The sequence below is a fragment of the Photobacterium sp. Ph5 genome (genome assembly GCF_022129445.1).
Taxonomy (GTDB): Bacteria; Pseudomonadota; Gammaproteobacteria; order Enterobacterales; family Vibrionaceae; genus Photobacterium.
Window position 1 is genome coordinate 1 of sequence record NZ_JADQAQ010000021.1, and the last position, 57671, is coordinate 57671.

Consider the following 57671-nt stretch of genomic DNA (forward strand, 5'->3'; position numbering starts at 1 on the left):
TGCCGCCAGCGTTCAATCTGAGCCATGATCAAACTCTTCAATTAAAGTTTTGTTGGTCTTTCGACCGGCTCAATGAATACTGTTAAAATACCACTAACTAGAAGCTAGTTAGGATATTTGAATTGACTGTGCCAAATAATCCTTCTCTATAAAGAGATGAGTTATTTGTATTGGTCACTAGTATCATTGATAAATCTTTCGACTTAACTTTTCAACGAGTGCCCACACAGATTGCATGGTCAAATTGTTAAAGAACAATCTTCAGCGAAACTAAAACTTTTGAACGTTTCAAGCTTTCGTTGAAGTGGATGGTCATTCTAGCGAAATAAGCTGTCGTGTCAAACACTTTTTTCAACTTATTTTATTAAATCTTTCATCCTATCGTCACATCCGGAAATCCTTACTGGAAGCCGTTATCGTGTCGATGTGGCGGCATTATAGAGACAAAATGAGGCTTAGCAAGTAATAATTAACTTTTCTTTTAAAAAAGAGCACTTTAGATCAAAAAGCAACCAACTCTCTATTTTTCATTCCTTTGCTGCTTAAATTGCGCTGCAAAATCGCTCACTTTATTCCAATCCGTGTATTCCACTTCTTTCGTCGTATCTGTTTCTCCTCCTGTGATTTTCATAATCAACTTAATCATTGTGCGATCAAAGAAGTTATAACGGGGATATCTTAGTGCGCCAGCAAAAACGCCGATTAACACAGGGTGCCATGGTGACTTAATTAAGAACTTCTTAATATAAGCACTGCCCTCTGGCGTATCTTTGCCTTCTTTACGCGCAGTAAGATTCACACAAAAGAAAGCAACATTATATTGTGACAGTTCTTGTTGGTATTTATTGATAAAGCGATACAGTTTCTTATTGAAGTGACCATAACGAATAGAGGCGCCAACAAGCACAAGATCATACAAACTAAAATCAACATTGGGCTCACTGTGAATGTCTATATAGTCACAGTGGTACTGATCACCTAATTGTTGCTCAATATGATTTAAGATTTTCTTGGTTTGCCCTTCACAACTCGAATGCAGCAACAATACCTTTTCCATAAGTACTCCTTTAGTTACGCCAGAATGTCGGCGTAAATAAAACTAATAATGTAAAGACTTCTAATCGGCCAAATAACATCGCAATAATTAATATCCATTTTGCGGAATCATTAACTTCACCAAAGTGGACTGCGACTTCCCCTAAACCGGGGCCTAAATTATTAAGTGTGGCTGCAACAGCAGAGAATGCAGTCAGCTCATCAAGCCCGGTCGCGATTAATGCCAACATGCAAACCACAAACACTAAGGCATAAGCCGAGAAAAACCCCCACACAGCATCAACGACTCGCTGAGGTAATGCTTTATTACCCAACTTAATCGTGTAAACCGCACGCGGGTGAACAAGACGTTTTAATTCACGTACACCTTGCAAAGAAAGCAGTAAGATTCGGATCACTTTCATACCACCACCTGTTGAGCCTGCACACCCTCCTATAAATGAAGAGAACAAAAGCAGTACAGGTAAAAACAGCGGCCAATCAGAGAATCCAGTGGTCGTAAATCCTGCGGTGGTTGAGATAGATACAGTTTGAAATAACGCCTGATCAAATGCCGTAAAATAGGAATCATAAGGGCTATGTTTGAGTAATAAACCAAAACATATACCAAATAAAATCACCTGCGCACCGAGAAATGCGCGAAACTCAGGATCACGCCAATAGGTTCTTAAGTGCACACCACCGTTACCGAAGGCAGCAAAGTGCAAAGAAAAATTGCATGCTGAAATTAAAAGAAACACCACAGTGATCATATTAATCGCGGGGCTATTAAAATACCCGATACTGGCATCGTGGGTAGAAAAACCACCAATAGCGATAGTTGAGAAACTATGTGAGATAGCATCAAAAGCTGACATCCCTGCTAACCAAAATGCGAGTGCGCAAGCAATGGTTAAGGCAAGATAGATATACCACAAGGTTTTTGCTGTCTCAGCAATACGCGGCGTCATCTTACTGTCTTTTACCGGTCCCGGAATTTCTGCTCTATATAGCTGCATACCACCGATACCCAGTACGGGTAAAATAGCGACGGCAAGTACGATGATCCCCATACCACCAAACCACTGTAACAACTGGCGATAAAACAAAATCGCTTTAGGCAGATAGTCAAGACCGACAATAACGGTCGCTCCTGTGGTTGTCAGCGCGGAAAATGATTCAAAAAAGGAGTCTGCGACTGACAAATCAGGCGTTTTAGATAATAAAAATGGGATTGCACCCGCACTACCAATAACCACCCAAAATAAGACAACAATAAGAAAACCGTCTCGAGCTTTGAGTTCATGGCGATGTTGTCGGTTTGGTAGCCACAATAAACCACCACCCGCAATAAGAATGAAGAACGTCACGACAAACGGAAAACCCGCACCATCACGATAAATCAATGCCACCAATGCTGGAATAAGCATAGTGACACTAAATAACGCGAGCAATAGCCCGACGATTCGAATAATTGAACGAAATTGCATGGCCTAAGCGGCTCTCACCTTTATATGGAAATGATTATGTATCTGAAGCCGAGGCTGCAATGATGCGCCCACCACTACGATTGGTTAATTTGGCACGGAACTCTTCCACTATACGATTATCTAGCTCTATCTGCATAGTGACTTGATTACCATAATCGGCATGTAACTGAGTGCCATTGTATTCACTTAATAATGATTCAACCAAAGACACTTGATTATATTCACAACTCAAATGCAATGTTGATGTGATCACTTTTTCTTTTGTTTCGAGTAATGTTAGGGCTTGTTGTACCCCGCCACCATAAGCTTTTACTAACCCACCGGTACCTAAACGAATACCACCATAGTAACGTGTTACAACAGCGGTAATTTCACCGACACCAGAGCCTGTTAGCTGTGCCAATATTGGTTTACCTGCAGTGCCTGATGGCTCACCATCATCACTAAACCCCCATTTCATAGAATCACTAGGGCGACCAGCGACAAATGCCCAGCAATTATGGCGTGCATCATGATGACGCTCTTTAATTTGCTGAACAAATTGCTTTGCAGCTTCAATGGTAGGGGTATGCGCTAAATAAGTAATAAAGCGACTTTTCTTGATCTCTTCTTCAAATATCACATCAGCAGTAGGAACAAGATAAGGTTCAGAATTCGACATTATTTACGCCTTAATGATAAAGGGGAGGCAGGATACCACATTCCTCTCTATCTCATAGTGCTGTCGTTAACACCCTGTAATTACGCTATGCGTCAACTCACACCCTGTCTTGAAGTTGAGTCACTCATCATAAATGTTAAACAAATGTTTAAATTAGTGTTTGAATTTGTTTCTTTTAGGGTTCACACTTAGTTTATACCTACAACAGGTCAAACCAGTTAGATCAAACCAAATCCAGCGTAGACTGGAACATATGGAGATAGAACATGATTTACCAAGGTGAAACCCTATCCGTTAGCTATCTGGAAGATGGTATTGCGGAGATCAACCTTAATGCTCAAGGCCCAGTGAATAAATTCAATATTTCGACACTGGAAAGCTTCAATCAAGCACTTAATGCGTTGTATCAACAACCCGATTTAAAAGGGGTAATTATTACCTCTGCAAAAGACGCCTTTATTGTCGGTGCAGATATTACTGAGTTTCTCGGACTATTTGCCAAGCCAGAGCAAGAGCTCTCACAATGGCTTTCTCATGCCAATGACATCTTTAATAAGCTTGAAGATCTCCCCGTACCGACGCTTTCAGCCATCAATGGTTATGCGTTAGGTGGCGGTTGTGAGTGTGTACTTGCTACAGATTTTCGTGTTGCTGACACCAAGGCGCGTATTGGCCTGCCTGAAACCAAGCTGGGGATCATGCCGGGCTTTGGCGGTACAGTAAGACTGCCGCGTTTAATTGGTGCTGATTCAGCAATGGAAATCATTACCGCAGGTAAAGATAAGAAAGCACAAGACGCTTTAAAATTAGGACTGGTTGATGCTGTTGTTGAAACTGACAACTTGAAGTGTGCCGCACTGGCAATGATAAAAAGTGCGATTGAAGGAAAACTAGATTGGCAACAACGTCGACAACAAAAACAAGCACCGCTCTCGCTTAATAAAATAGAAGCCACTATGAGCTTCTCGACAGCCAAAGGTATGGTCGCCAAAGTCGCGGGTAAACATTACCCTGCACCTATGGCTGCTGTGGCGACTATCGAACAAGCTGCACGATGCGCTCGAGATGAAGCATTAGTGATAGAAAACCAGCATTTTGTTCAATTAGCCAAAACCGATGTTGCTCAAGCATTGGTCAGCATTTTCTTAAACGATCAATATATTAAAAGCCAAGCCAAAAAAGCGTCAAAATCAGCAAAACCGACAGAGCACGCCATGGTATTAGGCGCTGGTATTATGGGTGGTGGTATCGCCTATCAATCAGCGCTAAAAGGCACGCCTGTTTTAATGAAAGATATTGCTGAAGCCTCATTAAGCTTAGGCATGAATGAAGCAGCCAAGCTGTTAAATAAACAACTTGAACGTAAGCGTATTGATGGTTTAAAAATGGCTTCCGTTCTGTCATCCATTACTCCGAGTTTGCATTACGCTGGCGCAGACAGTGTAGATATCGTAGTAGAAGCAGTCGTTGAAAATCCAAAAGTAAAAGCGGCGGTTTTAGCTGATGTTGAAAACCAAGTAACCGACGACACCGTGATTGCTTCAAATACCTCAACCATTCCAATTAACCTACTAGCTAAATCACTTAAACGCCCTGAAAATTTCTGTGGTATGCACTTTTTCAACCCCGTTCATCGCATGCCATTAGTTGAGATCATTCGCGGTGAAAAAACATCGAAAGAGACCATCGATCGCGTTGTCGCTTATGCTGCGAAAATGGGTAAATCGCCAATTGTTGTTAATGACTGCCCAGGGTTCTTTGTGAACCGCGTGCTCTTCCCTTACTTTGCTGGCTTTAGCTTATTGCTTAAAGATGGTGCTGATTACATTCAAATCGATAAAGTCATGGAAAAAGAGTTTGGTTGGCCAATGGGTCCAGCTTATCTACTCGATGTTGTCGGCATTGATACGGCTCATCACGCGCAAGCGGTCATGGCCGAAGGTTTCCCTGATCGTATGGGGAAAAACGGTAAAGATGCCATTGATGTGATGTTTGAAGCACAGCGTTTCGGTCAGAAAAATGGCCATGGTTTCTTTAGCTACTCTATCGATCGTAAAGGTAAACCGAAAAAAGCAGTATCAGATAAGACAGAGGCACTTCTTGCCCCTGTTTGCCAACCAAGTACAACGTTTACCAGCGATGCTATTATCGCTCGTATGATGATCCCTATGATTAATGAAGTGGTGCGTTGTTTAGAAGAAAACATTATCGCCACGCCAGCCGAAGCCGATATGGCGTTAGTGTACGGTTTAGGTTTCCCACCATTTAGAGGTGGTGTGTTCCGTTACCTTGATAGCTTAGGACTTGCAAATTATGTGGCACTGGCCGATCAGTATGCCGAATTAGGTGCATTGTATGAAGTACCAAAAGGACTACGAGAAAAAGCCACTAAAGGCGAAACGTACTATAACCATACCACTAACCTGAACGCTTAAGGATGAGGACATCATTATGAATAACGTTGTAATTGTTGATTGTATCCGCACCCCAATGGGACGTTCAAAAGCTGGGGCTTATAGAAACGTTCGCGCCGAAGATCTTTCTGCTCACTTAATGAAAGGTTTGCTTGAGCGCAACCCACAACTCGACCCAAACAATATTGAAGATATTTACTGGGGCTGTGTGCAGCAAACCTTAGAGCAAGGTTTTAATGTCGCACGTAATGCCGCACTTTTAGCAGGTATTCCCCATTCAGTTGGTGCTACGACGGTCAATCGCTTATGTGGTTCATCAATGCAAGCGATACATGATGCAACCCGCGCAATCATGGTTGGTGACGCGAAAACGTGCATTATCGGTGGCGTTGAACACATGGGACATGTGCCAATGAACCATGGTGTTGATTTCCACCCTGGATTGTCAAAATCCGTTGCAAAAGCAGCGGGTATGATGGGGCTAACCGCTGAAATGCTAGGTCGAATGCATGGTATCAGTCGAGAAATGCAAGATGCCTTTGCTGCACGCTCTCATCAACGTGCTTACGCAGCCACAGTTGAAGGACGATTTAATAACGAAATATTCGCCACTGAAGGTCACGATAGCGATGGGATTTTAAAGCGCTTTGAAACCGATGAAGTTATTCGTCCTGAAACAACCGTCGAAACATTGAGTCAGCTTCGCCCTGTATTCGATCCTGTCAATGGCACGGTTACCGCAGGCACCTCTTCAACCTTATCTGATGGCGCATCCGCTATGCTATTAATGGATGAGCAACATGCCCGCGATTTAGGGCTCCGTATTCGTGCACGCGTAAAATCGATGGCCGTTGCGGGCTGCGATCCTTCGATTATGGGCTATGGCCCAGTACCTGCCACTCAAAAAGCACTTAAACGAGCAGGCTTAACCATCGATGACATCGGAATGATAGAACTCAATGAAGCCTTTGCAGCGCAATCGCTCCCTTGCGCAAAAGACTTAGGCCTACTCGATAAAATGGATGAAAAAGTCAATCTCAATGGCGGTGCGATTGCACTTGGGCATCCTCTTGGCTGTTCAGGCTCTCGTATTTCAACCACATTAATAAACTTAATGGAAAGCCATGACGTTGAGTTTGGTTTAGCTACCATGTGTATTGGTCTTGGCCAAGGTATTGCTACCATTTTTGAACGCGTAGAATAATAGACACGCCACTGACACAAAAAGCTTACCCTCACGGTAAGCTTTTTTTATTCTCGCTATTTATTTTTTATATTAGCGATATACTCAATCAGACTATCTACCTAAAAAATAAAAGACGATTTCAACGAATATATGCTAGGTGTACATAGATACCATGATTAAGTTTCATTTTATTCATAACTAAAAGTCGATATACACTTATCTTACATTCACTGTCGAACATGAATTTACCGGAGCATTGCTATGTTTAAAGCACTCGTACTAGAACAAGAAGATAAAAAAACAATTGCAGGTATTCGTCAGCTAGAAACATCAGAGCTTCCTGAAGGTGATGTATTAATTAATGTTGATTACTCTTCACTGAATTACAAAGATGGTTTAGCGATCACCGGTAAAGGTCGCATTGTTCGTCAATTCCCAATGGTTCCTGGTGTCGATCTAACGGGTACTGTCGCTGAATCTTCAGATGACCGATACCAAGCGGGCGATAAAGTCGTCTTAACTGGCTGGGGTGTTGGTGAAGGTCACTGGGGCGGTATGGCAGAAAAAGCGCGCCTAAAAGCTGATTGGTTAGTGCCACTACCAAAAAAATTCGATGGCAAACAAGCCATGATGATTGGTACAGCAGGCTTAACAGCAATGCTTTGTGTGCAAGCGCTGATTGATGCTGATGTAAAACCAGAAGACGGTGAAATTTTAGTTACAGGTGCAAGTGGCGGTGTTGGCTCAGTTGCTGTGACTTTACTTTCTCAACTAGGCTATAAAGTAGCGGCAGTGACAGGTCGCGCAGAAGTTAACGGCGACCTACTAAAAACGCTAGGCGCAACAACAATTATTGAGCGTAGTGTATTTGAAGAGCCTGCTCGTCCATTAGATAAACAACTATGGGCTGGTGCTATTGATACAGTAGGTAGCAAAGTATTGGCAAAAGTATTGAGCCAAATTAACTACAATGGCGCGGTTGCAATTTGTGGTCTTGCTGGCGGTTTCGATTTACCAACAACAGTAATGCCATTTATTCTTCGTAACGTTCGCCTACAAGGTGTAGATTCAGTCATGTGTCCGTTCGAGAAACGTCAACAAGCATGGCAACGTCTATCTGAAATTCTACCAGCAAGCTACTTTGAACAAGCTTGTCGCGAAGTAGAACTTGAAGAAGTTGCTGAATGCGCTGAAGCGATCACTAATGGTCAAATCACAGGTCGTGTCGTTATCAAGCTTTAATCGATAACCCCCACACCAACTAAGGTCAGCCATTGTGCTGGCCTTTTTGTTATCTGCTATTTTATTAAGCCCATATCCAGGATCCGCGAATCAATTAACCGACTACACTCTTCTTTTATAATGTTACGTAGCCATATTTGCGATGCTGAATGCTCACACCGTGAGTGCCAAATAAGTGAATAATCAAACGGTTTAAACTCAAATGGCAGCGGTTTAACTACCAAGTCATAACGTTCTGCGACTAAATACGCGAGATCGGCAGGAACGGTAATAATCAATGGCATGATCTTAAGAACCGCTAATGCCGCTTCTAAGTGGTAAGCCCGTAGTACCATTTTAGGTTCAGGATAACCTCGTAACTCATCATCAATTAATGATTTAACTCCATCACTAATAGCTATCATGGCATGAGGGAACGTTAGGTAGTCATCAAAAGTTAACGGTTTATCAGCTAAAGGGTGATCCTTTGCAACCAAACAAAACACACTCACTAAACCAAGTTGCTGATGGCAAAGTGAATCAATATCTCCCACAGGACGACAAATCGCCATATCACAACCATTACTGGTCAATTGTCCCAATAAATGATCATGTTGTAGTGGCGCAAACTCTAATGATATATGCGGGGCTTCTTGATAGATTCGAGGCAATGCAAAAGGCAAAATAGTCTGCATCGCATAATCGGTAGTCGCAATTTTAAAGCGCTGCTCACATTGGCTTGGTTGAAAATCATTCGGGGTTAATAAAAGTCGTAACGACTCCAGCGGATCATTGAGCTGCTCATTAATTTCCAATGCCCGCTGAGTCGGAATTAATGCCTGTCCTTGTCGAGTAAATAAGGGATCATGCAATAAATCACGTAATCGACCTAACACGCGGCTCATGGCTGATTGGCTTAAGTTCAAACGAACAGCAGCACGACTAACACTGCCCTCATCCAAAAGAACTTTCAGTGCTACTAATAAATTTAAGTCACGACGATAAACTTCTTCTAGTTCCATTTGGATCTCAGGGACTCGGAATTAATCAAATATGACAATATTATGGGGGGATAGATAAAAAAAATCCCGCTTTAATCGCGGGAAAGCCCAAGATGATGGGTGTAGGTTATCAATAAATTAGTTTTCTTCTTCCAATTCAGCATCACTCGTAAGTTCAAACCATAAACCAAGAGCAGCAGAAAATAGGCCACCAATAGCAAAAATACCCATATCATTTGAACTAGTTAACATGATGGTGCAAAACGAGATAAAACACAGCACGGCATAAATTGTCAGTCTATCCATTGATGTCAGCATACTACTTCCCCCTAATCCTTCAGAAAGAAACGTTATCAACTTGTTAATTACGTTACACAGTATATCTTGATTTGCCAAGTGTTATTGATTAATTCTTGCCCATAAGTATGATCTAACACTTACTAATAAGATGTGTATGTTATGACTGCTATTTTTGATAATCCGACTCACAGCCTAGAAGCACAAGGACTACGCTGCCCTGAACCTGTGATGATGGTTCGTAAAACGGTAAGGAAAATGGCCGAAGGCGAAACCCTATTGGTATTGGCTGACGATCCGTCAACCACACGTGATATTCCAAGCTTTTGCCGCTTTATGGATCACACGCTGCTTGCCGCAGAAACAGAAAGCGTGCCTTATCGCTTTTTGATCCAAAAAGGCACGAATTAAGCAGTGTTAAAAATACCAAGAACAAAAAAGGCAGCCATTGATTAAATTAGGCTGCCTTTTTAATTGCTATCACGTAATCCCTAACGCGAAAACACACTACACATCATTCATTTTTTGACGCAGTACTGCTAACTCGTGGTGTAAATCACGCATCTCTTTTTTAAGCGGTAAGACATAGCGCAGCCGGATCAATGAATCTAGCGCAAGATATAACGTAACAAGTGCCCCTACCACCATGGGAAGCCACATATCTGTTAAGACCATACCGAATATATTGAGCACCAATGCTAAGTGAAATAACCAACATTGGCTTTTCAACGATATCGCGAGAAACTGAGCCATACTCCCTCCTGCAATTTCAGCAAAAACGAACAAATGACATAACTTCATTTACTCTAGCATGAGAAAATCAGCATATCTTATGGCGCTATCACACTTCATCATAATGAAACAAAACTCTTATTCCTGCAGGGTAATAAGCAATGTTTCACATGAAACGTTCTGTGCTATCTACATACCCAAAGCGGCTCCTACGGCGAGGAAAACAAAGAGTGTGGCTGTAATTTTGCGTATCAGTCCTAATGGCATTTTTTCAGCAGATAACTTACCAATAAGAACAACCGGAACATTGGCCAACAACATTCCAATCGTCGTACCAAGTACAACCCATACTAATGCGTCATGGTATTTCGCCCCAAGCATCGTCGTAGCAATTTGGGTTTTATCTCCAATCTCTGCAATAAAGAATGCGATAAAACTGGCGATAAATGGTCCTCGATTCGATAGCTTTTCATCATCATCGAGTTTATCGGGAATTAAGATCCAGCCAGCCATTAAAATAAAGCTCACCACTAACACCCACTTTAAAATATTCGGCGTAAGGTAATCAGCAATGGCAACACCAAGCCATGCAGCTAACGCATGATTAACAATGGTCGCAAGAAAAATGGCACTGATAATAGGAAGGGGTTTGCGATATCGACTAGCAAGCAGTAGGGATAATAATTGGGTCTTGTCCCCTATTTCGGCTAGAGCGACAGACGTAATAGAAATAGCTAAAACACTCACAACATACTCTCTGGGGTGGGAATTATTGATACCAATAGCAAAACATACACTCCCACCCCGGTTTGTGTTGTTTGCCGTTGGTCTTGCCAAATTTATCGCGTTGGATAAATCATAATTACCACGAAGATTTTGCTTCGATTATGTTGATAATTATCTCGCAAGGTGCGAGAGGCTACTCCCCAAAGGAGTCATAATTCTAACAGAGAAAAGAAGAGATTTTAACCATCTGCATTATTCTATCGATACAAAAACGGTGAGCCAGCGCTCACCGTTTGATTACGCTAACGTAATATTAGCCGAGTGGAGAAAGAATAATTTCTACACGACGGTTTTGCGCACGACCGTTCTCAGTGCTGTTCGAGGCGATTGGGTTGGATTCACCACGACCTTGAGATACAACACGGTTTGCATTCACACCTTGGCGGATTAGGTAGTTAGCAACGGCATCTGCACGTACTTGAGATAGGCGAAGGTTGTAAGACGCAGCACCTTTGCTATCGGTGAAACCTAATACATTTAATTGCGTTTTTTCGTATTCTTTGGCAACAAGGGCTACATTGTGTAGAGCATTCATCGCACGATCATTTAGGTTTGCCTGATCAAAACCAAATGTGATTTCGTTTGGCATGTTTAGAATGATGTTATTTCCGTCACGAGTAACAGTGATACCTGAAGATGCTAGTTGCTGACGTAGTTTCGCTTCTTGCACATCCATGTAGTAACCAATACCGCCACCAAGCGCAGCACCAGCAGCTGCACCAATTAGTGCACCTTTACCACGGTCGTGCTTGCTTGAAGAAGCCACACCAATTGCTGCACCAGCAAGCGCACCAATGATTGAACCACCAGTACCTTTTGCTGTTTGTGATTCACCCGTGTATGGGTTTACTGTTGAACAACCAGCCATAGTTACAGAAGCGACAACAGAAAGTACTGCCGCACGCACCCACTTTTTAGATGCCATTGCTTTATTTTGAGCCATCTTTTTAAGTATCCGTATACTCGATATAGAATCGATAAATTAGAAATTTATTATACTGGCAATAACAGCCAGAAATATTTGTCGCATATTGTAATCAACAACGCTATATGAGGCATCAAGAGAATGTAAAAATTCCCTTAATTCAAAACAAAACTGCATGAACGTGGAAGAATTTTGGTAAATCCCCTCAAAGATGTGTAAAAAACACGCACTGCCCCTACTCGCCTTAGGGTTGGCGAGGTATACTGGATTATTACTCATTTTAATCCACTAATCTCGCGAAGCTGACAATGCAGAAATACGATATTAAAACCTTTCAGGGCATGATCCTCGCGCTGCAGGATTACTGGGGCCAACAAGGTTGTACTATTGTACAACCACTAGACATGGAAGTGGGCGCAGGAACTTCTCACCCAATGACATGTTTACGTGCTCTAGGTCCAGAACCAATTGCAGCAGCGTATGTACAACCATCTCGCCGCCCAACTGACGGTCGTTACGGTGAAAACCCTAACCGTCTACAGCACTACTACCAGTTCCAAGTGATGCTAAAACCATCGCCAGACAACATTCAAGAACTGTACTTAGGCTCATTAGAAGTGCTAGGTATCGATACTAAAGTGCACGACATCCGTTTTGTTGAAGACAACTGGGAAAACCCTACACTGGGTGCTTGGGGTCTAGGCTGGGAAGTTTGGCTAAACGGCATGGAAGTAACACAGTTTACTTACTTCCAGCAGGTTGGTGGCCTTGAGTGTAAACCTGTAACAGGTGAAATCACTTACGGTATCGAGCGCCTTGCTATGTACATCCAGAACGTTGATTCTGTGTACGACCTTGTATGGACAGATGGTCCTCTAGGTAAAGTGACATACGGTGATATCTTCCACCAAAACGAAGTTGAGCAATCAACGTACAACTTTGAGCACGCTGACGTCGACTTCCTATTCACATTCTTCGATCAATGTGAAAAAGAGTCAATCAAACTGCTAGAGCTAGAGCAGCCACTACCGTTGCCAGCTTACGAGCGTATTCTAAAAGCCGCTCATGCATTTAACCTATTAGATGCACGTAAAGCGATCTCTGTAACTGAGCGTCAACGTTACATTTTGCGTATCCGCAACGTAACTAAACAAGTTGCTGAAGCTTACTACGCATCCCGTGAAGCACTTGGCTTCCCAATGTGTAAAAAAGACAAGTAAGGGATCGCCATGACACATAAGAATTTCTTAATCGAACTCGGTACGGAAGAGCTACCACCAAAAGCACTACGTACCCTAGCAGAAGCTTTTGCTGCTAACTTTGAAGCTGAATTAAAAGCCGCAGATCTACCACATGATGGCATCAAGTGGTATGCAGCTCCTCGTCGTTTAGCCCTTAAAGTTACCGGTCTTGCTGAAAACCAGCCAGACAAAGTAGTTGAAAAACGTGGACCTGCGGTATCAGCAGCATTCGACGCTGACGGTAACCCAACCAAAGCCGCGCAAGGCTGGGCACGCGGTAATGGTATTACGGTTGATCAAGCAGAGCGCATGGTAACCGACAAAGGTGAATGGCTACTGTTCAAACAAGAAGTAAAAGGCCAACCGGCACAAACACTACTTCCTGAATTAGCAGCAGCAGCACTGGCTAAGCTGCCTATCCCTCGCCCAATGCGTTGGGGTGATAAAGAAACGCAATTTATTCGTCCAGTGAAAACACTGACCATGCTATTGGGTGACGAGCTAATCGAAGGCACTATCTTAGGTGTTGCTTCAGCACGTACTATCCGTGGTCACCGTTTCATGGGTGAAGCTGAATTTACTATCGACAACGCTGATCAATACCCTGCAATCTTAGAAGAGCGCGGTAAAGTAATGGCTGATTATGAAGCGCGTAAAGCGATCATTTTGGCTGATGCGAAAAAAGCGGCTGAAGCTGTTGGCGGTATTGCAGATCTTGAAGATGATCTTGTTGAGGAAGTAACCTCTCTTGTTGAATGGCCTGTTGTACTTACCGCTTCTTTTGAAGAAGAGTTCTTAAAGGTTCCTTCTGAAGCGTTGGTTTACACCATGAAAGGCGATCAGAAGTACTTCCCAGTTTACGATGCTGAAGGCAAACTTGTACCTAAGTTCATCTTCGTATCCAACATCATCTCTAACGATCCAAGCCAAATTATCTCGGGTAACGAGAAAGTGGTTCGTCCTCGCTTAGCTGATGCTGAATTCTTCTTTAACACTGACCTTAAGAGCAAATTGGTTGATCGCCTACCTCAACTAGAGACTGCGATTTTCCAAAAGCAATTAGGTACGATTAAAGACAAAACAGATCGCATCACAGAGCTTGCTGGCTACATTGCTGACAAGATCGGTGCAGACGTTGATAACGCAAAGCGTGCAGGTCTACTGGCAAAATGTGACCTAATGACATCTATGGTATTTGAATTTACAGATACACAAGGTGTAATGGGTATGCACTACGCACGTCACGACGGCGAAGCTGAAGATGTTGCATTAGCACTTAACGAGCAATACATGCCTCGTTTTGCGGGCGACCAACTACCAAGCACACCAGTATCATCAGCCGTTGCAATGGCTGATAAACTAGATACGATTGTAGGTATCTTCGGTATTGGTCAAGCACCAAAAGGTAGTGACCCATTTGCACTACGTCGTGCATCACTAGGTGTACTACGTATCATCGTTGAAAACGGCTACGATCTAGACCTTGTTGATCTAGTTGCGAAAGCGCACTCACTATTCGGTGACAAGCTAACTAACAACAACGTAGATTCAGACGTTATCGAATTCATGTTAGGTCGTTTCCGTGCATGGTACCAAGATGCTGGCTTTAGCATTGATGTTATCCAAGCCGTGCTTGCGATGCACCCTACACAACCAGCTGATTTTGATAAGCGTGTTAAAGCGGTAAGCCACTTCCGTGAGCTTGATGCAGCTGAATCACTAGCAGCAGCGAACAAACGTGTTGGTAATATCCTAGCGAAATTCGACGGTGAGCTACCAACAACTGTTGATAACAGCCTACTTGTAGAAGCAGCTGAAAAAGAGCTAGCTGAGAAAGTAAGTACTGTTGTTGCTGCGCTTGAACCAGTATTCGCCGCTGGTGACTACCAAACAGCACTAACAGAACTTGCTTCACTACGCGAGCCTGTCGATGCATTCTTCGATAACGTAATGGTTATGGCTGATGACGAAAAACTTAAAGTTAATCGTCTAGCACTGCTTAACCTACTTCGTAACCAATTCTTGAAAGTAGCGGATATTTCTCTACTGCAAAAATAAGGTTACTGACGTTATAAAAACCACGCTTCGGCGTGGTTTTTTTTCACCTTTTTTCTGCTGTATCTGGCGTATTGTTTCATGTGGAACCTCTTTTTACTTGTATTAAATACGCTTACAACCTTTTTGCCATAAAAGGGAATCACAGCACCAACCACCACCAACCGATGAGATTTCAACTTTCTCTGAATCGGACAATACGTTATGTTACGCTCAATAAGCCATCATATTGATAGCACTTACATCAAGAACTAAATATCGACACTGAGGTTGTAAACGTAATGGACTTTTCGCGCTTTGGTAATAAGTTTGCAGGCGATTCTGGGATCACCCTATTAATGCAAGATCTCAACAATGGACTCACCAATCCCAATGCCATCATGCTCGGTGGTGGAAATCCAGCGCAAATCCCAGCCATGAATCACTACTTTACCGAGCTATTAAAAGACATGGCAACTACAGGTGAACTTACCGCGCCGATGACTAACTATGATGGCCCACAAGGTAAAAATCGCTTTCTAGATGCGCTTGCTGCACTTTTACAACAACAATACGGTTGGGAAATTAGTGCGAAAAATATTGTCTTAACCAATGGCAGTCAAAGTGCGTTCTTTAGCTTATTTAACTTATTGGCTGGAGACTTTGATAATGGCAAAAAGAAGAAAATATTACTGCCGTTATCGCCAGAATACATTGGTTACGCAGATGCCGGTTTAAGCTCTGATATGTTTATCTCATACCAACCTACGATCAGTATGTTGGAAGATGGCTTTTTTAAATACCATGTCGATTTTAGCAAGTTAGTCATCGATGACAGCATCGCAGCAATTTGCGCCTCTCGTCCGACTAACCCGACTGGCAATGTACTTACAGATAAAGAAATTGAACATTTAGCAGCGCTGGCTAAAAAACATCAGATCCCGTTAATTATCGACAATGCTTACGGCTTACCCTTCCCTGATATTATTTTTGAAGAGGTAACACCATTTTGGGATGACAACACCATTCTGTGCATGAGCTTATCCAAGCTTGGGCTACCCGGTGTCCGCTGCGGTATCGTAATTGCCAATGAAGCCATGGTTACTGCTTTATCTAACATCAATGGTATCGTCAATTTAGCACCGGGTAGTATTGGCCCTGCAGTAGCAACAAAAATGATCCACCAGCAAGAACTATTACCACTTAGCCAAAACGTGATTAAGCCGTTTTATCATCAGAAGGTACAACGCGCCGTTGAATTACTGCGCCAAGCTATCCCCGATCCTCGATTTAAAATTCACAAACCTGAAGGCGCTATCTTCTTATGGCTATGGTTTGAAGATTTACCGATCACCACGAAAATGCTGTATCAACGCTTAAAACAACGTGGCGTATTGATCGTTCCTGGTGAGTATTTCTTTATCGGATTACAAGATGAGTGGGCACATAGCCATGAATGCTTACGCATGAACTATGTCCAAGATGATAAGGAAATGCAGCGTGGTATTACTATTATGGCAGAAGAAGTCGCTAAAGCTTACGCAGAATAACTGCCCTTTTTAGCGAATATGAATAAATAAAAAACGCCGCTATCACTAGCGGCGTTTTTATTGAACGTGAAAGACAAACTATACGTTTGTGCTACACGTCAAGGTTAGCAACTTTCAGTGCGTTCTCTTCAATGAAGTTACGACGAGGCTCAACTTGATCACCCATTAGACAGGTAAACAGCTCATCCGCAGCAACAGCATCATTGATAGTTACTTGCATCATGCGACGTGATTCAGGATCCATAGTTGTTTCCCAAAGTTGCTCTGGGTTCATCTCACCTAGACCTTTGTAGCGCTGTAAAGAAAGACCACGACGTGATTCTTTGTTCAGCCACTCCAATGCTTCTTTGAAGCTAGATACCACTTGCTTACGCTCACCACGTTGAACAAACGCAGTATCATCAAGTAAACCGTTTAATGCTTCAGAAAGATCAGCAATCTTCGCGTACTCTTTTGAATTCAGTAAATCAAAGCTTAGTAAGTATTCGTGATCAACACCGTGAGTACGAACCACAACTTTAGGTAGGTACACATTGTTTTCTTCATCACGGATAACGTCAAAGCTATACTGACTTTCACCGGATTGTTTAGCATTAAGTGCAGCAATCAATGGTGTTAACCATGCTTCTACTTGTGCTTCTTCAGCCATCATCTCTGTACTTAAACGAGGTTGGTATACAAACTCATTTAACATTAATGATGGGTAGCGACGACTCATACGCTCAATTAACTTCATACCTGCATTGTATTGAGTCACAAGACTTTCTAATGCAGTACCCGTCATTGCTGGTGCGCCATCATTGGCAAACAATGATGCGTTATCCAGTGCCAATGTCGTTTGGTACTGGTTCATGTCTTCATCATCTTTAATGTATTGCTCTTGCTTACCTTTCTTCACTTTGTAAAGTGGTGGCTGAGCAATATAAATGTGACCACGTTCGATCAGCTCTGGCATTTGACGGTAGAAGAAGGTCAATAGTAGCGTACGGATGTGCGAACCATCGACGTCGGCATCGGTCATAATGATGATGTTGTGGTAGCGCAGTTTATCTGGGTTGTACTCGTCACGACCGATACCACAGCCCATTGCCGTGATAAGTGTAGCCACTTCTTGTGAAGACAGCATCTTGTCGAAACGGGCTTTTTCTACGTTAAGGATCTTACCTTTAAGCGGTAGGATTGCCTGATTTTTACGGTTACGTCCCTGCTTGGCAGAACCGCCAGCAGAGTCCCCTTCCACAATGTAAAGTTCAGATACTGCAGGATCTTTTTCCTGACAATCTGCAAGTTTACCTGGAAGACCGGCTAAATCTAATGCGCCTTTACGACGTGTCATTTCACGGGCTTTACGTGCCGCTTCACGCGCGCGTGATGCATCAATGATTTTGCTACATACGGTTTTCGCATCACTTGGGTTTTCTAATAAGAATTCCGCCAGCTTTTCATTCATTGCAGATTCAACAGCCGCTTTGACTTCACTTGAAACAAGCTTATCTTTAGTCTGGCTAGAGAACTTAGGATCAGGCACTTTAACAGAAACAACTGCCGTTAAGCCTTCACGCGCATCATCACCGGATGTCGCTGCTTTCGCTTTCTTCGAGTAGCCTTCTTTATCCATGAATGAATTCAGTGTACGTGTTAACGCACCACGGAAACCAGCTAAGTGCGTACCACCATCACGTTGAGGAATGTTGTTCGTAAAGCAGTAAATATTTTCTTGGAAACCATCATTCCACTGCATCGCAACTTCAACCGAGATACCGTCATCACGCTCACTATCAAAGTGGAAAACCTTCGGATGAATTGGCGTTTTATTACGGTTTAAGTGCTCTACGAATGCGCGAATACCACCTTCATACATGAAGTGATCTTCTTTACCTTCTTCACGCTCATCACTTAAGTTGATTGATACGCCAGAGTTTAGGAATGAAAGCTCACGTAAACGCTTGGCTAAAATTTCATAATGGAATTCGATATTGGTAAAGGTGTCTTCACTTGGCCAAAAACGGATTCGTGTACCGGTTTTTTCAGTATCACCGATAACAGCCAATGGCGCATCAGGTACACCATGACGGTACACTTGTTGGTAAGTGTGACCACCACGTTGAATAGTTAGCTCTACTTTTTCAGATAAGGCGTTTACAACTGACACACCTACACCGTGTAGACCACCAGATACTTTGTAAGAGTTATCATCGAACTTACCACCTGCGTGAAGTACCGTCATGATAACTTCTGCCGCTGATACACCTTCTTCTTCGTGCATCTCGGTTGGAATACCACGACCGTCATCGCTTACCGATACCGAACCATCTTCATGGATAGTAACAATGATATCTTCACAGTGACCAGCAAGAGCTTCATCGATAGAGTTATCGACAACCTCAAAAACCATGTGGTGCAAGCCAGTACCATCATCGGTATCGCCGATGTACATTCCTGGGCGCTTACGTACCGCATCGAGGCCTTTAAGCACCTTAATGCTTGATGAATCGTAATTATTGGACATTGAGTTACTCTCGCTTTAATTATCCTGCGGTTATTTTACCGTGTTCCACATGGAACAACTTGCCATTTTCATCCAGCATATCGGCAACTTGATCGTCACTAATAGCACTGATAAAGACTTGGGCGTTCGTTTCCTTTAATCGTTGCGCTAGCAACGCTCGCCTGTGGCTATCCAATTCGGAAGCAAAATCATCAATTAGGTAAATACATTGTTTGCCAGTCGCTTCTGTAAGGTGTAAACCTTGCGCTAAGCGCAAAGCACACACCATCAATTTCAGTTGTCCACGAGACAACACGTCCTCAACAGGCGTACCGGCAACCTTTATCCGTAAATCAGCTTTATGTGGCCCACTTACGGTATAGCCAAGTTGGCAATCACGTTCAAAATTGCGCTGCAACAACTCAGCATAAGGTGTTTCTTTTTCCCAGCCTCGGTAAAAGCCGAGTTGAATGTCAAATTCAGGGAGAAAAACCTGAAATATCTCTGCGGCTTTTTCTTTTACCGCAGAAATGTAATCTTTACGCCATACACTTATTTCTTCAGCCAATAAAGCAAGCTCTTGATCCCAGTAGCTGAGCTCTCGATAACTGCGGGCAGTTTTTAATAAGGCATTACGTTGTTTAGTTAATCGCTTTAAGCGCGCCCACGCATGATAGAACTTAGGTTCAACATGAAACACGCCCCAATCGATAAACGCTCGGCGGTATTTAGGACCGCCGATTAATAAATCAAATCCTTCAGGGGTTATCAACTGTAATGGCAAAATCTGAGCAAGTTGTGCCAATTTTTGATTGGACTCCCCTGCTATTTTAACGTCAGTTGTCCCATCACGTTTTTTGTTGATCCCAATAGGTAGAATTAACTGAGTTTGGTTATCAACCACTCGACCATGAATAAACAGCTCAGCCTGTTCATGGCGGATCACTCTGCTCGTTAAGTGACTACGGAACGAACGTCCATGACCTAAGTAATGGATAGCTTCCAATACACTGGTTTTGCCACTGCCGTTAGCACCCACTAAAAAGTTAAAGCCAGCAGCTAATGCTAAATCACACGATGCAATATTACGAAAGTCGTGCACCATCAAACGAGTAAGTGCCATACCTATAGTCTGATAGGCATCACCACATACATGGCTTCATCGTTAGTGGCATCTTCAATTAACGACGGCGCATTAGCATCAGATAATGACAAACGGACTTGATCGCATTTAAGGGTGTTTAATACATCCAACACATAGCTCACGTTAAAACCAATTTCTAAGCTATCGCCTTGGTAATCAACATCAAGAAACTCTTCCGCTTCTTCTTGCTCTGGGTTGTTTGCCGTAATACGCATCTCACCATTAGACAAGTTAACACGCACACCACGGAATTTTTCGTTTGATAAAATCGCCGCACGAGCAAATGCATTACGCATCTCTTCACAGCCTGCTTCTACAAACTTAGTACTGTTTTGTGGCATAACGCGACGATAATCAGGGAAACGTCCATCAACTAATTTAGATGTGAAGACAAAGTTGTTCACTGTCGCGCGAATATTTGAATTACCAATTTGAATGTTAACTAACGATTCAGGGTTATCAAATAGACGAACCAACTCTAATACCCCTTTACGCGGTACGATAATTTGCTTGGTTGGTAATTCATGGCCCGTATCAATCGCACACACCGCCATACGGTGGCCGTCAGTTGCTACTGATCGTAAATGCTGACCATCAGTTTCAAACAACATGCCATTTAAGTAGTAACGAACATCTTGGTTAGCCATTGAAAACTGCGTGCTATCAATCAACTGACGCATACGGCCTTGTTCAAGCGTAAATTCAACTTCGCTTTGCCAATCTTCAATATTCGGGAAATCAGCAGCAGGCAGTGTGGTTAATGTATAACGGCTACGGCTTGAACGAATAAGTACGCGATCACCTTCGTAACTCACCGAGATAGTGGCATTACTAGGTAAACCACGACAAATATCGAGGAACTTACGAGAAGGTACAGTAACCGTACCGGATTCATAATCCCCTTCAAGGGCAACCTTGGCGATAAGTTCAACTTCAAGATCGGTACCCGTCATCGACAAGCAACCATCTTCTACTTTCAACAAGATATTACCTAAAATAGGCAATGATGGACGACCACCAAGTGCTGCAGCAACTTGTTGTAAAGGCTTTAATAAATATTCGCGTTCGACGGTAAATTTCATATCAAGACGACAATGTTCTAATTAGGTTTGAATAATCTTCTTTAATATCGTGGCTCTCTTCACGCAGTTGCTCGATCTTACGGCAAGCATGAAGCACGGTAGTATGATCGCGACCACCAAAAGCATCACCGATCTCAGGAAGACTGTGGTTGGTCAATTCTTTTGCCAGTGCCATTGCCATCTGACGAGGACGTGCAACACTGCGAGAACGACGCTTAGACAACATATCTGCCATCTTTATTTTATAGTATTCAGCAACAGTCTTCTGAATATTATCTATCGTGACTAGCTTTTCTTGCAATGCTAATAAGTCACGCAATGCTTCACGAACAAAATCAATCGTGATCGCACGACCAGTGAAGTTTGCATTAGCAATAACACGGTTCAATGCCCCTTCTAACTCACGGACATTTGAACGAAGACGCTTGGCAATAAAGAACGCCACTTCATCAGCCAGACGAATATTATGATCTTCCGCCTTCTTCATTAAAATAGCAACGCGTGTTTCAAGCTCTGGCGGCTCAATTGCCACCGTTAAGCCCCAACCAAAACGTGATTTTAATCGATCCTCAACCCCGTTAATTTCACGCGGGTAACGATCTGAAGTCAGAATAATTTGCTGATTACCTTCTAATAACGCATTAAAGGTATGGAAGAACTCTTCTTGAGAACGCTCTTTATTAGCAAAAAATTGAATATCATCAATCAATAATGCATCAACGCTACGGTAATAACGTTTAAACTCTTCAATCGCATTATTTTGTAAGGCTTTGACCATATCCTGCACAAAACGTTCTGAATGCATGTAAACCACTTTGGCATTCGGTTTACGGTTAGCAATCGCATTACCTACCGCATGCAATAGGTGCGTTTTACCTAACCCAGTACCGCCATATAAAAACAATGGATTATACGCCGCTCCCGGATTATCAGATACCTGACGACACGCCGCTAAACCTAACTGGTTAGATTTACCTTCAACAAAATTATTAAAATTATGTTTTGGGTTGACGTTAGAACGGTAACCACCTGGCGATTCATTTTGCACCGGAGAAGGCGCAGGCTCAGGGTAGACGGCTGGTTGAGGCTCTACCGCTGGTTTTGACTTTGGCAAAGTAAAGACGGGTGGCGCAACTGGCTGCGGCGGTGCTGCAACGGGTTTGCTCCCTACCTCAAAATGCAAGCTCGGTGCATCAGCACCACAAAACTCATTAAGTAGACGATTGATGTTATTAAGATATTTATCGCGAACCCAATCTAATACAAATCGATTAGGAGCAAATAATGTCAAAGTATGATCATTTAATTCAGCCTGAAGCGGACGTAGCCACATACTGAATTCTGTCGCAGGGAGTTCTTCTTGAAGGCGTTGAAGGCACTGCAACCATAGCGAAGATGACAAGGTAGACTCCACACTGAATAAACAAAACATAAAAGGAAGATAATTTTATACTCGCTGAACAAGGATCACCAGTAAAGAGATCGCAGATCCAGTGAATAAGATCGAACTTATGCACATAGATCGCACAATAAAATGCAAGATCAGCACAAATTAACCCATCATTACCCACAGCTATATTAACACAGCTATCACAAAGATAAGTCTTTCATTCCCCGTTTAATGCTATTTTTACTTAATAATGACCATTTTATCATCGTCAATTATCATCCACAGGGAAAAGTTGTCATTGTGGGTAACCTTTTCTAGCCATTTTCCTCTTTCATGCCATACCAAAAGGTAAATTGCTTCAACAGCAAGTTAATACGACATAAGCCGCTATGCGCAAAGACGGCACCCTTATCGCCATCTCAACCAAATGGTTCGATAACGATATCACCCAATAAGAATCACGACTCCACCATTGGCAATTTAGCCCAATGGAGGTTCTTTCTTCACTTTCATTCCATCAATACAACGAATCATTATGGGGTTTGTGTTTCAAAACTACGTCTTATTTAATCATCTCACAGCGCAACAAAATATCAGTGAAGGATTGGTAGTCGTTAAAGGCCAGAGTAAACAATAAGCAAAAGCACGTGCTTTAGGCATTTTGACCGATATTGGTTTATCCGATAAAGCCAACGCTTATCCAGCAGCGCCCTCAGGCGGTCAACAACAACGTATTGGTATTGGTCGAGCAATGGCAGTAGATGCTAAATTATTGCTACTCGATGAGCCAACCTCAGCCTTGGATCCCCTGTGGGTAAATGAAGTACTTAGCTTGATCAAGCAATTAGCACAACAGCAGCAAACCATGTTGATCGTCACTCATGAATTACAGTTTGCCCGAGAAGTCGCCGATAGAGTGATCTTCATGGCTGACGGCGAGTTTGTCGAACAAGGGCCACCACAGCAGATCTTCACTCCCCCAAAGATCCACGGCTACAAGCATTCTTAACGCAAATAGGGATCCAATAAGGATCCTTGAACTTCGTGTAATAAAAAGTATAATGCAGCGCCCGTTGCCAGTTACACGTATATTTATTGACTCTTTGTTAGTCAGTGATTACAATTCCGCCTCTTTGTTAGAGGTGTTTGACTAATTTAAGTCAAAGACTGGTAACACACTTAAAAACTGATCAGTTAATTTAAGGTAACAAAATGTCTAAACGTACTTTCCAACCAACTGTTCTTAAGCGTAAGCGTACTCACGGTTTCCGTGCACGCATGGCTACTAAGAACGGTCGTGCAACAATCAATGCACGTCGCGCTAAAGGCCGTAAGCGTCTTTCTAAGTAATCATCGACGATTATTTTGAAGAACTACGCTTTTTCTCGGGAGTTACGCTTGTTAACTCCCGAACATTATAAAACTGTCTTCCAGCAAGCTCATCGTGCTGGCTCTCCTCACTTAACTATTCTTGCCCGTTCTAATGAACTAAACTGCCCCCGTCTTGGTCTGGCTGTTCCAAAAAAACAGATTAAAACTGCTGTAGATCGAAATCGCTTTAAACGTGTTGTGCGTGAAAGTTTTCGTCTGAAACAACATCAGCTTCCAGCAAAAGACTTCGTAGTGATTGCTAAGAAATCAGCTAACGAGTTGAGCAACGAAGAACTCTTCAAGTTGTTAGATAAGTTATGGCATCGCCTGTCTCGCCCTTCGCGTGGCTAGTCGTAGGACTAGTCCGCTTTTACCAACTGGCAATTAGTCCTCTCCTTGGGCCACGCTGTCGTTTTACTCCTACCTGCTCTCAATATGCGATCGAAGCTGTAAAAACGCATGGAGCGCTAAAAGGTTGTTGGTTAGCGGCGAAACGTCTATTAAAATGTCATCCTTTAAATGACGGTGGTTACGACCCCGTTCCGCCTACTAAGCATAACGACAGAGAACATTAACTATGGGTTCCCAACGTAATATTCTGTTAATTGCCCTACTTTTTGTCTCATTCTTATTATTTCAACAATGGAATGCTGACAAAACTCCTAAGCCTCAAAGCCAAGGTGTAGCGCAACAATCGACACAAAGCAGTGATATCCCGTCACATTCAGCTGAAGGTCAGCCACTAACTGATCAAACTAGCTCACAAAACTTAATTACCATTAAAACGGATGTACTGGAATTAACAGTCGATACGCTTGGTGGTGATGTAGTTGATGCTAAGCTTCTAAAATACAACAACACACTAGATTCAAAAGACCCGTTTGTACTGCTTAACGATACAGATGGTCATGACTACATTGCACAATCAGGTTTAATCGGCCCGAATGGTGCTGATTCTCAACAAAGTGGTCGTGCGCAATACAGCGTGACAGCAAAAGACTTTGTAATGGGTCCTGAGCAAAATGAATTACGTGTACCAATGACATTCACTAAAGATGGCATTAATTACACCAAAACATTTGTTCTTAAACGTAATGATTACGCTGTTAACGTTGATTACACCGTTGCGAACAACACTGATAAAGCAGCAAGCGTACAAATGTACGCACAGCTTCGTCATAAGCTAAGTGATTCAGGCGGTAGCCTAACAATGCCTACTTACCTAGGTGGCGCATACTCAGCAAACGACACTAAGTACAAGAAATACAGCTTCGACGACATGAAGGATAAGAACCTTGATGTTGCTGCGAACGAAGGTTGGGTTGCAATCATGCAGCACTACTTTGTTTCTGCTTGGATCCCACGTGATGGCGCAGATCAAACGTCTCAAGTTTACTCGACCACAAGCAATGGTAACGGCTACATTGGTGTTCGTATGCCAATCGAGTCGGTAGCACCGGGTCAAAGTAAAGAAATCAAAGCAACACTTTGGGTTGGTCCTAAACTTCAGAACGAGATGGCTGCAACGGCGAAGAACCTTAACCTTACGGTTGATTACGGTTGGTTATGGTTTATTGCAAACCCACTACACAAGCTATTGTCATTTATCCATAGTCTTGTGGGTAACTGGGGTATTGCAATCATCATCCTAACGTTCATTGTTCGTGGTGCGATGTACCCACTAACAAAAGCGCAATACACATCAATGGCTAAAATGCGCATGCTACAGCCAAAGATCCAAGAGATGCGTGAGCGTTTAGGCGACGACCGTCAACGTCAAAGCCAAGAAATGATGGAACTGTACAAGAAAGAGAAAGTTAACCCACTGGGTGGCTGTCTTCCTATCTTGCTACAGATGCCAATCTTCATTGCACTTTACTGGGCATTAATGGAATCTGTTGAATTGCGTCACGCGCCATTCTTCGGTTGGATCCATGACTTGTCAGCACAAGACCCGTACTACGTGCTACCTATCTTAATGGGTATCACTATGTTCTTTATCCAGAAGATGAGTCCGTCAACGGTGACAGACCCAATGCAGCAGAAGATCATGACCTTTATGCCGGTGATGTTTACTTTCTTCTTCCTGTTCTTCCCTTCAGGTCTAGTGCTTTACTGGTTAGTGTCAAACATCGTGACGTTGATCCAGCAAACAATTATTTTCCGTGCTCTTGAGAAAAAAGGTTTACACAGCAAAAAAGCGAAGTAATCCTTTTCTAGCACTAAAAAGGCGACCCTCGGGTCGCCTTTTTTATTTGTATTACTCGGACTTTAGAACAACAAGGCTTACATAGTAGAAAAAGGCTAAGTAAGGAAATATTTTCACTAAGGTGGCTTTTTAGTCATCTTTTTTATTTGCCTAATTAGGTGTTACACGCAACACTAGTTTACAATTCCCCTGTTTTTATCAAGCAAAGCCAAGGTTATGAATCAACACATCGATACTATTGTCGCTCAAGCGACACCGCCGGGTCGTGGTGGCGTCGGCATCATCCGCGTTTCAGGTCCAAAAGCTAACGAGGTTGCGCTTGCTGTAGCAGGTCGCGAACTAAAAACGCGTTACGCTGAATACCTTCCTTTTAAAAATGAAGATGGCACCGCACTCGATCAAGGCATCGCACTATTTTTTAAAGGCCCTAACTCATTTACTGGCGAAGATGTGTTGGAACTCCAAGGTCATGGTGGTCCTGTTCTAATGGATATGATGATCCGTCGTATTTTAAAGATTGACGGTATTCGTGCTGCACGTCCAGGTGAGTTCTCAGAACGCGCCTTTATGAACGATAAACTCGACTTAGCGCAAGCAGAAGCGATTGCCGACTTAATTGATGCAAGCTCTGAAGAAGCAGCCAAAAGTGCGTTTAAATCACTGCAAGGTGCATTCTCAACCAAAGTTAATGAACTGGTTGAAGCCCTGATCCATTTACGTATCTTTGTTGAAGCGGCAATTGATTTCCCAGAAGAGGAAATTGACTTTCTTTCTGACGGTAAAGTCGGTGGTGATTTAAATGTCATTATCGATCGCTTAAATGCAGTACGTAAAGAAGCCAACCAAGGTGCAATTATGCGTGAAGGCATGAAGGTCGTCATTGCTGGCCGCCCTAATGCAGGTAAATCTAGCCTACTAAACGCTTTATCAGGAAAAGACAGTGCGATTGTGACAGATATCGCGGGTACGACTCGTGATGTACTGCGTGAACATATCCACATTGATGGCATGCCACTGCACATTATCGATACGGCTGGTCTACGTGAAGCCTCTGATGAAGTAGAACGTATTGGTATTGAGCGTGCATGGGATGAAATCGAACATGCCGATCGTGTGCTATTTATGGTTGATAGCACCACGACAGATGCGACCGATCCCAAAGAGATCTGGCCTGACTTTATAGAGCGTCTACCTGCTGATATGGGCTTAACGGTAATTCGTAATAAAGCAGAGCTTACCGGTGAACAAGCGGGTATCTGTCATGCCAATAATCCAACCTTAATTCGATTATCAGCACGTACAGGCGATGGCGTAGATGCACTACGTGAACACCTAAAACAATGTATGGGTTTCTCTGGCACCACTGAAGGTGGCTTTATGGCACGCCGTCGTCACTTAGATGCCCTAGAGCGTGCCGCTGAGCACCTTGCTATAGGTAAAGAGCAACTTGAAGGCTTTATGGCAGGTGAAATCCTTGCCGAAGAGTTACGTCTTGCTCAACAACACTTAAGTGAGATCACGGGTGAATTTACATCGGATGATTTACTGGGTCGCATCTTTACCTCGTTCTGTATTGGTAAGTAAAGACTAACCATTGATAGCAGAAACAATAAAACGTCATATACCTTTGATATATGACGTTTTTTATTATTTTTTATATTAGCTTTTCGGCGGTTTCGGATAATTAATACTGATATATTCCGGCTCTTCTATTCCCGCTTCTTGGTTCAAGACTCGCGTTAACGCAAAGTAGTAGTTCACTAACAAATTAGTAAATCGCGGTAAGGTTTCAGGTACCTTTTTCCCCGAAGCGTCCACTAACACTAATTGACGTACCACTTTCTTCGCTAAACTTCGACACTGATGTAACAGCACAACCGAACCAACACCACGAGGCAAAACAAAGCGTTTATTGTTATCCGTCACCTGCGCTCGGAAATGATGGTAATCAGATTTGAGTTTCTTGATATCAGTTTCAAAAATCCCACATTTTCCCCGAATAGAACCATTGAGATGGAACAGATGCGGCTGTAGCCATGCTAATGATTGGCGGATCTCCCCCTCTTCAAGTTGAGATAATGCCAGCCCTGTATAGGTGCATAACTCATCAGTTAGAATTTCAAAATCACACAGGGGGGAGTCTTCAAAAATAAAGGGATAAGCCAGCTCATCAATATCGCCTGAGAACTTTAATGTCATTGGTACCACCTTAAGATAATGAATACAGCGATATTAACAGAGTGATACACGACTGTAATTGACAGTATAATCAAAATCGCTAACTATGAGCGCCATCTTTTGTTCGCCCAAGGAAGAGCGACAAGCAGCCTTTATCATGCTTTTCGATTACTATTATGCGCCAATTTTTTCATGCTTTTTCACTGTGCACCGTTTTACTACTCAGCAGCCCAAGTTATGCTGAACAAGCAACAACCTACCCGCTTACAGTAATGGATGCGGCCCAAAAAATGGTCTCTCTCGACCATCCGCCATTGCGCGTATCATCAAAAAGTATGTTCAGCGATCAGGTATTAATTGAATTACTGCCACCAGATCAAATCAGCAGCTTAAGTCGGTTAAGTAAAGATCCTACGTATTCCTTGATCGCCCATAAATTACCGACAACGATCCCACGGCTCGATCTCAATATTGAAAGCACTATTGCCAACCAACCCGATTTACTGATTGCAGCCAATTGGAGCGACCAACAAAAAGTGAATATCTTGCGTCAAGCAGGTATCAATGTTTTTGTGTTTAATACCGTGTATACATTAGCTGATATTGAAAAAAATATTCTCATGTTAGGTAAATTAGTAAATCAAAACCAACGCGCTCAGCAGTTAGTCGATACGATGGATCGTAAACTAAAACAACACGTCATCATTCCCAAACATCGACTTACCGCCGTTGAATACACCCCATGGGGCGCATCAAGCAACCGCCAATCAACTATAAATACCATTTTTGAACAGGCAGGATTAATCAATGTCATTGCTGCAACCCAAGGGGATAAATACGGTCAAGTACCACTAGCAAAAGAGCAGTTACTACTTCTCAATCCTGATGTCATTATTGTTCCTGGAACTTGTGGTAAAGATACAAATGATAGCAGTAATGCCTTTCGTCAGGAGTTATTAAACGATCCTTCACTGCAACAATTAAACGCCATTAAACACCACAAAGTGATCTGTTTACCTCAGGCACTACGTTCAACAGATAGCCAGTATATTGTTGATGCCATTATCTATTTAAACCATCACGTTTATGGCAAGCCTCATGCATAAATTAGCACCCTCCTATCATTGGTTACTGACGAGCGTTATCTTTATTGTTACCGTTATAGCGTATCTAAGCTTAGGCTCTGTCTCTATCCCAATAACAGATATCACAGGTCTACTACATACTTATCTCGTCCAAGGTAGCCACGCTGCAGCGGAGCAATATCCACTCGCCAATGCTATCGTGCTTCATATTCGCCTCCCTCGTGCTTGTGCCGCCATATTAGCGGGTGGTGCATTAGCCCTTGCGGGCGCTTGTAGCCAAGGACTATTTAAAAACCCTTTAGCCAGTCCTGATATTTTAGGGATCAGTGCCGGTAGCAGTTTTGCTGCTGTTATCGCCATCGTCACTGGGATCAGTGCCACAGCTATAGGTTGGCTACCTCTTTTCACTACCATTGGCGCACTTACTAGCGCTTTATTGGTGTATATGCTTGCGGCTAAATCTCACCAACAAGGGCTATTTATCATCTTGGCAGGTCTCGCAGTATCTAGCTTGCTAGGAGGCTTGACCATGGGCGTATTACTGACTGCACAGCAATATGAGATCAGCGAGTTTGTCTTCTGGACCATGGGAGGATTAGACTCTCGCATCTGGCAACAGTTGCTATGGCCCACGCCAATCATTGTTATTGCTGCAATCGTGCTGTTACGTCATGGCCAAGTTTTAAACTTGCTGGCTTTAGGTGAACAAAATGCCCATGGTATGGGCATTAATGTCAGGCGCAGCCGATTCACATTACTCGTATTAACCACCCTACTCACCGCAATGGCTATTGCGGTAGCAGGCCCAATTGGCTTTATCGGTTTAATCGTACCGCATTTGGTCCGCCTTATTTTAGGGCCAGATAATCGACGTTTATTGCCATTTTCAGCTATTTTCGGCGCCTTATTTTTATTACTGTGCGATCTTCTGGCACGAACAGTGATCGCCCCCAATGAATTAAAAACAGGGATCATTACTGCCGTTATTGGTGGCATTTATTTTATTGCCCTATTGATCCGTAGTCAGTACAAAGGGATAGCCCAATGAATACGATCATTCAAGCCAAACACCTTTCTTTTAAGCAAGGTAACAAGCCGTTATTAACGGATATCAATTTCACAATTGGTGCTGGTGAACTGGTTGGGATTATTGGTCCAAATGGTGCAGGAAAAAGTACATTATTAAAATGTTTAGCGGGCTATTTGACACCGTCATCTGGCGAGATATTTCTCAAAGAAAAACCACTTTCCAGTTATCGTCATCAACAACGTGCACAGCACATGAGTTATCTCCCTCAACATACAGAGCCTGCGTTCGCCTTTTTAGTCAAAGATGTGATTGGTTACGGCCGCTATAGCCACAACAACCCAATAAGTGACAAGGATTTTAATAAAACCATCCATCAATTAAATATTGAAAAACTATTAAATCAACCACTTAATCAACTATCGGGAGGTGAGCAACAACGAGTGCACTTTGCTCGTCTATTACTTCAAAACGCCGATTGCATGTTACTTGACGAACCCACTGCTAGCCTAGACATTGGTCATGAATCTGAGTTAATGAATATCCTCGCAGCACAATGCCAACAAGGAAAGACGGCGCTGGTGGCAATTCATAACCTCAATACTGCACTTGAGTTCTGCGATCAGTTATTACTTTTACAACAGGGTGAATTAATTGCCTTTGATACGCCAGATAACGTATTAACCCCTTCTCGATTACATCAGCTATACCAAGATAACATCACTATTTGTCGCCACCCGGAATCAGATAAACTTTATCTGACGCCACGACGAAAATAGATCCTTTCTTTCATCATAAAATGACAGGATCGGCTTTTTACTATGATCATAAGCCTGTGATTAAAATAGCAAGATCATGTGGGTAAGATCATAATTGTTATATTATCCACAATTATATGATCCCCAATCTAAGATCTTCTATCTATCTTATAATTCAACTTTTTCTTATAAAATACCCACATATTTTCCTCTTAATTAAGGCTTAATTGCTGGTGGATATCAGTTAATCATAGATAAGTGTATAAATAGGCGATAACCTACACAAAAGAATATCAATTGGTGATAATCATGATCGCCATTAACGCTAGATCTTTGCTTATTCAAGCATTCTAGTTTTCTCTATCTATATAAAGGATAACCATGAGCACACTTAGCCTTATTACCGGTAGTACTTTAGGTGGCGCAGAATATGTCGCCGATCATTTAGCTGAATTGCTCGAAGATAATGGTCATCAAGCAGAAATCATCAACCAAGCAGAGTTTTCAGAGCTCGATCAAGACGCTATTTGGCTAATTATTTGCTCAACTCATGGTGCAGGCGACTTCCCAGACAACTTTTTACCGTTTGTTGCAGAGCTCACACAGCAACAACCCGATCTTAATGATGTTAAATTTGCCGTAATAGCCCTTGGTGATAGCAATTACGATACCTTTTGCGCAGCAGGTAAGAAAATAGAAGGATTATTGCTTTCTTTAGGCGCAAGCCAACTCGGTGAACGTCTTGATATTGATGTTTCAGAGACGCCTGTACCTGAAGAACCCGCTGAAGCGTGGTTTAATAACTGGAAAAACCTGATCGCTGATTAAAAAACAGTCAATATTTACTCAGTTCTCCAACTTATTTCGATCTTTTTTCTGTGGATAACTATAGATCTAAACGGTGATCAACCCATAGTTATCCATTTAATAACTTCTATGGCTTCCTCCCCCTGTGTATAAGTGCTCTTTTTGATCCCAGCCTATCCCCGATCAGATCCAAGCTCCTACACAAGAAATGATCTTCCCTAAACGCATGATCATTAGGATCATTTAACGGTTATCCACACGATCAGGCGATCCTAATAGTAGATCTAACAGAAGATCTCTTTAAAAAGATCTTATATATATTTAAAGAGCGTAATTGAACTGATCAAATGATCTTGATGAAAGATTCTCTCTTGCACAGAAAAAGGATAGAATGTCCGCCCTTTGCTCGAGTTAACTCACTGGCTATTTAAATACCTGAGGAAGTTCCATGTTTTACCAGGAAAAATTTGATGTCATCGTTGTGGGTGGTGGTCATGCAGGCACAGAAGCCGCATTGGCAGCAGCCCGAATGGGACAAAAAACCTTACTGTTGACCCATAATATCGATACGTTGGGCCAAATGTCGTGCAACCCAGCTATCGGCGGGATCGGGAAAGGACACCTGGTTAAAGAAGTTGATGCCCTTGGTGGATTAATGGCGCAAGCCATTGATAAAGGTGGTATTCAATTCCGTACACTGAACTCATCGAAAGGCCCTGCAGTACGTGCAACCCGCGCTCAAGCCGATCGTGCATTGTATAAAGCTGCCGTTCGTAATGTATTAGAAAACCAAGAAAATCTAATGATTTTCCAACAAGCTGTGACGGATTTAATTGTTGAAAATCACCGAGCAGTTGGTGTTGTAACGGAAATGGGCTTGAAATTTCAGGCCAAGGCCGTTGTGTTAACTGTGGGTACTTTCCTTGGTGGTAAAATCCACATTGGTTTAGAAAACTACAGTGGCGGTCGTACTGGTGATCCAGCATCAAATGCCCTTGCAGATCGCCTACGTGAATTACCATTACGTGTTGATCGTCTAAAAACAGGGACTCCACCGCGTATTGATGCACGTAGTGTAGATTTCAGTGTACTTGAAGAACAGCATGGTGATAATCCAACGCCAACATTTTCATTTATGGGGAAAGCATCGGATCATCCACGTCAAATCCCATGTTTTATTACCTACACCAATGAGCGTACACATGAAGTGATCCGTAATAACTTGGATCGTAGCCCAATGTATGCAGGTGTTATTGAAGGTATTGGTCCACGTTACTGCCCTTCCATTGAAGATAAAGTGATGCGTTTTGCTGATAAAAATAGCCACCAGATCTTCATTGAGCCAGAAGGCTTAACCACGAATGAATTATATCCTAACGGGATTTCCACCAGCTTACCGTTTGATGTACAAATGCAAATTGTTCGTTCAATGCAAGGTTTTGAAAACGCAACCATTATGCGTCCAGGCTATGCGATTGAATATGATTTCTTTGACCCGCGCGATCTAAAACAAACTTTCGAAAACAAATACATCGATGGTTTATTCTTTGCCGGACAAATTAACGGTACAACAGGTTACGAAGAAGCCGCAGCACAAGGCTTAATGGCGGGTATGAACGCCGCGCTTCAAGCTCAAGACAAAGACGGCTGGAGTCCACGTCGTGATCAAGCTTACATGGGTGTATTGATTGATGATTTATCAACAATTGGTACAAAAGAACCATACCGTATGTTTACTTCTCGTGCCGAATACCGTTTATTGCTTCGTGAAGACAATGCTGATTTACGCTTAACCCCAATGGGTCGTGAGTTTGGCTTAGTTGATGATGCTCGCTGGTCTCGTTTCAATCAAAAAATTGAAAACATGGAACTTGAACGTCAACGCCTGAAAGATATTTGGATCAATCCAAAGTCGGATCATGTTGATGAACTAAACAAGATCCTTAAAGCGCCGATCGCCCGTGAAGCGAGTGGCGAAGATCTTCTTCGTCGTCCTGAAGTGACTTACGATCAACTGACGAGCATCGAAACATTTGCACCAGCACTTGACGATGTAGAAGCGCGTGAGCAAGTTGAGATCCAAGTGAAATACCAAGGTTATATTGATCGTCAGCGTGATGAAGTTGAAAAATCACTGCGTCATGAAACAACGAAACTGCCATTTGACATTGATTACAGCAATGTTAAAGGTTTATCGAATGAAGTAGTGGTAAAACTGAATGATGCAAAACCAGAGTCAATTGGTATGGCATCACGTATTTCAGGTATTACTCCCGCTGCGATTTCGCTGTTATTGGTTTATTTGAAAAAACACGGCTTATTAAAAAAAGGCGAATAAGGGCTAAACAATGAAACAACGATTAGTACAACTTATCGCCCAAACTGAACTGCAGGTCACAGAACAGCAACTTGACCAGCTGATCGGTTATGTAGAACTGCTGCACAAATGGAATAAAGCGTATAATCTGACATCTGTCCGTGATCCTAACGAAATGTTAGTTAAACATATTATGGATAGTATTGTAGTCAGCCAGTATTTAGATGGTTCAAGTTATATTGATGTCGGTACTGGTCCAGGACTGCCCGGTATTCCGTTAGCTATTATGTGTCCTGATAAGTCATTTACCCTGTTAGATAGCTTAGGTAAACGCATTCGCTTTATTCGCCAAGTGATCCATGAGTTAAAAATTACCAATGTGACACCGGTACAAAGTCGTGTTGAAGAATTTGAAGCGGGTGATGGCTTTGATGCAGTGTTAAGCCGTGCGTTTGCGTCGATGGCTGATATGGTGAACTGGTGTCATCATTTGCCAAAATCGGGCGGTCATTTTTTTGCATTAAAAGGGCAATACAGTGAACAAGAAGCCGCTGATTTGCCAGAGTGGTGCTCAGTTATCGAAGTGAAATCTTTACAGGTTCCTGATTTAGACGGTGAGCGTCATTTAGTAGTCTTGACGGCAAAGGATTAATTGTTGAGGTTTTCTCGTGGGAAGAATCATAGCGGTAGCAAATCAAAAAGGTGGCGTAGGTAAAACTACCACCTGTGTAAATTTAGCAGCATCTTTGGCTGCAACCCAACGTAAAGTGTTAGTGGTTGATCTTGATCCACAAGGTAATGCAACCATGGCCAGTGGGGTCGATAAATACCAAGTTGATGCCACCGCTTATGATCTTTTGGTCGAGGAAACGCCATTTAACGACGTTGTCATAAAAGAAACCACCGGCGGTTATCATTTGATTGCCGCCAATGGTGATGTCACAGCCGCTGAAATAAAATTGATGGAAGTGTTTGCCCGTGAAGTGCGTCTACGTTCATCACTCGCCAAGGTTCGTGATGACTACGACTATATTTTTATCGATTGCCCTCCTTCGTTAAACTTACTCACTATTAATGCCATGACGGCGGCTGATTCGGTATTAGTACCAATGCAGTGTGAGTATTTTGCTCTTGAAGGCTTAACTGCATTAATGGACACCATTAGCAAACTAACAGCGGTAGTGAATAGTGAACTGAAAATTGAAGGTTTACTACGCACTATGTTTGATCCTCGGAACCGATTAGCTAACGAAGTGTCTCAGCAGCTGAAGAAACATTTTGGTGACAAAGTATATCGTACCGTTATTCCTCGTAATGTCCGTTTAGCAGAAGCGCCAAGTCATGGTCGCCCTGCAATGTATTACGATAAGTATTCAAGCGGAGCAAAAGCCTATTTAGCGCTGGCGGGAGAAATGATCCGTCGCGATGAATTAGCATTACAAACAGTGACTTCTGAGGACGCATAAGGCTTTTCATGAATTTTAATAAACGTGGTTTAGGCAAAGGCCTTGATGCTTTGCTTTCGACCAGTGCTGTTGCACAAGCTAAACAGCACCCCCAACAACAAGTGCCTACGACTTCAAATGCCGATGGTGAACTATGTGAGCTTGCGATCGAACGGCTGCAATCTGGTCAATACCAACCCCGTAAATCAGTGGCTGATGATACCCTTGCCGAACTTGCTGAATCGATTCGTGCCCAAGGGATCATTCAACCTATTGTGGTACGTCGTTTGGTCGATCAAGGTTTTGAAATTATTGCCGGCGAACGCCGTTGGCAAGCGGCTAAAATAGCGGGATTAACGACGGTGCCGTGTTTGGTTAAAATCGTTGATGATCGGGCTACCATTGCCATTGCGTTGATTGAAAATATTCAACGTGAAGATCTAAATGCAATAGAAGAAGCGGTTGCATTAGCACGATTACAGCAAGAGTTTTCACTGACTCACCAGCAAATTGCTGAAGCCGTGGGTAAATCACGTGCTGCAGTCTCTAACCTATTGCGATTAAACCAGTTAAGCGAACCTGTTAAACAATTAGTCGAGCAGAAAAAGCTCGAAATGGGTCATGCAAGGGCTTTATTATCCTTAGATGAAGTTCAACAGTTAGCTACAGCACAAAAAATTGTCAATAATTTGTTAACCGTACGTGAAGCTGAAAAACTGGTTAAAACACTGTTAAATCCATCAATACCTAAAGTGCCTGTCCCACAAAGTGAACACGTCGCTTTATTGCAAAATAGACTAACTGAGCAATTAGGCACTAAGGTGGCGATTAATCAAACGAAAAGTGGCAAAGGAAAAATCGTTATTAACTTTGATCAACAAGACAAGCTAGAGCAAATTCTTGCAATGCTTGAGAATAAATTGTGATGTTAAATGTGTAACTTTTGTTAAAAACATAACATCATCGTGATCAAGTTAGAGTGTTGTAAAATCTAACTGTTTTTTTTGCTGCTATTTGATTGCAATCAATCTTATGAGCCGTATAATTTTCGCTGTTTTCCCAAGCACGGATCGTGTAAAGGAATGGACTCGAGGAACGAATACATGGTATCGACGCTAGCTAAACCGGGACGCCAATTGGCAAAACGGTTGCTGTTACTACAATCTGGCGTCGTGATAGCAACGGCATTAACGGCAGTTTTTGCTGTCAATGTTGACTGGGGAATCTCTGCATTGATTGGTGGCGGCATCTTTGTGATCGCCAATACTGTCTTCGCTGTGTGTGCCTTCATGTTTAGTGGTGCTAGGAATGCACGGCTAGTCATGGCGTCATTTTATGGCGGAGAAGTGCTTAAAATTCTTATCACAGTCATCCTTTTTGCCATTGCTTACCTGTATATGGGAGTGGAACTTGTTCCCCTCAAACTAACCTATTTGCTGGCCCTTGGTATTAATATTTTTGGACCGGTTTTATTCATTAACAACAACAAATAGGATGAGTTATGGCTGCGCCAGGTGAAGCGCTAACGTCTGCAAGTTATATCACTCACCACTTGACCAACTTATCAACTGATAAATTGGGCTTGGCGAGTGAAGGTAGCTTCTGGGCGGTAAACATAGATAGCCTTATCTTCTCAGTTTTGACCGGTTTAGCTTTCCTATGGCTATTTCGTTCAGTTGCGAAGAAGGCGTCATCAGGAGTTCCAAGTAAAGTACAATGTTTTGTCGAAATGGTGGTTGAATTCGTTGATACCAACGTTAAAGATACCTTCCATGGTCGCAATCCACTTGTAGCTCCGTTAGCACTGACCATTTTCTGCTGGATTTTACTGATGAACATCATGGACCTTGTGCCTATTGATTTCATCCCGTATGCCGCACAAAGTGTTGGGATCCCTTATATGAAAGTGGTTCCAAGTGCTGACGTTAACATCACCATGGCAATGGCGCTAGGCGTGTTCGCATTGATGATTTACTACAGCATCAAAGTGAAAGGTCTTGGCGGTTTTGTTAAAGAACTGGCTCTTCACCCGTTCAATCACCCTATCATGATCCCGTTTAACCTACTTCTTGAAGTGGTATCGTTACTAGCGAAGCCAATCTCACTAGGTATGCGTTTATTCGGTAACATGTTTGCAGGTGAGGTGGTGTTTATCCTAATCGCGGCGCTAATGCCGTGGTGGGCTCAATGGCTAGGCTCGGTACCGTGGGCAATTTTCCACATCCTGGTCATTACAATTCAAGCATTCGTATTCATGATGTTAACTATCGTGTACCTGTCTCAGGCACATGAAGACAATCATTAACGATTATTTGTAACATTTTTTTTATTATATTGGCGTTTTAGCCGACAACTATAAACTGGAGATAGTGATGGAAACTTTACTAAGCTTTTCTGCAATTGCCGTGGGCATTATTGTAGGTCTTGCTTCCCTTGGTACAGCGATCGGCTTCGCACTTCTAGGTGGTAAATTCCTTGAAGGTGCTGCACGTCAACCTGAAATGGCTCCAATGCTTCAAGTTAAGATGTTCATCATCGCTGGTCTACTTGATGCGGTACCAATGATCGGTATCGTAATCGCGCTGCTATTCACATTCGCAAACCCATTTGTTGGTCAGCTAGCTGGTTAATAAATCGTAATGTCAGCTTGTTTCAAGCTGACATTAAGTAGCAAATGGACTCTAGCAACCCTTTTAAAGGAGATGCGTTGTGAATATGAATGCAACTTTGCTGGGTCAAGCTATCGCTTTCTTCCTCTTCGTGGTGTTCTGCATGAAATATGTATGGCCACCGATTATGGAAGCGATTGAAGAACGTCAGAAAAAAATTGCTGACGGCTTGGCTGCCGCAGATCGCGCAGCCAAAGACCTTGACCTTGCACAAGCGAATGCTTCTGATCAACTAAAAGAAGCGAAACGCGCTGCGAGCGAGTTGATCGAGCAAGCAAACAAGCGTAAAGCTCAAATTATCGATGAAGCAAAAACGGAAGCACAAACTGAGCGTGAGAAAATCCTTGCGCAAGGTATGGCTGAAATTGAAGCGGAACGTAATCGTGCTCGTGATGAGTTAAGAAAACAAGTTGCAACTCTAGCTGTGATTGGTGCTGAGAAGATCATTGAGCGCTCCATTGATGTGGATGCTCAAGCCGATATTCTTAACAAAGTCACTGCAGAACTGTAATTAAAGGGGCAAGCATATGTCACAAATGACTACAATCGCACGCCCCTACGCTAAAGCAGCTTTTGACTTTGCGGTCGAGACGAACCAGCTAGCTCAGTGGGCAGAAATGCTGAACTTTGCTAGTGAAGTAGCACAAAATGACACTATGCAGGATGTACTGGATAGCGGATTTGCTGCGGATAAGTTAACTGAAATTTTTGTTTCAGTATGCGGTGAGCAACTCGATGAATTCGGTCAAAACCTTCTAAAGGTGATGGCTGAAAATGGACGCCTTAAGGCGCTACCTGATGTCTGTGATGAATTCATGACTCTGAAACATGAGCATGAGCACACCATCGAAGCGACAGTAATTTCTGCTATTGCTTTAGATGATAATCAACTAGATGCCATTAGCGTGAAACTTGAGCAGCGTTTAGCGCGTAAAGTTATGCTGACTTGCAGTGTAGACGAGACCCTGATTGCCGGGGTTGTAATTAGAGCTGGAGACCTTGTTATCGATAACTCTGTACGGGGCAAATTGAACCGTCTGAGCGATACTTTGCAGTCTTGATTTGGGGAATTGGAGCATGCAACTTAATTCCACGGAAATTAGCGCACTGATCAAACAACGTATTGAAAACTTCAACGTTGTAAGTGAAGCGCGTAACGAAGGTACTATCGTTTCTGTAAGCGACGGTATTATTCGTATCCATGGCCTTGCTGACGTAATGCAAGGTGAAATGATTGAACTACCAGGCGGACTATTCGCACTAGCACTTAACCTTGAGCGTGACTCGGTAGGTGCAGTTGTAATGGGCCCTTATGCTTCTCTACAGGAAGGCATGAAGGTAACCGGTACTGGTCGTATTCTTGAAGTACCTGTAGGTCCTGCGCTACTTGGTCGTGTTGTAAACACACTAGGTCAGCCAATCGATGGTAAAGGTCCAATTGAAACAGAGACATTCTCTCCTGTTGAAGTAATTGCACCGGGTGTAATCGATCGTAAATCTGTTGATCAACCAGTACAAACTGGTTACAAAGCAGTTGACTCAATGATCCCAATCGGCCGTGGTCAGCGTGAGCTTATCATCGGTGACCGTCAGACCGGTAAAACAGCGATGGCTATCGATGCCATCATCAACCAGAAAAACTCTGGTATCTACTCTGTGTATGTGGCTATTGGCCAGAAAGCTTCAACGATCGCTAACGTGGTTCGTAAGCTGGAAGAGCACGGCGCACTGGAAAACACTATCGTAGTTGTAGCATCAGCATCAGAAGCTGCTGCGCTACAATACCTAGCACCATACTCTGGTTGTGCGATGGGTGAATACTTCCGTGACCGCGGCGAAGATGCACTGATCGTATACGATGACCTGTCTAAGCAGGCTGTTGCTTACCGTCAAATCTCACTATTGCTTAAGCGTCCACCAGGCCGTGAAGCATTCCCTGGTGATGTTTTCTACCTTCACTCACGTCTTCTAGAGCGTGCTTCTCGTGTAAGCGAGCACTACGTTGAGAAATTCACTAATGGTGAAGTGAAAGGTCAAACAGGATCGCTAACGGCACTACCGATTATCGAAACCCAAGCGGGTGACGTATCGGCATTCGTACCGACTAACGTTATCTCTATCACCGATGGTCAGATCTTCCTACAAACAGAGCTATTCAACGCAGGTATTCGTCCCGCTGTTGACCCAGGTATCTCTGTATCACGTGTAGGTGGTGCTGCCCAAACCAAGATCATCAAGAAACTGTCGGGTGGTATTCGTACCGCACTTGCACAGTACCGTGAACTTGCAGCGTTTGCACAGTTCTCGTCTGACCTTGATGACGCAACAAAGAAGCAGCTTGATCATGGTCAGAAAGTGACTGAACTGATGAAGCAGAAACAATACGCGCCAATGTCTGTATTTGAGCAAGCGATTGTTATCTTTGCCGCTGAAAAAGGTTACTTGAACGATGTTGAAATCGTTAAGTTAGCTGATTTTGAAGCTGCGTTGCTTTCTTACGCGAAAGGTCAGTTTGCTGAGCTTGTAGCTCAGATAGATGAAACGGGTGCTTACAACGATGAAATTGCTGCGCAGCTTGCAAAACTGCTAGAAGATTTCAAAGCTACCCAGACTTGGTAATTGGTTGGTGATCGCTTGCGATCACCTTCTAACGGAGAGTAACGATGGCCGGCGCAAAAGAGATTCGTAACAAGATCGGTAGTGTTAAAAACACGCAGAAGATCACTAAAGCGATGGAAATGGTGGCTGCTTCTAAAATGCGTAAAACGCAGGAAGCAATGGAGTCATCACGTCCATACGCACAAACTATGCGCAAAGTGATCGGTCATATCGCCCTTGGTAGCCTCGAGTATAAGCATCCTTATCTTGAAGAGCGTGAAGCCAAGCGCGTTGGTTACATCATTGTTTCAACTGACCGTGGTTTGTGTGGTGGCTTGAACATTAACTTGTTCAAAAAAGCGATCACTGATATTCAAACATGGTCAGATAAAGGTGCCGATGTTGATTTAGCGCTAATTGGTGCAAAAGCAACGGCATTCTTTAATAGCTACGGCGGTAACGTAGCAGCTCAAGTATCAGGCCTTGGTGACACGCCAAGTGTTGATGAGTTGATCGGTACTGTTGGCGTAATGCTGAAGAAATATGATGAAGGCCAACTGGATCGTCTGTATGTGGTTTACAACCAGTTTGTAAATACCATGGTACAGCAACCAGTGATTGATCAATTGTTGCCTTTGCCTAAGTCAGAAGACGAAGAAATGCAGCGCAATCATTCTTGGGATTATATTTATGAGCCCGAGCCTAAACCACTACTAGATACCCTACTGGTTCGTTATGCCGAATCACAAGTGTACCAAGGTGTGGTTGAGAACCTTGCTAGTGAGCAAGCGGCACGAATGGTCGCGATGAAAGCTGCAACAGATAATGCAGGGGATCTAATTGATGAACTGCAACTTGTGTACAACAAAGCCCGTCAGGCTGCGATAACACAAGAACTGTCAGAAATCGTTTCTGGTGCATCTGCTGTTTAAGGCAAAGAATTAATAAGTTTAGAGGATTAACGATGGCTACAGGTAAGATCGTACAGATCATCGGTGCGGTAGTCGACGTAGAGTTTCCACAGGACTCTGTACCACAGGTATACGATGCCCTTCATGTTGATGCGAAAGAGAACGGTACACTAGTACTGGAAGTTCAGCAGCAACTTGGTGGTGGTGTTGTTCGTGGTATCGCTATGGGTACTTCTGATGGCTTACGTCGTGGTTTGTCTGTTGAAAACACAGGCCGCCCAATTGAAGTGCCAGTAGGTACAGCGACTTTAGGACGTATCATGAACGTTCTTGGTCAACCTATTGATGAGTGTGGTGAGATCGGTGAGCAAGAGCGTTACGCTATTCACCGTGAAGCACCAAGCTATGAAGATCAGTCAAACGTAACTGAACTCCTAGAAACAGGTGTTAAAGTTATCGACTTAATCTGTCCATTCGCTAAGGGTGGTAAGATTGGTCTGTTTGGTGGTGCGGGTGTTGGTAAGACCGTTAACATGATGGAACTTATCAACAACATCGCCCTAAAACACTCAGGTTTATCTGTGTTTGCAGGTGTTGGTGAGCGTACACGTGAAGGTAACGATTTCTACTTTGAAATGCAGGAAGCTGGTGTTGTAAACATCGAAAAACCTGAAGAATCAAAAGTAGCAATGGTTTACGGTCAGATGAACGAGCCACCAGGTAACCGTCTACGTGTTGCATTGACTGGCCTTACAATGGCTGAGCGTTTCCGTGACGAAGGTCGTGACGTACTGTTATTTATCGATAACATCTACCGTTACACCCTTGCAGGTACTGAAGTATCTGCACTACTAGGTCGTATGCCATCTGCAGTAGGTTACCAGCCTACACTAGCAGAAGAGATGGGTGTACTTCAGGAACGTATCACGTCAACGAAGTCTGGCTCTATCACGTCAGTTCAGGCGGTATACGTACCTGCCGATGACTTGACTGACCCATCACCAGCAACAACCTTTGCTCACTTAGATGCAACAGTTGTACTTTCGCGTCAGATCGCATCGCTAGGTCTATACCCTGCGATCGACCCATTGGATTCAACATCACGTATGCTTGATCCATTGGTAGTAGGTCAAGAGCACTACGATATTGCACGTGGTGTTCAGAGTCTACTTCAACGTTATAAAGAGCTAAAAGACATCATCGCTATTCTTGGTATGGACGAGCTATCTGAAGAAGATAAGCAAGCGGTATCACGTGCACGTAAGATTGAACGTTTCCTAACTCAGCCTTACCACGTAGCAGAAGTCTTTACTGGTGACCCAGGTATCTACGTAACGTTGAAAGACACACTACGTAGCTTCAAAGGCTTATTAGCGGGTGAATACGACGATATCCCAGAGCAGGCATTTATGTACTGTGGTGCGATTGAAGACGTATTAGAAAACGCGAAGAAGCTGTAAGCTAATTAGGAGGCGACATGGCAGCGATAACTTTCCATTTGGAAGTAGTCAGTGCTGAGAAACGTCTGTTCTCTGGTCGTGCTGAAAATATTCAAGTAACGGGTAGTGAAGGTGAACTAGGTATTCATGCCGGTCACACCCCACTACTTACTGCTATCACCCCTGGCATGGTACGTATTACCAAACAAGGTGGTGAGGAAGATGTGATTTATCTTTCTGGCGGTATGCTTGAAGTTCAGCCTTCTGCAGTGACGGTATTAGCCGATACAGCTATTCGTGGTGTTGATTTAGATGCCGCGAAAGCAGAAGAAGCTAAACGTCAAGCTGAGGAGCGTATCCATAATCAGCATGGCGATATTGACTTCGCACAGGCAGCCAGTGATTTAGCGAAAGCCATTGCTCAGCTTCGAGTGATTGAACTAACTAAACGCGCACGCTAGTCTGACGCTAAAGTAATATAAAAAGCGACCATTAAGGTCGCTTTTTTTATACTGATCATTTGAGACATTAGGTTTATGACGTAAACGAGAACGCAATATTTGTCATAAAAGTCGCTTGTTGATTGAGATAGTTGCGAGGTATACGTGTTATTTATTGGTGAGAAATAAACAATTACGCTTAAAACCTGCCAAGCTAGACGGTACAATAAAGATTAAATAAAAATTTATGCATCAAGAGGGATATCCCATCATGAGCTTCAGTGCTGTGATTTTAGCCGCGGGAAAAGGCACCCGTATGTATTCTAACTTGCCAAAAGTGCTTCACACTTTAGCGGGTAAGCCGATGGTCAAACATGTTATTGATACATGTAATGATCTTGGTGCGAAAAATATTAATTTAGTTTATGGCCATGGTGGCGACACCATGCAACAGGTATTGTCCCAAGAATCAGTTAACTGGGTACTACAAGCCGAACAATTAGGGACAGGTCACGCGGTTAATCAAGCGACTCCTAATCTTGCTGATGATGAAAAAGCATTGATTTTATATGGTGATGTGCCACTAATTAGTGCGCAAACGTTAGAAAATCTGCTTGATGCTCAGCCTGATGGTGGTATTGCTCTACTGACTGTTGTTCTTGATGATCCAACGGGTTACGGTCGTATTGTCCGTCGTAATGGTCCTGTTGTTGCGATCGTAGAGCAAAAAGATGCGACTGAAGAGCAAAAACTGATCAAAGAAATCAATACCGGTGTAATGGTTGCTAATGGCGGTGATCTAAAGCGTTGGTTAGCGGCGCTTAAAAATGATAATGCGCAAGGTGAATACTATTTAACGGACATTATTGAAATTGCTCACGATGAAGGCCGTGCCGTCGAAGCGGTACATCCAGTCAGCCCGATTGAAGTTGAAGGGGTCAATAACCGTATTCAACTTGCCCGTCTTGAGCGTGCATTTCAAGCACAACAAGCTGAGCGTTTATTAGAGCAAGGCGTAATGCTACGCGATCCTGCTCGCTTTGATTTACGCGGTTCATTGCAATGTGGTACCGATGTTGAAATTGATGTTAACGTTGTGATTGAAGGCAGCGTGAGCATTGGTGATAACGTCGTTATTGGCGCAGGTTGTGTGCTTAAAGATTGTGAGATTGATGATAACTCAATTATCAGCCCATACAGTGTGATTGATGGGGCAACGGTTGGTGAAGCCTGTACAGTCGGTCCATTTGCTCGTTTGCGTCCAGGAACAGAACTGCAAGCTCAAGCTCATGTGGGTAACTTTGTTGAAATGAAGCAAACACGTTTAGGTGAAGGCTCTAAAGCTGGCCATTTAACTTACCTTGGTGATGCAGATATTGGTGCCAACGTTAACATCGGTGCAGGTACCATTACTTGCAACTACGATGGTGCGAATAAGTTTAAGACAGAAATTGGCGATGATGTGTTTGTTGGATCTGATACCCAACTTATCGCCCCTGTTAAAGTCGCAAGTGGTGCAACTATCGGTGCTGGTGCAACAATTAATCGTAATATCGGTGAAGGTGAGTTAGTGATCACTCGCGCACCGGCTCGAACAATTCAAGGTTGGAAACGTCCAACCAAAAAGTAATTAGATATCAATTTACTTTTTTAAAAAGCAGGAGCTTTCTCCTGCTTTTTTATTATGAGTTTCCAATTTACCCCTCTATATTCCTCTAATTTTTCTATCTCAGTAGTTATTTCGAGATGAAAATTATACTCAATCTGCATATTTGTTATTGATCGATTAATTTTTAAAACGCTATACTAAGTTTCAAATCGAAACTTAACCTGTCATTTCAAAACTTATGTCTAAACGTAATACGCAACAACGACGCCATGCTATTGCTGCTATGGTTGGTATTGAAGGTGAAGTTAGTGTGGATACACTTGCTAGTCACTTCTCGACCTCTGAGGTCACAATTCGTAAAGATCTCGCGGCATTAGAAAGTTCTGGCTTATTACTGCGCCGATACGGTGGTGCCATTGCTATGCCGAGCGAAATAGTTGCAACTGACTCAGAAGAAAAGGTTTCAGAACGAAAGTTAGCGATAGCTATTGCCGCGGCTGAGCAGATCCGCGATCACAATCGCATTATCGTTGATTGTGGCAGTACAACAGCAGCATTAATTAATCTACTAAGCACTAAGCAAGGCTTAGTAGTGATGACTAATTCTTTGCAAGTCGCGAATGCACTGAATGCACTTGAAAATGAACCGACCTTATTGATGACGGGCGGTACATGGGATCCGCATTCAGAATCCTTCCAAGGCAAAGTTGCAGAATCCGTATTGCGTTCATACGACTTTGATCAGTTATTTATTGGTGCTGATGGTATTGATATTGCGCGTGGCACAACTACCTTTAATGAGCTGACAGGGTTAAGTCGAGTAATGGCTGAAGTTTCTCGTGAAGTGGTGGTAATGATTGAGTCTTGTAAGGTTGGACGAAAAATTCCGAATTTAGAGTTAGCGTGGCAAGGGATCGATACTTTAATTACCGATGATGGCATGAGTGATGCTGATACTGTCGCGATAGAACAACAGGGTGTGCGAGTGATTCGTGCCTGTAGTGAACAATAACAAGTTGTAAAGGATAGCAGTTATGTGTGGGATTGTAGGTGCCGTAGCACAACGTGATGTAGCAGAGATCTTAGTTGAAGGCTTACGTCGATTAGAATATCGAGGGTATGACTCAGCCGGTCTTGCTGTTGTTGATGAACAATTTCAATTACAGCGCTTACGACGGATAGGGAAAGTTCAAGCCTTAGCTGATGCCGTTAATGAAACGCAAGTTATAGGCGGAACAGGTATTGCACATACACGTTGGGCAACACATGGTGAACCCTCAGAAGCTAATGCTCACCCTCATGTTTCTGACGAACATATAGCGGTTGTTCATAATGGAATTATCGAAAATTACCAAGTATTACGTGAGCAATTACAACAACGTGGTTATATTTTTCATTCTCAAACCGATACTGAAGTAATTGCACATTTAGTTGAGTGGGAGTTGCGAACTACCGATTCTTTACTAACTGCAGTGAAGCAAGCTGTTGCTCAACTTGAAGGCGCTTATGGTACCGTGGTGATGGATAGTCGCGATCCTGAACGCTTGGTTGTTGCGCGCTCTGGCAGCCCGTTGGTGATTGGATTAGGTGTGGGTGAAAACTTTATTGCGTCTGATCAATTGGCTTTGCTTAATGTGACTCGTCGTTTTATGTTTTTAGAAGAAGGTGATGTTGCCGAAGTCACCCGTCGTGATATTCGAGTGTTTAATCAACAAGGCGAGTTGGTTGAACGTGAAGTTACCGAATCTAATATTCAGCATGATGATACGGATAAAGGTCATTATCGTCACTATATGCAAAAAGAGATCTTTGAGCAGCCAAGCGCTCTGATCAATACCATGGAAGGCAGGATCCGCAACAATCGTGTGATCTTGGAAAGTTTTGGTAATGAAGCGAAAACGATCTTTGATCATGTTGAGCATATTCAAATTATTGCTTGTGGTACCTCCTATAACGCGGGCATGGTGGCACGTTACTGGTTTGAATCTATTGCTGGAATTAGCTGTGATGTTGAAATCGCCTCTGAGTTTCGCTACCGCAAATTTGTTACCCGTCCAAATAGCTTATTGATCACCCTTTCTCAATCAGGTGAAACGGCAGATACCTTAGCAGCACTGCGTTTAGCAAAAGAAAAAGGCTATATGGCTGCGATGACAATTTGTAATGTTGCAGGCTCATCTTTGGTTCGTGAATCTGATTTAGCTTTTATGACCCGCGCAGGGGCTGAAATTGGGGTCGCATCAACTAAAGCATTTACTACGCAGTTAGTCGCGTTATTAATGCTTGTAACTGCGTTAGGTAAGCAGCAAGGTAAGATTGATAATGAGCAAGAAGAAAAGATCGTTCATTCACTACAGCAATTACCTAGCTTTATAGAGAAAGCATTAACGCTTGATAAACCAATTGAGTTATTGGCTGAAGAATTCAGCGATAAACAGCACGCATTATTTTTAGGTCGTGGTGAGTTCTACCCTATTGCTGTTGAAGCCTCACTTAAATTAAAAGAGATCTCGTACATTCATGCTGAGGCTTATGCGGCTGGTGAATTAAAGCATGGCCCACTTGCGTTAGTTGATGCTGAAATGCCTGTGATCGTCGTGGCACCTACTAATGATTTATTAGAAAAGCTTAAATCCAATATTGAAGAAGTACGTGCTCGAGGTGGATTACTGTATGTTTTTGCAGATAGTGGAGCTGGTTTTGAAGAAACCGACGGTATGAAAATTATGACTATGCCGAGTGTGGATGAAATCATTGCTCCGATTTTTTACACCATTCCGATGCAGTTGTTGTCGTATCACGTGGCTTTAATTAAAGGAACTGATGTTGATCAGCCTCGTAATTTAGCCAAAGCCGTGACTGTTGAGTAATGTAAAATGAGAAAAGACGCAACTTGCGTCTTTTTTATCGACATGCTAGTTAAGGTTTATCGTGTTGCGAAATAAAAAAATGCCTGATTATCCATACGATGTGCGATTCAAATTAAGAATAAAAGTCTGCTTTGATTTTATCTTATTGAATATTAAGAATTAAAAAAAATGAAAAATTGGCTCATCATCTGCACTGCAACAAATAGTGAAGCGTTCTTCACTATCTGATTGGAGAAGATGTATGACTGAGCCAAAGACAAAGATTGCAGCTAGGATCAAGGAGGCTCGTGAATGGAAAGGATTAACCCAAGTACATATGGCCCAGCAATTAAAAGTCGCTCGCCAAACGTATCTTGATTTAGAAACCGGAAAAACAGAGCCTAAAGTACGACTATTATCAGAGATCTCGGAGATCACTGAGCGACCATTAACCTGGTTCGTGTATGGTGATGAAGGGATAGAAATTTTAGAGAGTGAGTACAAGGAAGAAATAGATCGATTACTGCAGTTTTTTAGTCGCTTGCCACATTCTGCTCGTCACGTTATTTTGCAGCAATGCATCAACTTAGCGAGTTTCATGGCGGAATACACCCGCGCCCTAACCCATAAAAATAAGTAGTCAGCGTTACGATAGTATTTGCTGTCTACTTAGCTGTTCATTTTTATCTTTTTGTTGTCCAGCTTTGTCTACAGAGAATAAGGCACATCACATTTTTATATTAGTCCCCATAGACATCTATTTTGGCGAAGAATAATTTAAGCAAAGTTTATAGGTTAAGTGCGGTATAAATGTCGATGATGGGTGAATATAGTGTTGATCGTGAGATTAATAACGCGGTGACAGAAATAGCGCATATTGCACATAAGATTCGAGAAGCGAGAGAATGGAAAGGGATCACTCAAGTGAGTATGGCTAAGCAGCTCAGTGTTGCTCGTCAAACTTACCTTGATTTGGAGTCAGGGAAAACAGAGCCTAGAGTATTAATGCTAATGAATATAGCTAAGATAACAGGTCGTCCTCTCCATTGGTTTATTTCAGACGACAATACGCCCGAATATGGTGATATCAATCGGCTATCTGTCATGTATGCGCAGGTCCCTTCTCCTTTACGCCAAAAAATGATCGAACAAAATATTAATTTGATTGCCAGCTGTATTGAATATGTATCTAGCAGTCGTTAATTATCTTGAGCATTCTCGATAGAATTAAAAGCAGCGATTACGCTGCTTTTTTTGTTATGAATGATTACTACTGGGCAAGAAAAAACTTATAGGCAGGGTTTTCTGTTTCATCTTTCCATTGATAACCGAGTTCGCGCAAGTGGGTAGTAAATGATAGTAAGTCTTTGTCTTCTAGTTCAAAGCCACATAAGACACGACCATAATCTGCACCATGATTACGATAGTTAAATAAGCTAATATTCCAATGGCAGCCAAGGGTGTTTAAAAAGCGGATAAGTGCACCCGGGTACTCAGGAAACTCAAAGCTATATAAACGCTCTTTTAGTGGCTTTGATGGTCTGCCACCAATCATATAACGGACATGGACTTTTGCCATTTCGTCATCAGATAAATCGACTACTGGATATCCGCCTTTTCGTAGATCTTTAATGATGCCATCAAGTTCTTCTTGGCCTTGCATTAAACGGACACCAACAAAAACATTGGCCAGTGCATCATCGTTATAACGGTAGTTAAACTCGGTTACTGCTCGGCCCCCAATCAAATGACAGAAATCGAGAAAAGCACCCGGACGTTCAGGGATTGTAACGGCTAATAACCCTTCACGTTTTTCACCTAACTCGCAACGTTCTGAAACATAGCGTAGGCCATGAAAATTCAAGTTTGCGCCTGATAAAATAGCAGCAAGTTGCTGATCGCGGATTTGATGCAGTTCGACGTATTTTTTTAGTCCAGCCAGAGAAAGAGCCCCTGAAGGCTCAGCAATCGCTCGGGTATCTTCAAAAATGTCTTTTACTGCCGCGCAAATTTCATCACTGCTGACCGTGATAACATCATCAAGGTATTGCTGACATAAACGGAAAGTCTCGCTACCTATTTGCTTAACGGCTACCCCATCGGCAAACATACCCACTTGATCTAACGAGACAGGTTTACCTGCATCAAGGGCTGCTTTTAAGCAGGCAGAATCTTCAGCTTCGACTCCAACGACTTTAATTTCAGGTAATAATTGCTTTAGCAATACCGCAACACCGGCGGCTAAACCACCACCGCCAACCGGTACAAAAACACAATCCAAATGACCGTTTTGTTGGACTAATTCAATACCGATAGTGCCTTGCCCTGCGATCACCGAAGGGTGATCGAAAGGAGGAATAAAGGTATAGCCGTGTTGTTGTGCTAATTGTTCAGCATAGCCTTTCGCTTCATCAAAGTTACTGCCATGCAGTACGACAACACCACCAAAACTACGTACCGCATCTACTTTGATATCAGGTGTAGTCCGTGGCATGACAATCGTGGCTTTAACACCGAGTTTCTGGCTTGATAAAGCAAGACCTTGCGCATGATTACCTGCAGAGGCTGCAATCACCCCAGCGGCTTTTTGAGGCTCAGTCAGTTGCGACATCATGTTATAAGCGCCGCGTAACTTAAACGAGTGGACCGGCTGGCGGTCTTCCCGTTTAAGTTGGATCTGATTTGCAATCCTTGCACTCAGACGAGACATATTTTGTAATGGAGTGACTTGCGCCACCTCATAAACCGGCGCTCGAAGGATATTGCGAAGATAGTCGGCTCCGCTAAGTAGCTCTTCATCCGTGGCCTGTTTCACTTCGCTCATGGTGATTATCCTTCTAGTTTAGATTTATCGCGCACTGCGCCTTTATCTGCACTGGTGGCGAGGTTGGCATAGGCTTTTAGGGCAAAAGAAACCTGACGTTCACGATCAACAGGTTTCCAACCGCGTTGGTTCGTTGCTTCACGACGTGCCGCGAGGGTTGCATCATCGACATTTAGTTCAATGCTACGGTTTGGAATATCAATCGCGATAATATCGCCATTTTCGATCAGGCCAATCGTGCCACCGTTTGCGGCTTCAGGCGAAACGTGACCAATAGATAGGCCACTGGTACCGCCTGAGAATCGACCGTCAGTGATCAACGCACACTCTTTACCAAGACCCATAGATTTAAGGTAAGTGGTCGGGTACAACATTTCTTGCATACCTGGGCCACCTTTAGGTCCTTCATAACGAATAACCACGACATCGCCTGCTTTCACTTTACCGCCAAGGATCCCTTCAACAGCGGTATCTTGGCTTTCAAATACTACGGCAGGACCTGTAAAGGTTAAGCAACTTTCATCAACCCCAGCGGTTTTAACGATACAGCCATCAAGTGCCATATTGCCTGACAGTACAGCAAGGCCGCCATCTTGGCTAAAGGCAAACTCTTTACTACGAATACAGCCATTTTCTCGATCATCATCAAGGGTTTCCCAACGGCAATCTTGTGAAAATGCTTGAGTGGTGCGGATACCCGCAGGGCCTGCGCGGAAGAACGTTTTTATTTCTTCTGAATCCGTTACTTTAATATCGTAGTGTTTGAAGCTTTCGGCAAAGGTTTCACCCAGAATATTGTGACAATCGCTGTGGAAGAGACCTGCGCGATCCAATTCACCTAAAATACTGTAAACGCCGCCTGCTCGGTGCACATCTTCCATATGATATTTCGGTGTTGATGGCGCAACTTTACAGAGGTGAGGAACAATACGAGACATGCGATCAATATCGGTCATGGTGAAATCAATTTCACCTTCTTGCGCTGCGGCTAAAAGGTGTAAAACGGTATTGGTTGATCCCCCCATAGCAATATCTAATGCCATCGCATTTTCGAAGGCTTTCTTATTGGCAATATTACGTGGCAGTGCAGATGCATCATCTTGTTCGTAGTAGCGCTTCGTCAGTGCCACAATGCGTTTACCGGCATTAATAAATAGCTGCTCGCGATCTGCGTGTGTTGCCAGCATTGAACCATTACCTGGCTGGCTTAAACCGAGAGCTTCGGTTAAACAGTTCATTGAGTTAGCTGTGAACATACCAGAGCATGAACCACAGGTAGGGCATGCTGAACGTTCGATCTGCTCGCTTTGCTCATCTGACACTTTAGGATCGGCACCTTGGATCATCGCATCAACTAAATCGAGTTTGATCACTTGCTCTGAAAGCTTAGTTTTACCCGCTTCCATTGGTCCGCCAGAAACAAAAATAACTGGAATATTTAGGCGAAGTGATGCCATCAACATTCCAGGGGTGATTTTGTCACAGTTTGAGATACATACCATCGCATCGGCACAGTGTGCGTTTACCATGTACTCAACAGAATCTGAAATGAGCTCACGAGATGGCAGTGAATACAACATCCCACCGTGACCCATCGCGATACCATCATCAACGGCAATAGTATTAAACTCTTTGGCAATACCGCCCGCTTCTTCGATTTGCTTAGCGACTAATTGACCGAGATCTTTTAAGTGGACGTGACCTGGAACAAATTGGGTAAATGAGTTCACAACAGCAATAATCGGCTTGCCGAAATCTTCATCTTTAACGCCAGTTGCGCGCCATAAAGCACGAGCGCCAGCCATATTTCGGCCATGGGTAGTGGTTGCTGAACGGTATTTAGGCATAACAGAAAATCCTTTTAAAGCACTGTCGCTAACGCATTAGCGACAGTTTTGATATGTATTGGTTTGGTTGTGAAGGGCAATTACTTTTGTGGATAAACGTAATCTAACCAGCCCCATTTATCTTCTGTTTCACCATTGAACAGACCGAAGTAAGCGGCTTGCAGCTCTTTGGTGATAGGGCCTCGTTTGCCTTCACCAACGGTAATTTGATCAACGCTACGGACAGGAACAATCTCAGCGGCAGTACCTGTCATGAAGATCTCATCGGCAAGGTAAAGTGCTTCACGGGCAATGTTTTCTTCACGTACTTCATATCCTCGCTCTTTAGCTAGGATCATGATGGTGTCACGGGTGATACCAGGTAAAATTGCGCTAGTCGTTGGTGGCGTTGAAAGAACGCCGTTACGAATAACAAAGATATTTTCGCCAGCGCCTTCTGATAGATAACCATCAACACTTAATGCGATCCCTTCTGCGTAACCATGGCGACGTGCTTCGCTACCAACCAGTAGTGATGATAGGTAGTTACCGCCTGCTTTTGCGGCTGTTGGAATTGTATTTGGCGCAGCACGGTTCCAGCTAGAAATCATTGCATCGACACCGTTTTCTAGCGCTTCTTCACCTAAGTAAGAACCCCAAGGGAAAGCGGCAACAATCAAATCCATTTTTGTATCAACGGGAGGGCAAACGCCGAGGCCAACATTACCCACATAACCCAATGGACGAATGTAAGCAGAATCGAGTTTATTTACTCGGATCGTTTCACGGCAAATTTCCATTAGTTCATCGCAGCTGTATGGGATCGGGAAGCGATAAATTTTTGCCGAATTTTTTAGTCGTACCATGTGTTCTTCATGACGAAAAACGGCTGGGCCTTTTGGCGTGTTGTAGCAACGGATCCCTTCAAATACTGAAGTGCCATAGTGCATTGCGTGAGTTAAAACGTGAACATTAGCATCAGCCCAAGGCACTATCTCACCGTTAAACCAAATGTAATCTGCTGTATTTGCCATGTTGAATTCCTTTCTAAAATTTAATCCAGTAACTGTAGGGGGGAAGTCTCTACACTGATGATGTCCCACAGTTTTTCAATTTGGTTGATAAGCGTCGATATAGGACGAGTACTATCTACGATAATTTCGATTCTGGCTATCTTGCTGTGATGATTTTGTGTTGCATCGACTTTTTTTATGATGAAGCCTCGATGGCGGATCACACGTAAAATTCGCTCAAGTAATACAGGCTTATCATTAGCGGTAATGTTGAGTAAATATCTTTCCATTAGGTGTTCTCCAGCATATCTTGGTTTGCAGCACCCGGTGGAACCAGTGGCCATACATTTTGTTCTTCATCAATCAATACATGCAGCAAGTAAGCGGTTTTACTGGCGAGCATTTCTTCCAGTGCAGGAGCCACTTCTTCTTTACGAGTAATGGTTTTTCCTGGGATATCAAACGCCTTAGCTAACATCACAAAATCAGGGTTATCATCTAGGATGGTTTCACTGTGGCGACCATCAAAAAACAGCGACTGCCATTGACGTACCATACCTAAGCGTTGGTTATTGATAAGTACCATTTTTACGGGAATACTGCGGCGCTTTAACGTTCCCAATTCTTGTACATTCATCATAAACGAGCCATCACCAGAGATCAGAATAGATTGATCATCAGGGCGGGCAACACTGGCTCCCATTGCTGCAGGTAAACCAAAGCCCATGGTGCCAAGGCCAGCTGATGTAATGTAGTTTTGTGGCTCACGAGGTTGAATATGCTGTGCGGCCCACATTTGGTGTTGACCAACATCAGTCGATACCATGCTGCTATCTGGCATCATATCTGACAATTGCTTAAGCAGTAATGGTGCGTAAATCAGATCGCCAGGATGGTCATAGCGCCATTTGCCAATTTTACGAATATGTTCGCTGTGAGTGAGCCAACGGCTGATATCTTGGCTCAGCTCTAACTGAGGCAAAATCGTATTAATATCACCACGTAATGGCGCATCAGCATGACGTAATTTACTAAATTCAGCCGCATCAATATCAATATGAATCACTTTTGCGTGTGGCGCAAAGGTATCTAACTTGCCGGTTACGCGATCATCAAAACGGGCGCCCACCACAATTAATAAATCCGCTTCTTGTACTACTAGGTTGGCCGCTTTTGTGCCGTGCATACCAAGCATGCCAAGAAAATGCGGGTCATGACGTTCGATAGATCCTAAGCCTTTTAAGGTACTGACTGAAGGCATCGGATTAAGGCTTAAAAATTGGCGTAACGTATCAGTTGCGTGGGCAATTTGTACTCCGCCTCCGACATACATTACGGGACGATGACTTTGATCGAGTAGTTGTTGAGCGGCAGTGATTGCATCATTACTGACTGTTGGAATCGCTGGCGGTTCTATCGGAGGTAATAATTCGGTTGGCGCTTGTGCAAGCTGTACATCTTTAGCTATATCGACAATAACAGGGCCAGGACGACCGGCTTTAGCGACTACAAATGCTTCAGCAAGGGTTGGTGCAAGGTCATTGATATCTGTTACCAGATAGCTGTGTTTAGTACATGATAAAGACATCCCAATTACATCCATTTCTTGGAAGGCATCGGTTCCAATATGAGTACTAGCAACTTGTCCAGTAATCGCAACCAAGGGGACTGAATCCATAAAGGCGTCAGCAAGTCCTGTGACGAGGTTTGTGGCACCTGGACCGGATGTTGCCATACAGACAGCAACATCTTGGGTGGATCGAGCCATACCAATAGCAGCCATTGCTGCTCCTTGTTCGTGACGGCAGAGGATATGCTCTACTCCACCATCATATAAAGCGTCATAAATTGGCATGATGGCACCGCCTGGGTAACCAAATACAGTTTTGATACCCTGCTGATGCAGCGCTTTTACGACTAATTCTGCCCCTGTCATCGCAGCTCCTTGCTTGCTTTGCGAGATCTATTTGAGATGATAACGATTACTCAAATCCATTTGTTGAAAAAAGCCCCCGAACTTCTCAGTGCGGGGGCTTTTTGTTTGCGTCTTTTGCGCTACTTTGCGCCAGCAAATCCCCGCTGCGGTGACATAATCACCACAATGACATTAATAATGAGTACGAGAGATGTTGTTAAGCGCATGTATATTTGTCCAACTTTTGTTGTCTAGTTGTTGCTATATGTTAGTGGTAACACAGACGTCTATCGCATGACAAGCAAAAACTGTGGTTTTTTTAGCAAACGAGCTGCATTTACAGGCATCTTATGAAACCAAAAATAAATATTTCATTAACGAATGTTTTTGTATCTCAGTGAGGTGATGGTTCATGACACTTGCGATTGTTCATAGTCGAGCTTGTGTGGGTGTGCAGGCTCCACCTGTGACAGTAGAAGTCCACTTAAGTAACGGGTTGCCAAGTTTTACATTAGTTGGGTTACCTGAAACCACGGTAAAAGAGGCTAAAGATCGGGTTCGAAGTGCAATTATTAATGCGAATTTTGAGTTCCCATCACGGCGTATCACTGTCAATTTAGCCCCTGCTGATTTACCTAAAGAAGGTGGGCGGTTTGATTTACCTATTGCGCTAGGTATTTTGGCTGCATCAGGCCAGATCCCAACAGATAAATTAGCAGAGCATGAGTTTATTGGTGAATTAGCATTATCAGGAGAGTTGCGACCAGTAAAGGGAGCACTGCCTGCCGCTTTAGCTGTGTTAAAGGCGAAACGTTGCTTTGTGGTGCCTGACAGTAATGGCGATCAAGTGGCTCTCGTCGGTAAAGAGGTTCATAAATCTGCATCCAGTCTATTAGCCGTTTGTGGTTATTTATGTGGCCAACAACAATTAGCATTAAATTTTAGTGAGCAGATTCAAGAAACAGCGGCGCCTTTAGATCGAGATATGCAAGATATTATCGGTCAGCAACAAGGGAAACGTGCGTTAGAAATTGCCGCTGCTGGCGGTCACAATGTTTTGTTCCTAGGTCCACCGGGAACGGGTAAAACCATGCTGGCATCAAGGTTGTGTGATTTATTGCCGCCAATGAGCCATGAAGAAGCGTTAGAAACAGCGGCTGTTACTTCTCTTACCCAGCAATCATTACATCAAGGCAATTGGCTTAAACGTCCGTTTCGTACGCCACATCACTCGAGCTCTATGGCGGCTTTAGTGGGTGGAGGCTCTGTGCCCAAACCAGGAGAAATATCGTTGGCGCACAATGGGCTCTTATTTCTAGATGAAATGCCTGAATTTGAACGTAAAGTCTTAGACTCTTTGCGCGAACCGTTAGAGTCTGGCCATATTGTGATTTCTCGTGCGACCAGTAAAACAACGTTTCCTGCGCGTTTTCAATTGATCGGTGCACTCAACCCAAGTCCTTCTGGATATTATGATGGCAATCAAACACGTACCAACCCACAGGCGATATTACGTTATTTAAGTCGGTTGAGTGGCCCATTACTTGATAGGTTTGATATGTCGATTGAGATCCCTGCCCTACCCAGAGGAACCTTAGCTAAAGGGGGAGATCGAGGTGATTCAACGGTAACGATTAAAGCGCGGGTTGATCATGCTCGTCAGCAAATGTTGACTCGCAGTGGTAAGGTAAATGCGCTGTTATC

General features: G+C 43.2%; 53 protein-coding genes and 2 pseudogenes (1 of these 55 running past the window's edge). 37 read left to right on the plus strand and 18 right to left on the minus strand.

Annotation, left to right across the window (positions count from 1 at the left end):
* Window positions 1–520: 520 nt before the first annotated feature.
* From hemG to I3259_RS09940, 3 genes are read right to left on the minus strand one after another with little or no spacing between them, the layout of a single operon-like run.
* Window positions 521–1057: a menaquinone-dependent protoporphyrinogen IX dehydrogenase gene (gene hemG / locus I3259_RS09930; protein WP_238029477.1), complete on the minus strand. Its 537-nt coding sequence runs from the start codon at window positions 1055–1057 to the stop codon at window positions 521–523.
* Window positions 1058–1067: 10 nt separating this feature from the next.
* Entirely contained in the window at window positions 1068–2525 is a 1458-nt protein-coding gene (locus tag I3259_RS09935; RefSeq protein ID WP_238029478.1) for a TrkH family potassium uptake protein, read from the minus strand.
* Window positions 2526–2559: 34 nt separating this feature from the next.
* Window positions 2560–3186 carry a YigZ family protein gene (locus I3259_RS09940; protein ID WP_238029479.1) on the minus strand — a complete coding sequence of 209 codons (627 nt, stop codon included), beginning with the start codon at window positions 3184–3186 and terminating at the stop codon, window positions 2560–2562.
* A 266-nt stretch (window positions 3187–3452) separates the two neighbouring features.
* On the opposite strand from I3259_RS09940, the gene fadB reads away from it, so the two are divergent.
* From fadB to I3259_RS09955, 3 genes are all read left to right on the plus strand, one after another.
* Window positions 3453–5621 carry a fatty acid oxidation complex subunit alpha FadB gene (gene fadB / locus I3259_RS09945; protein ID WP_238029480.1) on the plus strand — a complete coding sequence of 723 codons (2169 nt, stop codon included), beginning with the start codon at window positions 3453–3455 and terminating at the stop codon, window positions 5619–5621.
* A gap of 16 nt (window positions 5622–5637) precedes the next feature.
* The gene (gene fadA / locus I3259_RS09950; RefSeq protein WP_238029481.1) at window positions 5638–6804 is read left to right on the plus strand and encodes an acetyl-CoA C-acyltransferase FadA; all 1167 of its coding nucleotides are present in this window, start codon (window positions 5638–5640) and stop codon (window positions 6802–6804) included.
* A 243-nt stretch (window positions 6805–7047) separates the two neighbouring features.
* Entirely contained in the window at window positions 7048–8028 is a 981-nt protein-coding gene (locus I3259_RS09955) for an MDR family oxidoreductase (protein WP_238029482.1), read from the plus strand.
* A gap of 56 nt (window positions 8029–8084) precedes the next feature.
* Here I3259_RS09955 and I3259_RS09960 read toward each other — a convergent pair whose 3' ends face one another.
* On the minus strand, window positions 8085–9029 hold the full coding sequence (locus I3259_RS09960) for a LysR family transcriptional regulator (RefSeq protein WP_238029483.1): 945 nt from the start codon (window positions 9027–9029) through the stop codon (window positions 8085–8087).
* 117 nt (window positions 9030–9146) lie between these two features.
* On the minus strand, window positions 9147–9326 hold the full coding sequence (locus I3259_RS09965; RefSeq protein WP_005372235.1) for a hypothetical protein: 180 nt from the start codon (window positions 9324–9326) through the stop codon (window positions 9147–9149).
* Window positions 9327–9467: 141 nt separating this feature from the next.
* Here I3259_RS09965 and tusA point away from each other — a divergent pair, with 141 nt between their 5' ends.
* Complete coding sequence (gene tusA / locus I3259_RS09970; RefSeq protein ID WP_005372237.1) at window positions 9468–9716, plus strand: sulfurtransferase TusA; 249 nt, start codon at window positions 9468–9470, stop codon at window positions 9714–9716.
* A gap of 96 nt (window positions 9717–9812) precedes the next feature.
* Here tusA and I3259_RS09975 read toward each other — a convergent pair whose 3' ends face one another.
* The 3 genes from I3259_RS09975 to I3259_RS09985 all read right to left on the minus strand — a co-directional run bounded on the left by I3259_RS09975 (window position 9813) and on the right by I3259_RS09985 (window position 11766).
* Window positions 9813–10058: a hypothetical protein gene (locus tag I3259_RS09975; protein WP_238029484.1), complete on the minus strand. Its 246-nt coding sequence runs from the start codon at window positions 10056–10058 to the stop codon at window positions 9813–9815.
* A 168-nt stretch (window positions 10059–10226) separates the two neighbouring features.
* Window positions 10227–10784 (minus strand): TMEM165/GDT1 family protein, encoded by a 558-nt coding sequence (locus I3259_RS09980; protein WP_238029485.1) that lies wholly within the window; start codon window positions 10782–10784, stop codon window positions 10227–10229.
* A gap of 292 nt (window positions 10785–11076) precedes the next feature.
* Window positions 11077–11766 (minus strand): OmpA family protein, encoded by a 690-nt coding sequence (locus I3259_RS09985; RefSeq protein WP_238029486.1) that lies wholly within the window; start codon window positions 11764–11766, stop codon window positions 11077–11079.
* 290 nt (window positions 11767–12056) lie between these two features.
* On the opposite strand from I3259_RS09985, the gene glyQ reads away from it, so the two are divergent.
* The 3 genes from glyQ (at window position 12057) to I3259_RS10000 (ending at window position 16573) form a co-directional block, all read left to right on the plus strand.
* The gene (gene glyQ / locus I3259_RS09990) at window positions 12057–12968 is read left to right on the plus strand and encodes a glycine--tRNA ligase subunit alpha (protein ID WP_005372243.1); all 912 of its coding nucleotides are present in this window, start codon (window positions 12057–12059) and stop codon (window positions 12966–12968) included.
* 9 nt (window positions 12969–12977) lie between these two features.
* Window positions 12978–15047: a glycine--tRNA ligase subunit beta gene (glyS, locus tag I3259_RS09995; RefSeq protein WP_238029487.1), complete on the plus strand. Its 2070-nt coding sequence runs from the start codon at window positions 12978–12980 to the stop codon at window positions 15045–15047.
* A 278-nt stretch (window positions 15048–15325) separates the two neighbouring features.
* Window positions 15326–16573, plus strand: coding sequence for a valine--pyruvate transaminase (locus I3259_RS10000; protein ID WP_238029488.1), 1248 nt, complete (start codon window positions 15326–15328; stop codon window positions 16571–16573).
* 91 nt (window positions 16574–16664) lie between these two features.
* Here I3259_RS10000 and gyrB read toward each other — a convergent pair whose 3' ends face one another.
* From gyrB to dnaA, 4 genes are read right to left on the minus strand one after another with little or no spacing between them, the layout of a single operon-like run.
* Complete coding sequence (gyrB, locus tag I3259_RS10005; protein ID WP_238029489.1) at window positions 16665–19082, minus strand: DNA topoisomerase (ATP-hydrolyzing) subunit B; 2418 nt, start codon at window positions 19080–19082, stop codon at window positions 16665–16667.
* 19 nt (window positions 19083–19101) lie between these two features.
* Window positions 19102–20184 carry a DNA replication/repair protein RecF gene (gene recF, locus I3259_RS10010; protein ID WP_238029490.1) on the minus strand — a complete coding sequence of 361 codons (1083 nt, stop codon included), beginning with the start codon at window positions 20182–20184 and terminating at the stop codon, window positions 19102–19104.
* Window positions 20185–20186: 2 nt separating this feature from the next.
* Window positions 20187–21287, minus strand: coding sequence for a DNA polymerase III subunit beta (dnaN, locus tag I3259_RS10015; protein ID WP_005372253.1), 1101 nt, complete (start codon window positions 21285–21287; stop codon window positions 20187–20189).
* A 1-nt stretch (window position 21288) separates the two neighbouring features.
* The gene (dnaA, locus tag I3259_RS10020; RefSeq protein ID WP_238029491.1) at window positions 21289–22689 is read right to left on the minus strand and encodes a chromosomal replication initiator protein DnaA; all 1401 of its coding nucleotides are present in this window, start codon (window positions 22687–22689) and stop codon (window positions 21289–21291) included.
* A 335-nt stretch (window positions 22690–23024) separates the two neighbouring features.
* On the opposite strand from dnaA, the pseudogene I3259_RS10025 reads away from it, so the two are divergent.
* The 7 genes and pseudogenes from I3259_RS10025 to mnmE form a co-directional block, all read left to right on the plus strand.
* Window positions 23025–23132, plus strand: a pseudogene (locus I3259_RS10025) (amino acid ABC transporter substrate-binding protein); the annotation flags it as partial.
* Window positions 23133–23215: 83 nt separating this feature from the next.
* Window positions 23216–23706 (plus strand): annotated as a pseudogene (locus tag I3259_RS10030) (ATP-binding cassette domain-containing protein); the annotation flags it as partial.
* A gap of 183 nt (window positions 23707–23889) precedes the next feature.
* Window positions 23890–24027 (plus strand): 50S ribosomal protein L34, encoded by a 138-nt coding sequence (rpmH, locus tag I3259_RS10035; RefSeq protein WP_005372258.1) that lies wholly within the window; start codon window positions 23890–23892, stop codon window positions 24025–24027.
* Between the two features lie 15 nt (window positions 24028–24042).
* On the plus strand, window positions 24043–24399 hold the full coding sequence (gene rnpA, locus I3259_RS10040; RefSeq protein WP_238029492.1) for a ribonuclease P protein component: 357 nt from the start codon (window positions 24043–24045) through the stop codon (window positions 24397–24399).
* On the plus strand, window positions 24366–24623 hold the full coding sequence (gene yidD / locus I3259_RS10045) for a membrane protein insertion efficiency factor YidD (protein ID WP_005372265.1): 258 nt from the start codon (window positions 24366–24368) through the stop codon (window positions 24621–24623). Before rnpA ends, yidD begins: the two co-directional genes overlap by 34 nt.
* A 2-nt stretch (window positions 24624–24625) precedes the next feature.
* A complete protein-coding gene (yidC, locus tag I3259_RS10050; RefSeq protein ID WP_238029493.1) occupies window positions 24626–26257 on the plus strand; it encodes a membrane protein insertase YidC in 1632 nt (543 codons plus the stop codon).
* 216 nt (window positions 26258–26473) lie between these two features.
* Complete coding sequence (mnmE, locus tag I3259_RS10055) at window positions 26474–27841, plus strand: tRNA uridine-5-carboxymethylaminomethyl(34) synthesis GTPase MnmE (RefSeq protein ID WP_238029494.1); 1368 nt, start codon at window positions 26474–26476, stop codon at window positions 27839–27841.
* 75 nt (window positions 27842–27916) lie between these two features.
* Here the strand turns inward: mnmE and I3259_RS10060 are convergent, their stop codons facing one another.
* Window positions 27917–28456 (minus strand): cobalamin adenosyltransferase, encoded by a 540-nt coding sequence (locus I3259_RS10060; RefSeq protein WP_238029495.1) that lies wholly within the window; start codon window positions 28454–28456, stop codon window positions 27917–27919.
* Window positions 28457–28611: 155 nt separating this feature from the next.
* On the opposite strand from I3259_RS10060, the gene I3259_RS10065 reads away from it, so the two are divergent.
* The 22 genes from I3259_RS10065 to I3259_RS10170 all read left to right on the plus strand — a co-directional run bounded on the left by I3259_RS10065 (window position 28612) and on the right by I3259_RS10170 (window position 49592).
* Entirely contained in the window at window positions 28612–29541 is a 930-nt protein-coding gene (locus I3259_RS10065; protein WP_238029496.1) for an ABC transporter substrate-binding protein, read from the plus strand.
* Window positions 29534–30568, plus strand: coding sequence for an iron ABC transporter permease (locus I3259_RS10070; protein ID WP_238029497.1), 1035 nt, complete (start codon window positions 29534–29536; stop codon window positions 30566–30568). The genes I3259_RS10065 and I3259_RS10070 overlap by 8 nt, the downstream gene beginning before the upstream one ends.
* Complete coding sequence (locus I3259_RS10075) at window positions 30565–31326, plus strand: ABC transporter ATP-binding protein (protein WP_238029498.1); 762 nt, start codon at window positions 30565–30567, stop codon at window positions 31324–31326. Before I3259_RS10070 ends, I3259_RS10075 begins: the two co-directional genes overlap by 4 nt.
* 360 nt (window positions 31327–31686) lie before the next feature.
* Window positions 31687–32133 (plus strand): FMN-binding protein MioC, encoded by a 447-nt coding sequence (gene mioC, locus I3259_RS10080; protein WP_238029499.1) that lies wholly within the window; start codon window positions 31687–31689, stop codon window positions 32131–32133.
* 427 nt (window positions 32134–32560) lie between these two features.
* Window positions 32561–34450, plus strand: coding sequence for a tRNA uridine-5-carboxymethylaminomethyl(34) synthesis enzyme MnmG (gene mnmG / locus I3259_RS10085; RefSeq protein ID WP_238029500.1), 1890 nt, complete (start codon window positions 32561–32563; stop codon window positions 34448–34450).
* A 10-nt stretch (window positions 34451–34460) separates the two neighbouring features.
* Window positions 34461–35081 (plus strand): 16S rRNA (guanine(527)-N(7))-methyltransferase RsmG, encoded by a 621-nt coding sequence (gene rsmG / locus I3259_RS10090; RefSeq protein ID WP_238029501.1) that lies wholly within the window; start codon window positions 34461–34463, stop codon window positions 35079–35081.
* Between the two features lie 16 nt (window positions 35082–35097).
* Window positions 35098–35895, plus strand: coding sequence for a ParA family protein (locus I3259_RS10095; RefSeq protein WP_238029502.1), 798 nt, complete (start codon window positions 35098–35100; stop codon window positions 35893–35895).
* Window positions 35896–35903: 8 nt separating this feature from the next.
* Window positions 35904–36800: a ParB/RepB/Spo0J family partition protein gene (locus tag I3259_RS10100; RefSeq protein ID WP_238029503.1), complete on the plus strand. Its 897-nt coding sequence runs from the start codon at window positions 35904–35906 to the stop codon at window positions 36798–36800.
* 177 nt (window positions 36801–36977) lie between these two features.
* Window positions 36978–37367 carry a F0F1 ATP synthase subunit I gene (locus I3259_RS10105; RefSeq protein WP_238029504.1) on the plus strand — a complete coding sequence of 130 codons (390 nt, stop codon included), beginning with the start codon at window positions 36978–36980 and terminating at the stop codon, window positions 37365–37367.
* A gap of 8 nt (window positions 37368–37375) precedes the next feature.
* Complete coding sequence (gene atpB / locus I3259_RS10110; protein ID WP_238029505.1) at window positions 37376–38179, plus strand: F0F1 ATP synthase subunit A; 804 nt, start codon at window positions 37376–37378, stop codon at window positions 38177–38179.
* Window positions 38180–38246: 67 nt separating this feature from the next.
* The gene (gene atpE / locus I3259_RS10115) at window positions 38247–38504 is read left to right on the plus strand and encodes a F0F1 ATP synthase subunit C (protein WP_005372317.1); all 258 of its coding nucleotides are present in this window, start codon (window positions 38247–38249) and stop codon (window positions 38502–38504) included.
* A gap of 79 nt (window positions 38505–38583) precedes the next feature.
* A complete protein-coding gene (atpF, locus tag I3259_RS10120; protein WP_005372318.1) occupies window positions 38584–39054 on the plus strand; it encodes a F0F1 ATP synthase subunit B in 471 nt (156 codons plus the stop codon).
* Window positions 39055–39070: 16 nt separating this feature from the next.
* Window positions 39071–39604 (plus strand): F0F1 ATP synthase subunit delta, encoded by a 534-nt coding sequence (gene atpH, locus I3259_RS10125; protein WP_238029506.1) that lies wholly within the window; start codon window positions 39071–39073, stop codon window positions 39602–39604.
* A gap of 16 nt (window positions 39605–39620) precedes the next feature.
* Window positions 39621–41162 carry a F0F1 ATP synthase subunit alpha gene (gene atpA / locus I3259_RS10130; protein WP_006647571.1) on the plus strand — a complete coding sequence of 514 codons (1542 nt, stop codon included), beginning with the start codon at window positions 39621–39623 and terminating at the stop codon, window positions 41160–41162.
* A 44-nt stretch (window positions 41163–41206) separates the two neighbouring features.
* Window positions 41207–42073, plus strand: a complete 867-nt coding sequence (gene atpG / locus I3259_RS10135) for a F0F1 ATP synthase subunit gamma (protein WP_006647573.1) — start codon at window positions 41207–41209, stop codon at window positions 42071–42073.
* Between the two features lie 32 nt (window positions 42074–42105).
* Window positions 42106–43512, plus strand: a complete 1407-nt coding sequence (gene atpD / locus I3259_RS10140) for a F0F1 ATP synthase subunit beta (RefSeq protein WP_107208084.1) — start codon at window positions 42106–42108, stop codon at window positions 43510–43512.
* A gap of 17 nt (window positions 43513–43529) precedes the next feature.
* Window positions 43530–43952 carry a F0F1 ATP synthase subunit epsilon gene (locus I3259_RS10145; protein ID WP_005372333.1) on the plus strand — a complete coding sequence of 141 codons (423 nt, stop codon included), beginning with the start codon at window positions 43530–43532 and terminating at the stop codon, window positions 43950–43952.
* Window positions 43953–44202: 250 nt separating this feature from the next.
* Window positions 44203–45561: a bifunctional UDP-N-acetylglucosamine diphosphorylase/glucosamine-1-phosphate N-acetyltransferase GlmU gene (glmU, locus tag I3259_RS10150; RefSeq protein WP_238029507.1), complete on the plus strand. Its 1359-nt coding sequence runs from the start codon at window positions 44203–44205 to the stop codon at window positions 45559–45561.
* 217 nt (window positions 45562–45778) lie between these two features.
* Complete coding sequence (locus I3259_RS10155) at window positions 45779–46552, plus strand: DeoR family transcriptional regulator (RefSeq protein WP_238029508.1); 774 nt, start codon at window positions 45779–45781, stop codon at window positions 46550–46552.
* A 22-nt stretch (window positions 46553–46574) separates the two neighbouring features.
* Window positions 46575–48410: a glutamine--fructose-6-phosphate transaminase (isomerizing) gene (gene glmS, locus I3259_RS10160; RefSeq protein ID WP_238029509.1), complete on the plus strand. Its 1836-nt coding sequence runs from the start codon at window positions 46575–46577 to the stop codon at window positions 48408–48410.
* 241 nt (window positions 48411–48651) lie between these two features.
* Complete coding sequence (locus tag I3259_RS10165; RefSeq protein WP_005372339.1) at window positions 48652–49029, plus strand: helix-turn-helix transcriptional regulator; 378 nt, start codon at window positions 48652–48654, stop codon at window positions 49027–49029.
* 170 nt (window positions 49030–49199) lie between these two features.
* Window positions 49200–49592, plus strand: coding sequence for a helix-turn-helix transcriptional regulator (locus I3259_RS10170; protein WP_238029510.1), 393 nt, complete (start codon window positions 49200–49202; stop codon window positions 49590–49592).
* A gap of 67 nt (window positions 49593–49659) precedes the next feature.
* On the opposite strand, the gene ilvA is transcribed toward I3259_RS10170, so the two are convergent.
* From ilvA to ilvG, 5 genes are all read right to left on the minus strand, one after another.
* The gene (gene ilvA / locus I3259_RS10175; protein ID WP_238029511.1) at window positions 49660–51213 is read right to left on the minus strand and encodes a threonine ammonia-lyase, biosynthetic; all 1554 of its coding nucleotides are present in this window, start codon (window positions 51211–51213) and stop codon (window positions 49660–49662) included.
* Between the two features lie 5 nt (window positions 51214–51218).
* Window positions 51219–53060 (minus strand): dihydroxy-acid dehydratase, encoded by a 1842-nt coding sequence (ilvD, locus tag I3259_RS10180; RefSeq protein WP_238029512.1) that lies wholly within the window; start codon window positions 53058–53060, stop codon window positions 51219–51221.
* Window positions 53061–53140: 80 nt separating this feature from the next.
* Window positions 53141–54073, minus strand: coding sequence for a branched-chain-amino-acid transaminase (gene ilvE / locus I3259_RS10185; RefSeq protein WP_005372347.1), 933 nt, complete (start codon window positions 54071–54073; stop codon window positions 53141–53143).
* Window positions 54074–54093: 20 nt separating this feature from the next.
* Window positions 54094–54342, minus strand: a complete 249-nt coding sequence (gene ilvM / locus I3259_RS10190; RefSeq protein WP_005372349.1) for an acetolactate synthase 2 small subunit — start codon at window positions 54340–54342, stop codon at window positions 54094–54096.
* Entirely contained in the window at window positions 54342–55988 is a 1647-nt protein-coding gene (ilvG, locus tag I3259_RS10195; protein ID WP_238029513.1) for an acetolactate synthase 2 catalytic subunit, read from the minus strand. The genes ilvM and ilvG overlap by 1 nt, the downstream gene beginning before the upstream one ends.
* A 391-nt stretch (window positions 55989–56379) precedes the next feature.
* Between ilvG and I3259_RS10200 the strand changes: the two genes are divergently transcribed.
* On the plus strand, window positions 56380–57671 hold the 5' portion of the coding sequence (locus tag I3259_RS10200; protein WP_238029514.1) for a YifB family Mg chelatase-like AAA ATPase. The gene runs 235 nt beyond the window's last position; 1292 of the gene's 1527 nt are visible here — the first part of the coding sequence; its start codon is at window positions 56380–56382; its stop codon lies beyond the right edge, outside the window.

What these genes read in the sequence shown, in the direction of transcription:
- hemG (WP_238029477.1), bottom strand. Translation starts at nt 1,057, where the DNA reads ATGGAAAAGGTATTGTTGCTGCATTCGAGTTGTGAAGGGCAAACCAAG.
- I3259_RS09935 (WP_238029478.1), bottom strand. Translation starts at nt 2,525, where the DNA reads ATGCAATTTCGTTCAATTATTCGAATCGTCGGGCTATTGCTCGCGTTA.
- I3259_RS09940 (WP_238029479.1), bottom strand. Translation starts at nt 3,186, where the DNA reads ATGTCGAATTCTGAACCTTATCTTGTTCCTACTGCTGATGTGATATTT.
- fadB (WP_238029480.1), top strand. Translation starts at nt 3,453, where the DNA reads ATGATTTACCAAGGTGAAACCCTATCCGTTAGCTATCTGGAAGATGGT.
- fadA (WP_238029481.1), top strand. Translation starts at nt 5,638, where the DNA reads ATGAATAACGTTGTAATTGTTGATTGTATCCGCACCCCAATGGGACGT.
- I3259_RS09955 (WP_238029482.1), top strand. Translation starts at nt 7,048, where the DNA reads ATGTTTAAAGCACTCGTACTAGAACAAGAAGATAAAAAAACAATTGCA.
- I3259_RS09960 (WP_238029483.1), bottom strand. Translation starts at nt 9,029, where the DNA reads ATGGAACTAGAAGAAGTTTATCGTCGTGACTTAAATTTATTAGTAGCA.
- I3259_RS09965 (WP_005372235.1), bottom strand. Translation starts at nt 9,326, where the DNA reads ATGCTGACATCAATGGATAGACTGACAATTTATGCCGTGCTGTGTTTT.
- tusA (WP_005372237.1), top strand. Translation starts at nt 9,468, where the DNA reads ATGACTGCTATTTTTGATAATCCGACTCACAGCCTAGAAGCACAAGGA.
- I3259_RS09975 (WP_238029484.1), bottom strand. Translation starts at nt 10,058, where the DNA reads ATGGCTCAGTTTCTCGCGATATCGTTGAAAAGCCAATGTTGGTTATTT.
- I3259_RS09985 (WP_238029486.1), bottom strand. Translation starts at nt 11,766, where the DNA reads ATGGCTCAAAATAAAGCAATGGCATCTAAAAAGTGGGTGCGTGCGGCA.
- glyQ (WP_005372243.1), top strand. Translation starts at nt 12,057, where the DNA reads ATGCAGAAATACGATATTAAAACCTTTCAGGGCATGATCCTCGCGCTG.
- glyS (WP_238029487.1), top strand. Translation starts at nt 12,978, where the DNA reads ATGACACATAAGAATTTCTTAATCGAACTCGGTACGGAAGAGCTACCA.
- I3259_RS10000 (WP_238029488.1), top strand. Translation starts at nt 15,326, where the DNA reads ATGGACTTTTCGCGCTTTGGTAATAAGTTTGCAGGCGATTCTGGGATC.
- gyrB (WP_238029489.1), bottom strand. Translation starts at nt 19,082, where the DNA reads ATGTCCAATAATTACGATTCATCAAGCATTAAGGTGCTTAAAGGCCTC.
- recF (WP_238029490.1), bottom strand. Translation starts at nt 20,184, where the DNA reads ATGGCACTTACTCGTTTGATGGTGCACGACTTTCGTAATATTGCATCG.
- dnaN (WP_005372253.1), bottom strand. Translation starts at nt 21,287, where the DNA reads ATGAAATTTACCGTCGAACGCGAATATTTATTAAAGCCTTTACAACAA.
- rpmH (WP_005372258.1), top strand. Translation starts at nt 23,890, where the DNA reads ATGTCTAAACGTACTTTCCAACCAACTGTTCTTAAGCGTAAGCGTACT.
- yidD (WP_005372265.1), top strand. Translation starts at nt 24,366, where the DNA reads ATGGCATCGCCTGTCTCGCCCTTCGCGTGGCTAGTCGTAGGACTAGTC.
- yidC (WP_238029493.1), top strand. Translation starts at nt 24,626, where the DNA reads ATGGGTTCCCAACGTAATATTCTGTTAATTGCCCTACTTTTTGTCTCA.
- mnmE (WP_238029494.1), top strand. Translation starts at nt 26,474, where the DNA reads ATGAATCAACACATCGATACTATTGTCGCTCAAGCGACACCGCCGGGT.
- I3259_RS10060 (WP_238029495.1), bottom strand. Translation starts at nt 28,456, where the DNA reads ATGACATTAAAGTTCTCAGGCGATATTGATGAGCTGGCTTATCCCTTT.
- I3259_RS10065 (WP_238029496.1), top strand. Translation starts at nt 28,612, where the DNA reads ATGCGCCAATTTTTTCATGCTTTTTCACTGTGCACCGTTTTACTACTC.
- I3259_RS10070 (WP_238029497.1), top strand. Translation starts at nt 29,534, where the DNA reads ATGCATAAATTAGCACCCTCCTATCATTGGTTACTGACGAGCGTTATC.
- I3259_RS10075 (WP_238029498.1), top strand. Translation starts at nt 30,565, where the DNA reads ATGAATACGATCATTCAAGCCAAACACCTTTCTTTTAAGCAAGGTAAC.
- mioC (WP_238029499.1), top strand. Translation starts at nt 31,687, where the DNA reads ATGAGCACACTTAGCCTTATTACCGGTAGTACTTTAGGTGGCGCAGAA.
- mnmG (WP_238029500.1), top strand. Translation starts at nt 32,561, where the DNA reads ATGTTTTACCAGGAAAAATTTGATGTCATCGTTGTGGGTGGTGGTCAT.
- rsmG (WP_238029501.1), top strand. Translation starts at nt 34,461, where the DNA reads ATGAAACAACGATTAGTACAACTTATCGCCCAAACTGAACTGCAGGTC.
- I3259_RS10100 (WP_238029503.1), top strand. Translation starts at nt 35,904, where the DNA reads ATGAATTTTAATAAACGTGGTTTAGGCAAAGGCCTTGATGCTTTGCTT.
- I3259_RS10105 (WP_238029504.1), top strand. Translation starts at nt 36,978, where the DNA reads ATGGTATCGACGCTAGCTAAACCGGGACGCCAATTGGCAAAACGGTTG.
- atpB (WP_238029505.1), top strand. Translation starts at nt 37,376, where the DNA reads ATGGCTGCGCCAGGTGAAGCGCTAACGTCTGCAAGTTATATCACTCAC.
- atpE (WP_005372317.1), top strand. Translation starts at nt 38,247, where the DNA reads ATGGAAACTTTACTAAGCTTTTCTGCAATTGCCGTGGGCATTATTGTA.
- atpH (WP_238029506.1), top strand. Translation starts at nt 39,071, where the DNA reads ATGTCACAAATGACTACAATCGCACGCCCCTACGCTAAAGCAGCTTTT.
- atpA (WP_006647571.1), top strand. Translation starts at nt 39,621, where the DNA reads ATGCAACTTAATTCCACGGAAATTAGCGCACTGATCAAACAACGTATT.
- atpG (WP_006647573.1), top strand. Translation starts at nt 41,207, where the DNA reads ATGGCCGGCGCAAAAGAGATTCGTAACAAGATCGGTAGTGTTAAAAAC.
- atpD (WP_107208084.1), top strand. Translation starts at nt 42,106, where the DNA reads ATGGCTACAGGTAAGATCGTACAGATCATCGGTGCGGTAGTCGACGTA.
- I3259_RS10145 (WP_005372333.1), top strand. Translation starts at nt 43,530, where the DNA reads ATGGCAGCGATAACTTTCCATTTGGAAGTAGTCAGTGCTGAGAAACGT.
- glmU (WP_238029507.1), top strand. Translation starts at nt 44,203, where the DNA reads ATGAGCTTCAGTGCTGTGATTTTAGCCGCGGGAAAAGGCACCCGTATG.
- I3259_RS10155 (WP_238029508.1), top strand. Translation starts at nt 45,779, where the DNA reads ATGTCTAAACGTAATACGCAACAACGACGCCATGCTATTGCTGCTATG.
- glmS (WP_238029509.1), top strand. Translation starts at nt 46,575, where the DNA reads ATGTGTGGGATTGTAGGTGCCGTAGCACAACGTGATGTAGCAGAGATC.
- I3259_RS10165 (WP_005372339.1), top strand. Translation starts at nt 48,652, where the DNA reads ATGACTGAGCCAAAGACAAAGATTGCAGCTAGGATCAAGGAGGCTCGT.
- I3259_RS10170 (WP_238029510.1), top strand. Translation starts at nt 49,200, where the DNA reads ATGTCGATGATGGGTGAATATAGTGTTGATCGTGAGATTAATAACGCG.
- ilvA (WP_238029511.1), bottom strand. Translation starts at nt 51,213, where the DNA reads ATGAGCGAAGTGAAACAGGCCACGGATGAAGAGCTACTTAGCGGAGCC.
- ilvD (WP_238029512.1), bottom strand. Translation starts at nt 53,060, where the DNA reads ATGCCTAAATACCGTTCAGCAACCACTACCCATGGCCGAAATATGGCT.
- ilvE (WP_005372347.1), bottom strand. Translation starts at nt 54,073, where the DNA reads ATGGCAAATACAGCAGATTACATTTGGTTTAACGGTGAGATAGTGCCT.
- ilvM (WP_005372349.1), bottom strand. Translation starts at nt 54,342, where the DNA reads ATGGAAAGATATTTACTCAACATTACCGCTAATGATAAGCCTGTATTA.
- ilvG (WP_238029513.1), bottom strand. Translation starts at nt 55,988, where the DNA reads ATGACAGGGGCAGAATTAGTCGTAAAAGCGCTGCATCAGCAGGGTATC.